The 55,442-nt window shown below is 64.6% G+C and carries 54 protein-coding genes and 1 pseudogene (1 of these 55 running past the window's edge); 37 read left to right on the top strand and 18 right to left on the bottom strand.

Features of this window, described 5'->3' with window-relative positions; genetic code table 11:
* The 4 genes from QMZ05_RS19725 to QMZ05_RS19710 form a co-directional block, all read left to right on the top strand.
* Positions 1-156, top strand: the end of a protein-coding gene (locus QMZ05_RS19725; protein ID WP_353702258.1) for an amidohydrolase family protein. It extends 957 nt beyond the left edge of the window; 156 of the gene's 1,113 nt are visible here — the last part of the coding sequence; its start codon lies beyond the left edge, outside the window; the stop codon is at positions 154-156.
* A gap of 222 nt (positions 157-378) precedes the next feature.
* Entirely contained in the window at positions 379-792 is a 414-nt protein-coding gene (locus QMZ05_RS19720) for a Rieske (2Fe-2S) protein (protein ID WP_353702257.1), read from the top strand.
* A 140-nt stretch (positions 793-932) separates the two neighbouring features.
* The gene (locus tag QMZ05_RS19715) at positions 933-1,550 is read left to right on the top strand and encodes a glutathione S-transferase (protein WP_353702256.1); all 618 of its coding nucleotides are present in this window, start codon (positions 933-935) and stop codon (positions 1,548-1,550) included.
* Between the two features lie 61 nt (positions 1,551-1,611).
* Entirely contained in the window at positions 1,612-3,687 is a 2,076-nt protein-coding gene (locus tag QMZ05_RS19710; RefSeq protein WP_353702255.1) for a pyridoxamine 5'-phosphate oxidase family protein, read from the top strand.
* 48 nt (positions 3,688-3,735) lie between these two features.
* On the opposite strand, the gene QMZ05_RS19705 is transcribed toward QMZ05_RS19710, so the two are convergent.
* Positions 3,736-4,092, bottom strand: coding sequence for a hypothetical protein (locus tag QMZ05_RS19705; RefSeq protein WP_353702254.1), 357 nt, complete (start codon positions 4,090-4,092; stop codon positions 3,736-3,738).
* A 121-nt stretch (positions 4,093-4,213) separates the two neighbouring features.
* Complete coding sequence (locus tag QMZ05_RS19700) at positions 4,214-4,789, bottom strand: TetR/AcrR family transcriptional regulator (RefSeq protein ID WP_353702253.1); 576 nt, start codon at positions 4,787-4,789, stop codon at positions 4,214-4,216.
* 125 nt (positions 4,790-4,914) lie between these two features.
* Here QMZ05_RS19700 and QMZ05_RS19695 point away from each other — a divergent pair, with 125 nt between their 5' ends.
* Complete coding sequence (locus tag QMZ05_RS19695; protein WP_353702252.1) at positions 4,915-5,898, top strand: zinc-dependent alcohol dehydrogenase family protein; 984 nt, start codon at positions 4,915-4,917, stop codon at positions 5,896-5,898.
* 5 nt (positions 5,899-5,903) lie between these two features.
* Here the strand turns inward: QMZ05_RS19695 and QMZ05_RS19690 are convergent, their stop codons facing one another.
* The 3 genes from QMZ05_RS19690 to QMZ05_RS19680 form a co-directional block, all read right to left on the bottom strand.
* Positions 5,904-6,671 (bottom strand): hypothetical protein, encoded by a 768-nt coding sequence (locus QMZ05_RS19690; protein ID WP_353702251.1) that lies wholly within the window; start codon positions 6,669-6,671, stop codon positions 5,904-5,906.
* 86 nt (positions 6,672-6,757) lie between these two features.
* Complete coding sequence (locus QMZ05_RS19685; protein WP_353702250.1) at positions 6,758-7,153, bottom strand: hypothetical protein; 396 nt, start codon at positions 7,151-7,153, stop codon at positions 6,758-6,760.
* A gap of 55 nt (positions 7,154-7,208) precedes the next feature.
* Entirely contained in the window at positions 7,209-7,964 is a 756-nt protein-coding gene (locus tag QMZ05_RS19680) for a hypothetical protein (protein ID WP_353702268.1), read from the bottom strand.
* 262 nt (positions 7,965-8,226) lie between these two features.
* On the opposite strand from QMZ05_RS19680, the gene QMZ05_RS19675 reads away from it, so the two are divergent.
* From QMZ05_RS19675 to QMZ05_RS19660, 4 genes are all read left to right on the top strand, one after another.
* Positions 8,227-8,889 (top strand): response regulator transcription factor, encoded by a 663-nt coding sequence (locus QMZ05_RS19675; RefSeq protein WP_353702249.1) that lies wholly within the window; start codon positions 8,227-8,229, stop codon positions 8,887-8,889.
* Positions 8,886-10,190: an ATP-binding protein gene (locus QMZ05_RS19670; RefSeq protein WP_353702248.1), complete on the top strand. Its 1,305-nt coding sequence runs from the start codon at positions 8,886-8,888 to the stop codon at positions 10,188-10,190. Before QMZ05_RS19675 ends, QMZ05_RS19670 begins: the two co-directional genes overlap by 4 nt.
* A gap of 134 nt (positions 10,191-10,324) precedes the next feature.
* A complete protein-coding gene (locus QMZ05_RS19665; protein ID WP_353702247.1) occupies positions 10,325-11,137 on the top strand; it encodes a uridine kinase in 813 nt (270 codons plus the stop codon).
* A gap of 14 nt (positions 11,138-11,151) precedes the next feature.
* Positions 11,152-11,976, top strand: coding sequence for a molybdenum storage protein subunit alpha (locus QMZ05_RS19660; RefSeq protein WP_353702246.1), 825 nt, complete (start codon positions 11,152-11,154; stop codon positions 11,974-11,976).
* Between the two features lie 239 nt (positions 11,977-12,215).
* Here the strand turns inward: QMZ05_RS19660 and QMZ05_RS19655 are convergent, their stop codons facing one another.
* On the bottom strand, positions 12,216-12,614 hold the full coding sequence (locus tag QMZ05_RS19655) for a hypothetical protein (RefSeq protein WP_353702245.1): 399 nt from the start codon (positions 12,612-12,614) through the stop codon (positions 12,216-12,218).
* Positions 12,615-12,806: 192 nt separating this feature from the next.
* Here QMZ05_RS19655 and QMZ05_RS19650 point away from each other — a divergent pair.
* Positions 12,807-13,079 (top strand): annotated as a pseudogene (locus QMZ05_RS19650) (cupin domain-containing protein); the annotation flags it as partial.
* On the opposite strand, the gene QMZ05_RS19645 reads toward QMZ05_RS19650, so the two are convergent.
* Together QMZ05_RS19645 and QMZ05_RS19640 are read right to left on the bottom strand one after the other, a co-directional pair.
* Positions 12,988-15,093, bottom strand: coding sequence for a DUF262 domain-containing protein (locus QMZ05_RS19645; protein ID WP_353702244.1), 2,106 nt, complete (start codon positions 15,091-15,093; stop codon positions 12,988-12,990). The pseudogene QMZ05_RS19650 and the gene QMZ05_RS19645 sit on opposite strands and share 92 nt — an antisense overlap.
* A 141-nt stretch (positions 15,094-15,234) precedes the next feature.
* Entirely contained in the window at positions 15,235-15,843 is a 609-nt protein-coding gene (locus tag QMZ05_RS19640) for a TetR-like C-terminal domain-containing protein (protein WP_050422870.1), read from the bottom strand.
* A gap of 112 nt (positions 15,844-15,955) precedes the next feature.
* Here QMZ05_RS19640 and QMZ05_RS19635 point away from each other — a divergent pair, with 112 nt between their 5' ends.
* The 8 genes from QMZ05_RS19635 to QMZ05_RS19600 all read left to right on the top strand — a co-directional run bounded on the left by QMZ05_RS19635 (position 15,956) and on the right by QMZ05_RS19600 (position 22,806).
* On the top strand, positions 15,956-16,651 hold the full coding sequence (locus QMZ05_RS19635) for a PspA/IM30 family protein (protein WP_353702243.1): 696 nt from the start codon (positions 15,956-15,958) through the stop codon (positions 16,649-16,651).
* A 55-nt stretch (positions 16,652-16,706) separates the two neighbouring features.
* Complete coding sequence (locus tag QMZ05_RS19630; protein WP_353702242.1) at positions 16,707-16,982, top strand: YiaA/YiaB family inner membrane protein; 276 nt, start codon at positions 16,707-16,709, stop codon at positions 16,980-16,982.
* 300 nt (positions 16,983-17,282) lie between these two features.
* Positions 17,283-18,350 (top strand): hypothetical protein, encoded by a 1,068-nt coding sequence (locus QMZ05_RS19625; RefSeq protein ID WP_353702241.1) that lies wholly within the window; start codon positions 17,283-17,285, stop codon positions 18,348-18,350.
* Positions 18,347-19,222 carry a ThiF family adenylyltransferase gene (locus QMZ05_RS19620; RefSeq protein WP_353702240.1) on the top strand — a complete coding sequence of 292 codons (876 nt, stop codon included), beginning with the start codon at positions 18,347-18,349 and terminating at the stop codon, positions 19,220-19,222. The genes QMZ05_RS19625 and QMZ05_RS19620 overlap by 4 nt, the downstream gene beginning before the upstream one ends.
* Positions 19,219-20,418 carry a hypothetical protein gene (locus QMZ05_RS19615; protein ID WP_353702239.1) on the top strand — a complete coding sequence of 400 codons (1,200 nt, stop codon included), beginning with the start codon at positions 19,219-19,221 and terminating at the stop codon, positions 20,416-20,418. Before QMZ05_RS19620 ends, QMZ05_RS19615 begins: the two co-directional genes overlap by 4 nt.
* Complete coding sequence (locus QMZ05_RS19610; protein ID WP_353702238.1) at positions 20,415-21,536, top strand: GNAT family N-acetyltransferase; 1,122 nt, start codon at positions 20,415-20,417, stop codon at positions 21,534-21,536. The genes QMZ05_RS19615 and QMZ05_RS19610 overlap by 4 nt, the downstream gene beginning before the upstream one ends.
* The gene (locus QMZ05_RS19605; RefSeq protein WP_353702237.1) at positions 21,533-22,528 is read left to right on the top strand and encodes a hypothetical protein; all 996 of its coding nucleotides are present in this window, start codon (positions 21,533-21,535) and stop codon (positions 22,526-22,528) included. Before QMZ05_RS19610 ends, QMZ05_RS19605 begins: the two co-directional genes overlap by 4 nt.
* Before the next feature lie 71 nt (positions 22,529-22,599).
* The gene (locus tag QMZ05_RS19600; RefSeq protein WP_035651034.1) at positions 22,600-22,806 is read left to right on the top strand and encodes a hypothetical protein; all 207 of its coding nucleotides are present in this window, start codon (positions 22,600-22,602) and stop codon (positions 22,804-22,806) included.
* Between the two features lie 228 nt (positions 22,807-23,034).
* Here QMZ05_RS19600 and QMZ05_RS19595 read toward each other — a convergent pair whose 3' ends face one another.
* Positions 23,035-23,610: a DUF2478 domain-containing protein gene (locus QMZ05_RS19595; RefSeq protein WP_353702236.1), complete on the bottom strand. Its 576-nt coding sequence runs from the start codon at positions 23,608-23,610 to the stop codon at positions 23,035-23,037.
* An 83-nt stretch (positions 23,611-23,693) separates the two neighbouring features.
* Positions 23,694-25,103: an aldehyde dehydrogenase family protein gene (locus QMZ05_RS19590; protein WP_353702235.1), complete on the bottom strand. Its 1,410-nt coding sequence runs from the start codon at positions 25,101-25,103 to the stop codon at positions 23,694-23,696.
* A 337-nt stretch (positions 25,104-25,440) separates the two neighbouring features.
* On the opposite strand from QMZ05_RS19590, the gene QMZ05_RS19585 reads away from it, so the two are divergent.
* Positions 25,441-25,821 (top strand): hypothetical protein, encoded by a 381-nt coding sequence (locus tag QMZ05_RS19585; RefSeq protein ID WP_353702234.1) that lies wholly within the window; start codon positions 25,441-25,443, stop codon positions 25,819-25,821.
* Between the two features lie 103 nt (positions 25,822-25,924).
* On the opposite strand, the gene QMZ05_RS19580 is transcribed toward QMZ05_RS19585, so the two are convergent.
* Positions 25,925-26,776: an SDR family NAD(P)-dependent oxidoreductase gene (locus QMZ05_RS19580; RefSeq protein ID WP_353702233.1), complete on the bottom strand. Its 852-nt coding sequence runs from the start codon at positions 26,774-26,776 to the stop codon at positions 25,925-25,927.
* Positions 26,777-27,184: 408 nt separating this feature from the next.
* Between QMZ05_RS19580 and QMZ05_RS19575 the strand changes: the two genes are divergently transcribed.
* The gene (locus QMZ05_RS19575) at positions 27,185-28,681 is read left to right on the top strand and encodes an aldehyde dehydrogenase family protein (RefSeq protein ID WP_353702232.1); all 1,497 of its coding nucleotides are present in this window, start codon (positions 27,185-27,187) and stop codon (positions 28,679-28,681) included.
* Between the two features lie 403 nt (positions 28,682-29,084).
* On the opposite strand, the gene QMZ05_RS19570 is transcribed toward QMZ05_RS19575, so the two are convergent.
* Positions 29,085-29,468 (bottom strand): winged helix-turn-helix domain-containing protein, encoded by a 384-nt coding sequence (locus QMZ05_RS19570; protein ID WP_279710512.1) that lies wholly within the window; start codon positions 29,466-29,468, stop codon positions 29,085-29,087.
* Between the two features lie 99 nt (positions 29,469-29,567).
* Here QMZ05_RS19570 and QMZ05_RS19565 point away from each other — a divergent pair, with 99 nt between their 5' ends.
* Positions 29,568-30,695 (top strand): alkene reductase, encoded by a 1,128-nt coding sequence (locus QMZ05_RS19565; protein ID WP_353702231.1) that lies wholly within the window; start codon positions 29,568-29,570, stop codon positions 30,693-30,695.
* A gap of 140 nt (positions 30,696-30,835) precedes the next feature.
* Positions 30,836-31,351, top strand: coding sequence for a GFA family protein (locus tag QMZ05_RS19560; protein WP_353702230.1), 516 nt, complete (start codon positions 30,836-30,838; stop codon positions 31,349-31,351).
* Between the two features lie 102 nt (positions 31,352-31,453).
* On the opposite strand, the gene QMZ05_RS19555 is transcribed toward QMZ05_RS19560, so the two are convergent.
* Positions 31,454-32,938 (bottom strand): hypothetical protein, encoded by a 1,485-nt coding sequence (locus QMZ05_RS19555; RefSeq protein ID WP_353702229.1) that lies wholly within the window; start codon positions 32,936-32,938, stop codon positions 31,454-31,456.
* 308 nt (positions 32,939-33,246) lie between these two features.
* Between QMZ05_RS19555 and QMZ05_RS19550 the strand changes: the two genes are divergently transcribed.
* Positions 33,247-34,911, top strand: a complete 1,665-nt coding sequence (locus QMZ05_RS19550; RefSeq protein WP_353702228.1) for a thiamine pyrophosphate-binding protein — start codon at positions 33,247-33,249, stop codon at positions 34,909-34,911.
* A gap of 145 nt (positions 34,912-35,056) precedes the next feature.
* Here QMZ05_RS19550 and QMZ05_RS19545 read toward each other — a convergent pair whose 3' ends face one another.
* The gene (locus QMZ05_RS19545; protein WP_353702227.1) at positions 35,057-36,442 is read right to left on the bottom strand and encodes an LLM class flavin-dependent oxidoreductase; all 1,386 of its coding nucleotides are present in this window, start codon (positions 36,440-36,442) and stop codon (positions 35,057-35,059) included.
* A 239-nt stretch (positions 36,443-36,681) separates the two neighbouring features.
* Between QMZ05_RS19545 and QMZ05_RS19540 the strand changes: the two genes are divergently transcribed.
* The 10 genes from QMZ05_RS19540 (at position 36,682) to QMZ05_RS19495 (ending at position 46,737) form a co-directional block, all read left to right on the top strand.
* Positions 36,682-38,064, top strand: coding sequence for a M20 family metallopeptidase (locus QMZ05_RS19540; RefSeq protein ID WP_353702226.1), 1,383 nt, complete (start codon positions 36,682-36,684; stop codon positions 38,062-38,064).
* 210 nt (positions 38,065-38,274) lie between these two features.
* Positions 38,275-39,561 (top strand): MFS transporter, encoded by a 1,287-nt coding sequence (locus QMZ05_RS19535; RefSeq protein WP_353702225.1) that lies wholly within the window; start codon positions 38,275-38,277, stop codon positions 39,559-39,561.
* Positions 39,562-39,799: 238 nt separating this feature from the next.
* On the top strand, positions 39,800-40,648 hold the full coding sequence (locus QMZ05_RS19530) for an IclR family transcriptional regulator (RefSeq protein WP_353702224.1): 849 nt from the start codon (positions 39,800-39,802) through the stop codon (positions 40,646-40,648).
* 188 nt (positions 40,649-40,836) lie between these two features.
* On the top strand, positions 40,837-41,253 hold the full coding sequence (locus QMZ05_RS19525) for a hypothetical protein (RefSeq protein ID WP_353702223.1): 417 nt from the start codon (positions 40,837-40,839) through the stop codon (positions 41,251-41,253).
* Complete coding sequence (locus QMZ05_RS19520; protein WP_353702222.1) at positions 41,250-42,113, top strand: alpha/beta hydrolase; 864 nt, start codon at positions 41,250-41,252, stop codon at positions 42,111-42,113. The genes QMZ05_RS19525 and QMZ05_RS19520 overlap by 4 nt, the downstream gene beginning before the upstream one ends.
* Positions 42,114-42,141: 28 nt before the next feature.
* The gene (locus tag QMZ05_RS19515) at positions 42,142-43,053 is read left to right on the top strand and encodes an amino acid ABC transporter substrate-binding protein (RefSeq protein ID WP_353702221.1); all 912 of its coding nucleotides are present in this window, start codon (positions 42,142-42,144) and stop codon (positions 43,051-43,053) included.
* Between the two features lie 264 nt (positions 43,054-43,317).
* On the top strand, positions 43,318-44,049 hold the full coding sequence (locus QMZ05_RS19510) for an amino acid ABC transporter permease (protein WP_353702220.1): 732 nt from the start codon (positions 43,318-43,320) through the stop codon (positions 44,047-44,049).
* Between the two features lie 2 nt (positions 44,050-44,051).
* Complete coding sequence (locus QMZ05_RS19505) at positions 44,052-44,744, top strand: ABC transporter permease subunit (RefSeq protein ID WP_353702219.1); 693 nt, start codon at positions 44,052-44,054, stop codon at positions 44,742-44,744.
* Positions 44,745-44,939: 195 nt separating this feature from the next.
* Positions 44,940-45,671: an amino acid ABC transporter ATP-binding protein gene (locus QMZ05_RS19500; protein WP_050422850.1), complete on the top strand. Its 732-nt coding sequence runs from the start codon at positions 44,940-44,942 to the stop codon at positions 45,669-45,671.
* A gap of 199 nt (positions 45,672-45,870) precedes the next feature.
* Positions 45,871-46,737, top strand: coding sequence for a D-amino-acid transaminase (locus tag QMZ05_RS19495; protein WP_353702218.1), 867 nt, complete (start codon positions 45,871-45,873; stop codon positions 46,735-46,737).
* 198 nt (positions 46,738-46,935) lie between these two features.
* Here QMZ05_RS19495 and QMZ05_RS19490 read toward each other — a convergent pair whose 3' ends face one another.
* The 3 genes from QMZ05_RS19490 to QMZ05_RS19480 form a co-directional block, all read right to left on the bottom strand.
* Positions 46,936-47,394: a carboxymuconolactone decarboxylase family protein gene (locus tag QMZ05_RS19490; protein ID WP_279710528.1), complete on the bottom strand. Its 459-nt coding sequence runs from the start codon at positions 47,392-47,394 to the stop codon at positions 46,936-46,938.
* Between the two features lie 27 nt (positions 47,395-47,421).
* Positions 47,422-49,035, bottom strand: a complete 1,614-nt coding sequence (locus QMZ05_RS19485) for an MDR family MFS transporter (protein ID WP_353702217.1) — start codon at positions 49,033-49,035, stop codon at positions 47,422-47,424.
* A 483-nt stretch (positions 49,036-49,518) separates the two neighbouring features.
* Positions 49,519-50,667: an HlyD family secretion protein gene (locus QMZ05_RS19480; protein ID WP_353702216.1), complete on the bottom strand. Its 1,149-nt coding sequence runs from the start codon at positions 50,665-50,667 to the stop codon at positions 49,519-49,521.
* Positions 50,668-50,810: 143 nt separating this feature from the next.
* Here QMZ05_RS19480 and QMZ05_RS19475 point away from each other — a divergent pair, with 143 nt between their 5' ends.
* The 4 genes from QMZ05_RS19475 to mctP all read left to right on the top strand — a co-directional run bounded on the left by QMZ05_RS19475 (position 50,811) and on the right by mctP (position 54,778).
* Entirely contained in the window at positions 50,811-51,722 is a 912-nt protein-coding gene (locus QMZ05_RS19475) for a LysR family transcriptional regulator (RefSeq protein WP_353702215.1), read from the top strand.
* A 249-nt stretch (positions 51,723-51,971) separates the two neighbouring features.
* Positions 51,972-52,943 (top strand): tripartite tricarboxylate transporter substrate binding protein, encoded by a 972-nt coding sequence (locus QMZ05_RS19470; RefSeq protein ID WP_353702214.1) that lies wholly within the window; start codon positions 51,972-51,974, stop codon positions 52,941-52,943.
* A gap of 148 nt (positions 52,944-53,091) precedes the next feature.
* Positions 53,092-53,277, top strand: coding sequence for a DUF3311 domain-containing protein (locus QMZ05_RS19465; protein WP_028332977.1), 186 nt, complete (start codon positions 53,092-53,094; stop codon positions 53,275-53,277).
* Positions 53,278-53,287: 10 nt separating this feature from the next.
* A complete protein-coding gene (mctP, locus tag QMZ05_RS19460) occupies positions 53,288-54,778 on the top strand; it encodes a monocarboxylate uptake permease MctP (RefSeq protein ID WP_353702213.1) in 1,491 nt (496 codons plus the stop codon).
* Here mctP and QMZ05_RS19455 read toward each other — a convergent pair.
* Positions 54,749-55,442: DUF6537 domain-containing protein (locus QMZ05_RS19455; RefSeq protein ID WP_353702212.1), on the bottom strand; the 694-nt coding region annotated here is incomplete at its 5' end. The genes mctP and QMZ05_RS19455 overlap by 30 nt on opposite strands.

Here is a 55,442-nt window from a genome sequence, read left to right as displayed (position 1 = left end):
CTGATCGAATGGGTCGGCATCGACCGGCTGCTGTTCTCGTCGGACTATCCGCACTGGGACTATGACGACGCGCGCTACGCCTTCAAGACGCCGCTGACGGACGCCGAGCGGCGCAAGGTCTTCAACAGCAACGCCCGCGCGGTTTACAAGTTCTAGGAGGATGACGTTGCTTCCGATTCAGCCGCGGGCTCCACTTCACCTCGCCCCGCGTGCGGGGAGAGGTCGGATTGCATCGCTAGATGCAATCCGGGTGAGGGGGAGTCTCCGCAAGTACGGCTATCTCCGAATGTGCGGAGACTGCCCCTCACCCCAACCCTCTCCCCGTAAAAGCGGGGCGAGGGAGCGCACCGCCGTTGCGGTCGATATGCTAGGATTCCGATGACCCGTCACATCGTCGCACGCACCAGCGAAATCCCGGCCGGCGGCAACAAGGTGTTCGGCCTCGAGGGCCGCGACATCGTCGTGTTCCACGTCAATGGCGAGTTCTTCGCGCTGCTCAATCGCTGCCCGCATGAAGGGGCGCCGCTGGAGAAGGCGGCCTGCGTGGCGCGCCTGACCTCGCCCGAGCCCGGCATCTATCAGCGCGACCGCGTCGGCGAGATGCTGCGCTGTCCGTGGCACGGCTGGGAATTCGACATGCGCAACGGCCAGTCCTGGTTCGACCCTAAGCGGTTCAGGATCCGCTCCTATCCGGTCGCGGTCGAAAGCGGCGCCGAATTGCAAAAGGGCCCGTATGTCGCCGAGACGTTCCCGGTGCGTATCGAAGACAATTACGTGATCGTCGAGGTTTGAACGGCACATCCGCTTAACAGTGTTATTGTGATATTTGCAATAATGAAGTTCCCAGGACGATAATTATAATAACGGCTGCAATGAGCCATCTTGAGGTCGCGGTCGGGAATGGTCCCGTCCACGACATCAGGAACGGCACCATGAAGCTTTACCACTTTGCGCTCTCCGGCCACGCGCACCGCGCGCGCCTGTTCATCTCCCTGCTCGGAATTCCATACGAACTGGTCGACGTCGACCTCAAATCCGCCGCGCAGAAGACACCGGAGTTTCTGGCGCTCAATCCGTTCGGCCAGGTGCCGGTGCTCGACGATGACGGCACCATCATTCCCGACTCCAACGCGATCCTGGTCTATCTCGCGACCAAGCTCGGCCGCACCGACTGGCTGCCGCAGGATGCGAAGGGCGCTGCCGCCGTGCAGCGCTGGCTGTCGGTTGCCGCCGGCGATCTCGCGTTCGGACCCGCCGCGGCGCGGCTCGTCACCGTGTTCGGCGCGAAGTTCAACCCAGAAGATGTGATCGCCCGCGCGCACGTGATGCTGAAGCGGCTCGAGGCTCATCTTGCCGATCGCGACTGGCTGGTCGGCACACGGCCGACGATCGCTGATGTGGCGCTCTACAGCTATCTGTCGAGCGCGCCCGAAGGCAACGTCGATCTCTCCGGCTATTCGCGCGTCAACGCGTTCCTGCGCCAGATCGAGGCGCTGCCGGGTTTCGTGCCCTTTGCCAAGACCCCGGTCGGTCTGGCTGCGGCTGCGTGAAGTGCTGATCGGGCGTGCCCGCGGGCACGCCCGTCCAATCCCCGAAAGGGAGGGCGACGAGATGAGCGACAGGCGAACCAAGAGCAAGCTGCCGGCCTGGCATGCCGGCGAGAAGGCGATCCAGCAGCGGGCCGGCGTCGCCGAGAAGATGGAGGCCGTCGGCCAGCGCGCGGTGCGCGATTTCATGCCCGACCAGCATCGCGACTTCTTCGCGCAGATTCCCTTCATCGTGGTCGGCAGCGTGGACCAGAGCGGCGACGCATGGACCTCGCTGTTGTCCGGCCGGCCCGGCTTCATCTCATCGCCGACACCGCGCAGCCTCGAGATCGATGCGCGGCCCGACGCCGGCGATCCCGTCAGCGACGGCATGCGCGAGGACGAGGCGATCGCATTGCTGGGCATAGAGCTGCACACGCGGCGCCGCAACCGCGCCAACGGGCTGCTCCGCGCATCGCCCGGCAGGGCGCTGAGCTTCGAACTCGATCAGAGCTTTGGCAACTGCCCGCAATATATCCAGCTCCGCGATTTCGCCTTCGTGCGCGAGCCGGACGAACCGTTCACTGGAATGATCGAGACGAGCACGGCGCTCGATCAGGCCGCGCGCGACATGATCGCGGCGGCGGACACGTTCTTTGTGGCGTCCTATGCCGAGCGCGAGGATCGCCGCCAGGTCGACGTGTCGCATCGCGGCGGCAAAGCAGGCTTCGTTCGCGTCGCCGCCGACGGCACGCTGACGATCCCGGATTTCGCCGGCAATCTGTTCTTCAACACGCTCGGCAACATCCTGGTCAACGGCAAGGCCGGGCTGGCATTCGTCGATTTCGAAACCGGCGACATGCTGCAACTGACCGGTGACGCCGAGGTGATCCTGGACTCGCCGGAGATCGCGGCGTTCCAGGGCGCCGAACGGCTCTGGCGTTTTCGTGCCCGCCGCGTGGTGCGCAGGCGCGGCGCGCTGCCGCTGCGCTGGGCGTTCCGGGCCGAGGGCTGGTCGCCGAATGCATTGATGACCGGCGACTGGGCGCAGGCCGCAGATCGCATTCGGGCAACCGAGCTTGCGACGCAGTGGCGTCCGTTCAGGGTCACTGGGATCGTCGACGAGAGCCGGTCGATCCGCTCGTTTCATCTGCAGCCGGACGACGGGGCCGGGCGGCTTCCGCACCGGGCGGGACAGCATCTGCCGATCCGCATCGCGCTCCCCGGTGCCGGCAAGCCGATCATTCGCACCTATACGCTGTCGGTCGCGCCGTCGGATGGCATGTATCGGATCAGCGTGAAGCGTGACGGCGCGGTGTCGCAGCATCTGCATGACAACATCCGTGTCGGCGACATCATCGAAGCGCGCGCGCCGGGCGGCGGCTTCACCATCGATGCGCGCGAGAAGCGGCCGGCGGTGCTGCTCGCCGGTGGTGTCGGCATCACGCCGCTGCTCGCGATGCTACGTCACGTGGTCTATGAGGGGCTACGGACCCGCGGTATCCGGCCGACCTACCTGTTGCAGGCCGCACATGCCAAGGCGGACCGCGCGTTCGGCGACGAATTGCGGCAACTGGCTGCGGCCGCCGGCGGCGCCGTCCGGATCGTCCGCGTGCTGAGTGACGTCGTTGGCGCCGAGCAGAGCACGGACTACGACGCCGCGGGGCGGATCGACATGGCGCTGCTGTCGCGCGTCCTGCCGTTCAACGACTATGATTTCTATCTGTGCGGCCCGCCGCAGTTCACGCAATCGCTCTATGACGCCCTGCGCGGCTACAACATTGCCGATAGCAGAATTCACGCCGAGGCGTTCGGGCCATCATCGCTGGTGAGGACGCCGGAGGTGGCCACGGCGGCGCCACCGCGGCGGCCGCCAGCGACCGCGCCGGTCCCGGTCGCCTTCACCGCATCGCTGAAGGAAGCGCGCTGGACGCCGGAGACGGGCACGCTGCTTGACCTCGCGGAGGCGCGCGGCCTCAGTCCTGTGTTCAGTTGCCGGGAAGGCAATTGCGGAACATGCCGAACGAAATTGCAGGCAGGTGCGGTAACCTATGTGAAGGAGCCGACCGCTGAGGTGGCCGATAATGAAGCGCTGATCTGCTGCGCGGTGCCCGCGCAGCCGGCGACCGACGGCGACGACCGGATCCAGCTCGATCTCTGATCAGCCGCGCCGTCGATGCTTCACGCTGCGCAGCGCTTTCGTCGCTGCTCAACCCATGCTGCCCGGCATGAAGCAGCGCGGCCTCGGGTGACCGTTCAGATAATACGGCCAGACCACGGTGTGGCCGGCGCGGTTTGGCCCGGGCACGACGGCCTCATCGGGAACGTCGACCCATTCTCCCTCGAGACGCACACGGTAGTGGCCGTCCTTGGTGTCCCAATCGGCGTCATCGACGCGCTTCGCGTCGGTGCCGTCGCAGCAGGGGCCTTTGCCACTGTGCAGGCTCTCATACCAGCCGTTGAGTTCGGGATGCTGATGATCGTGGGCCTGGGCCGGACCGATCGCCGGCATCGGCAGCAGGACGGTGAGTACAGTGAGCGTCATACGCCAAAACGATGTGTTCATCTGGTTCCCAGTTCCGGAAGCCCATGTCAGCCAATCCGGAAATGGTCACAGAGTTCAGTTCATCAATAGATGATATGCATCATATAAGTCACATTCATGAGAGGCGCGGATGCTGACAAGGTCAGGCGAGCAGGCCCATTACCTGCTCGATCACGGCCTTCACCTGCTTCGAATCCGGCGTCTGGTGCGCGAGCGCCATCAGCCCCGCATGCACCACCATCACCGTGTGCGCGGTGATGTCGGGATCGAAGCCCTTCTTGAACTGCTCGCGGTCGGCACGCAGCCGCGTGCGCAACAGCTCTTCGAGCCGCCGGTTGTAGCGCTCGATGCTCTTGCGGAGCGCGGCCTGATCGAGCGAGCCGTCGGTCGCCGAATTGATCGACAGGCAGCCGCGCTGTCCCTTCTCACCCGAGCAATAGGGGATGAAGCCGGTGAGCCACTGCCTGATCGCCTCGCGGGCCGGCCCCGGCTGCGCCAGGGTGCGCTCGGCCCAGCCGAGGATGCCGTCGTGATAGCGGTCCAGCACGCGCAGGAACAGGGCGTGCTTGTCGCCGAAGGCCGCATAGAGGCTGGGCTTCGCGATACCGCTCGCCGCCGTGATCTCGTCGAGCGAGGTCGCCTGAAACCCCTTCTGCCAGAAAACCTGGCGGGCGATTTCCAGGACGTCGTCCGGATCGAAGCTGCGCGGCCTTGCCATGGCGCTGTTTTATGTACTCCCGCGTCCAATGTGAAGCCTTCGCCTTGCCGTGAAGCCATTTCCAGCCATTGACGTTGCCTTCATTCTATACTTATAAGTACATAATAAGATCGGGAGATGATGCCATGAAGGCGGTTCAGGTTGTTGCGTTCGGACGTCCGGCGGAAGCGGTGAAGCTCAACGAGGTGCCTGATGTCGGCAGCCCCGGGCCGAACGAGGTGGTGGTCGCGGTCGAGGCCGCGCCGATCAACAACTCGGACTTCATGATCATGGCCGGACGCTACGGCTATCTGCCGACGCCGCCGGCGACGCTCGGGATCGAGGGCGTCGGGCGCGTCATCGCCGCGGGGGCGCAGGTCAAGAACCTCAGGGAAGGTGACCGCACGCTCGTTCCGTTCATGATCCCGACCTGGACCGAACGGCTCAAGTTCACGCCGTCCTGGCAGCGTCCGTTGCCCGAAACTGCTGACATCCGGCAGCTATCCATGATCGCGGTCAATCCGGCGACCGCTTATCTGCTGCTGACCGATTTCGTCAAAATCGCGCGCGGCGGCTGGGTGATCCAGAACGGCGCCAATTCGGCGACGGCGCGCGCGGTGATCGCCATCGCCAGGTCGCTCGGGCTGAAGACGGTCAACATCGTCCGTCGCGAGGAGGTCGTGGATGAGGTCAAGGCGGTCGGCGGCAACATCGTCCTGGTCGACGGGCCGGATCTCGCCAAACGCGTCGCCAAAGAGACCGGCAAGGCGCCGATCCAGTTGGCGCTCGACGTCGTCGGCGGCTCGTCGGCCTTGAACCTGATGAACTGCCTGGCGCCGAAGGGTGTCCTCGTCATTTACAGCGCGATGAGCGGACAGCCGTTCTCCGGCTCGGCCTTGAGCGTGATCTTCAACGAGGTGTCGGTGCGCGGCTTCTGGCTCGCCCATTGGAGCAAGACCGCAACCGATGACGCGATGGCCATGATGTACGACCATCTCGTGCCGATGGTCGCCTCAGGGGCGATCAGTGCGCCGGTGGTCGGGACCTATCGCCTGGAGGATTTTCCGCAGGCGATCGCGCAGGCGTCGGCATTCAAGGGCAAGGTCATCTTCACGCCGAATAAGGCCTGATCGAACTAAGCGTGCTTGCCCGCGCGTTGCGGCAGCATGAAGACCAGGGCCGCGATCGCGGCGGCGAGGGCGACGGAAGCGGTGTAGCGACTGAGCGCGAGGCCGCCGTGATCCAGCGGCTTGTCGAGGAAATCGCCGACGGTGGCGCCGAGCGGCCGGGTCAGGACGAACGCGATCCAGAACAGCACCGTGTGCGACACCCGGGTCCAGAGATAGGCGGCGGCGACGATGGCGATGCCGGCGGCGAACACGATGGCGCCGCCGCCATAGCCGAGGCCGGTTGAGTCGGCCATCCAGTCGCCGAGCGCGGTGCCGAGCGTCTGCGAGAACAGGATCGTGATCCAGTAGAAGGTTTCGGCCGCCTTGTTGTCGATCGATGCGATCGAGACCGTTCCCATGGTGCGATACCACGCAGCGAGGGATGCAACGAGCAGTGCGGCGAGCAGCGACGAGCCGCCGAGATATCCGATCCCGAGCGAGCGGTCGACGAAATCGGCAAACGTCGTGCCGACCGTCGTGGTCGCGATGATCACCGTCCAGTAGAGCAGCGGGTGAAAGCGCTTTGCCGCCATCTGTGCTGAGACGGCAGCAACGAAGATCACCGCGAAGATCGCTGTGCCGACGAGATAGCCGAGGTTCATCGACATCGTGACGGCGTCGCCGCCGGTCTCGCCGAGCGTCGTGGCGAGAATCTTGATGATCCAGAAGCCGAGCGTGACGGCGGGAACCTTGCCCGCGCGGTCCTCGGTGGCGTTGTCGAGCAGCATATCCATGGGTTGGTCACTCCAAGATTCGTCACTTCAGGAGACATCGCCGGCGGTCGATACCGCCGGCGGTGGTCGAATGATGGGCGGAGGGATCAGGCCTTCATCGAGTCCATGATCGACAGCAGCTCGGCGAGCGCCTTCCTGCATTTGGCGGCGTCCGGATTGGTCTCACGCACCGCCTCGAGCGCACGATCGATCGCCTTGTCGACCGTGTGCCAGTCCGCGGCCGCGCGCGGCTTCAAGCCGGCTTCCGCTTCGTCCCATTTGGTCTCGAGATCCTTGATCCGCGTCTTGGCGCCGGCCAGGTCGTTCTTGTCGACCATTGCCGCGACATCGGCGGCGATGCTGCGGAACGGCGTCAGGTCGCCGAGCTTTGAGGCGGCCGCTTGCGCGCGCGGCAGCAGCGTGAGGCCTCCGCTCGCATGTGGAAATGGTGAAGCGACCACGAGAGCGTGGATTGCGGCAAGTGCGACTATCGTTCTGTTCATTGTGGTTCTCCTGTTGGGGGCTTCGGCCGACGTCCATCCGGACGTTTGGCGGAACTCATGCGCCGGGTGACACTTCGCGGTTTTGTTCGCTGCCGCCTTCGAACGACAGCCAGCCGACCAGCGCGATGATCACGGCGAGGAAGGCGAGGCTGGTGTAGATCGTGCCGAAGCCGAGGCCGCCATAGTCGCGGGATTGCGACAGCATGTCGCCGAACGAGGCGCCGAGCGGCCGGGTCAGGATGTACGCAATCCAGAACGCCAGCACCTCGTTGGCGCCGAGCGCGTAGGCTGCGGCGACGCCTGCAATCAGCGCCATGAACACCAGGACGCCGACGTTAAAGCCGAGGCCCAGCGCTTCGGTGGCAAGATCGCCCGCCGCCGTGCCGAGCGCGAATGTGAAGAGGATCGCGGCCCAGTAGAACAATTCGCGCCGCGTGGTCACGATGCTGTGGATCGACAGCGTCCGCTCGAGCGCGAACCAGATTGCGAAGGTCGCCGCCAGCGCGATCGCAAAGACGGCCGTGCTGACGTAGAGGCTGATCTCGAGCTTGTCGGTCAGCACATCGGTGATCTGCGTGCCGACGATGCTGACGAGCACGACCGTCAGCCAATAGATCCACGGCACGTACCGGTCCCTTCGCAGCTGGATAGCCAGCACGGCCGCAAGCAGGGCGGCCATGATCAGGCCGGTCACGCTTGTTCCAAGGCCGACATGGACGGCGAGATAGTCGGCGCCGGTCTCGCCGACCGTGGTCGACATGATCTTGATCAGCCAGAAGACGAGGGTGACTTCGGGCACCTTGTTCAGCATGCTGCGACCGATGCGTCGGGTAACCTGCACGGTGGTGAACTCCGCTGTGAGATCGCCGGCGGTTCCGCCGGGTTCGACACGGAGCGTGCCCTGCGAGACTTAGCTCCGGCTTAGCCGCCTCGCGTGACCGCCACGCAGGCGTCGAATGTCCTAAGTTCCGGCTAAGTCGAAGCTGATATGATCGCGCTTGTGTCGCGGATGAGCGATACGACGCAGTTTCGCCGGGTGCCGCCCGGTGCGGATCGGGATGGATTGCCAGGCGATGCGCGTGCTCTTGGTCGAGGACGACAGGATGATCGGCGCCGCCGTCGTCGAGGCGTTGCGGGATGCCGCCTATGCCGTCGACTGGGTGCGCGATGGCGATCTCGCCATCGAGGCTAGCCGCAGCGAGACCTATGATATCGCGCTGCTCGATCTCGGACTGCCATTGACCGATGGCCTCGACGTCCTCAAGGCGATCCGCGCCGGCTCCATGCGCCTTCCTGTCATCATTCTCACCGCGCGCGACGCGCTGAACGATCGCATCCAGGGGCTCGATCTCGGCGCCGACGATTACCTGGTCAAGCCGTTCGAGATCGCGGAATTGCTGGCGCGCATGCGTGCGGTGCTGCGGCGCGAGGGCAGCGGGGCGCCGCCGGTGCTGACCAACGGCGAGCTTCACCTCGACCCGGCAACGCGGGAAGCAGCCTTCGGTGGAGAAAAGGCCGTGCTCAGCGCACGCGAGTTCGCTCTGCTTCAGGCGCTGCTGAATCGCCCGGGAACGATCCTGTCCCGCGCCGAGCTCGAGCGCCAGATCTATGGCTGGAGCGAGGAGGTCGAGAGCAACGCGGTCGAATTCCTGATTCACGCGGTGCGCAGAAAGCTCGGCGCCGGCGCGATCCGGAACGTGCGCGGCGTCGGATGGATGGTGGATCGTTCGAGATGATGGGATCGCTGCGCGGGCGCCTGTTCGTCGGACTCACGGCGATTATTCTGCTGACCGGCGCCGTCGGCGGAATCCTGGCGTACCGATGGGCCTACAGCGAGGCGATCGAGATGCAGGACTCCGTCCTGATCCAGATCGGCAGCTTTGCGTTGAGCGCGCCGCTCCGGCAGAGCCGCCCGGTCACCGGTGTCGATGCCGAGGCCGAGGTTGCCGTCGTCGAGCTGGGCGAGGCGCCGCGCGGCGCCACTGACGATCGCCGGCTATGGGGACTGAAGGACGGGCTGCACAATGACGTCTATCACGGACAGCCGGTCCGCGTGCTGCTTCGGACGCGACCGGATGGCAGCCGTTTCGCGGTGACGCAGCAAACCGAGATCCGCACCGAGATCGCGGGCGACATGGCCGTGCGCACGCTGTTGCCGATCGCCGCGCTGGTGCCGTGCCTGCTGCTGATGACCGCATTCGTGATCGCCCGATCGTTCCGGCCGATGTTGCGCCTCGCCGGCGATCTCGACGCGAGCAGGGTGGACGACATCGCCACGCTGCCGGCGACCGGCGCGCCAAGCGAGCTCCAGCCGTTCCTTGGCTCGATCAACGGGTTGCTCCGGCGGACGCGCGTCATGATGGATCAGCAGCGGCGCTTCATCGCCGACGCGGCCCACGAACTTCGAACGCCGATCACCGCGCTCAGCCTGCAGGCGGAAAATCTCGCCTCGCTCGACATGCCCGCGGAGACGCGCGACCGGCTCGATGCGTTGAAGAGCGGCATGCGCCGCACCAAGCATCTGCTCGAGCAACTTCTGGCGCTGGCGCGTCAGGACGCCGCGCCATCCACCGTGAGCGCCGCGGTGGACTTGGACAAGCTTGCAAAGGGCGTCGTCGCCGATCTGCTGCCGGAGGCGGCGGCGCGCAACATCGATCTCGGTTTCACGATCGTCGAGACGGTCGCCGTGAACGGTGATCCGACGTCCTTGATCTCGGCGGTCCGGAACCTGGTCGAGAACGCGATCAAGTTCACGCCCAATGGCGGGGCCGTCGATCTCAGCGTCCATCGCGAGGACGCAATGGCGATCATCCAGATCGAGGACACCGGGCCGGGGATTCCGCCGCAGGATCTGGCGCGGACCGGTGAGCCGTTCTTTCGCGGCGGCCAGCCGAGCGGGGAGGGCGCAGGCCTCGGGCTCTCGATCGTGAAGCGAATTGTGGATCGCGCCACGGGTTCGATCCTGTTCGAGAATGTGACCGGTGCCGGACGCTCGGGCCTGCGCGTGACCGTCAAGCTGCCAGTGGCCGATCCGTAAGGCCAGGCGACGGCCAAAATGCGCCTGGAGTGCGTGGCATCATTGTCATTGTGTCTTGAGACCCGCGCCGCTTATCGCTACCAGTGCAATCCGAAAGCGATGCCCGAGCGCATTGGCGGTAAAGGACGTTTCTCATGGCAAACACCACGGCGGAGCTCGAAGCGCTCCTGATGCAGCGGTCGCTGACCGATCCGCAGCTCTTGGCGAAGGCGGAGGCCGCGTCGGACCTCCGCATCCTGCCGGATGCCACTGTCATCAAGATCGGCGGCCAGAGTGTCATTGACCGCGGCCGCGCCGCCGTCTATCCGCTGGTCGACGAGATCGTCGCGGCCCGCAAGGCGCACAAGCTGCTGATCGGGACGGGCGCGGGCACCCGCGCCCGGCATCTCTACTCGATCGCGGCCGGGCTTCGGCTGCCGGCCGGCGTGCTCTCGCAGCTCGGCGCTTCGGTGGCCGATCAGAACGCGGTGATGCTGGGCCAGCTGCTCGCCAAGCACGGCATCTCCGCGGTCAGCGGCGCCGGGCTGTCGGCCGTGCCGCTTTATCTCGCCGAGGTGAACGCCGTGATCTTCAGCGGCATGCCGCCTTACGGGCTGTGGATGCGGCCCGCGCCCGAGGGCATGATCCCGCCCTACCGCACCGACGCCGGCTGCTTCCTGGTTGCCGAGCAGTTCGGCTGCAAGGCGATGATCTATGTGAAGGACGAGAACGGCCTCTATACCGCGAACCCGAAGACCTCGAAGGGCGCGACCTTCATTCCAAAGATCTCGGTCGCCGAGATGAAGGCCAAGGGCTTGCAGGATTCGATCCTCGAATTCCCGGTGCTCGATCTGCTCGCCTCCGCGCGCCATGTCCGCGAGGTGCAGGTCGTCAATGGCCTCGTCCCCGGCAACCTCACCCGCGCGCTCGCGGGCGAGCATGTCGGCACCGTCATCACCGCGAACTGAGCAGAGACACGACCATGGATGACACCATCAAGCACGTCGCTTCGCCGCTCGCGCGCCAGACCCTGCTCGACAGCGATCTCACCCGTCCCGTCGCCGGCGGCCGCCCGATCCCGCTGCTGCCGTGGGTGCAGGTGATCAAGGTCGGCGGCCGCTCGATCATGGATCGCGGCCATGAAGCGATCCTGCCGCTCGTCGAGGAACTGCGATCGCTGTTGCCCGAGCATCGCATGCTGATCCTGACCGGCGCCGGCGTCCGCGCCCGCCATCTCTACAGCGTCGGCCTCGACCTCGGACTGCCGGTCGGCTCGCTTCAGCCGCTCGCGGCGAGCGAGGCCGGGCAGAACGGTCATATCCTCGGCTGTCTGCTCGCGCCGGAGGGGGTGTCCTATATCGAGCATCCGACCATCGCGAGCCAGCTCGCGATCCATCTCTCCGCATCGCGCGCGGTGGTGGGCAGCGCGTTCCCGCCCTATCACCATCACGAGTTTCCGAACTCGCGCATCCCGTTGCATCGGGCCGACACCGGCGCGTTCCTGCTCGCCGATGCGCTGGGCGCGGCGGGCCTGACGATCGTGGAGGATGTCGACGGCGTCTACACCGACGATCCCAACGGTCCCGACGGCAAGAAGGCCCAGCTGCTGCGCGAGACGAGCTTCGCCGATCTTGCCAAGCTGAAGGGGACGCTGCCGTTCGATCCCGCGCTGCTCGAAGTGATGGCCAATGCGCGGCACATCGAGCGCGTGCAGGTCGTGAACGGCCTGGTTCCCGGCCGGCTCACCGCGGCGCTGCGTGGCCAGCATGTCGGCTCGATCATCCGCACCGGCGCCCGGCCGGCGTAAATCGAGCCGCGGACTCCGCTTCACCTCGCCCCGCGTGCGGGGAGAGGCGTAGGCCGCCTTCGGCGGCCGTTCTCAAGAACGCCGAAGCGGAGCTTCGGCTATGTCGCATCGACAGATGCGATCCGGGTGAGGGGGAGTCTCCGCGAGTTCAACTGTTGCCGGCGTGTGCGGAAGCAGCCCCTCACCCCAACCCTCTCCCGGTAAGAGCGGGGAGAGGGAGTGGAATGCCGCCAGAGCGATTACTTGATCGTGGCGTGCACGGTGATGACCGAGGTGCCGGAGGCCTTCGGCCCCTTGCCTGTCGCCTTGATGGCAAAGCTGTCGCTGCCCTTGTACTTGGCCTTCGCCCTGTACTCGAAGGTCGACGGGTTGATCTTCTTCAATTTGCCATAGGCCGGCTTCTGCGAGATCGACGAATCCGTCACCGTGCCGCGGATTCCAATCGGGATCTGGCAGCTTTCGCCGGAGGCGATGTCGATATCGCCGGTCGAATTCTCGCCCCAGTCTGCCAATGTCACCGACATCGAGCATTCCGGCACAGCCTGCGCCGACAACGCCGGCGTGACACCTGATGCTGCAAGGATGAGCGCCAGGGCGGCGACTCCCGACAATCGCGTCTCGACGATACTCATTTTCATGCAAGGCCCACTGCTGAAGATTTTCGCACGGGAATCCTGCAACGCCGAAGCAGGGGTGGCAAGGACTTCGACCCAGCTGTGTGACACGTATTGAAATGCGTGGGCGCTTGTTGCGTCGCTGAAGCATCTCCATAGTCACCGCAGCCCGATCTGATCGGGATACAATCGTTCGCATGACAAGGAAGAATTCCCATGGCTGAAGGAAACGACGGTCAAGCAAACGCGCCGCAAGCCGGGTTTGCCGGCGTCACGCGCAAGACGCTGGAGCGGCTTGCACTGCCCGGCGATCATCGCGAGCTCGTCGTTGCCGAGGTGACCTATCCGCCCGGCGGCGTTGCTCCGCTGCACCGCCATCCGGTCGGCGGCGTGGTCTTCATCGTCGAAGGCACCGCCGAGTCGGCCTATGGCGACGACGCGCCGCGACAATACCGGGCCGGCGAAACCTTGCAGGATCGCCCTGACGTCCCGCACACGCTGTTTCGCAATTGCGACCCGGACCGGCCGCTGCGCTTCCTGACGATTTACGCACTCGAACCCGGACGCGCTTAAGTTCAGTTCGTCGAAGCAGATCCTTCACCAAGAGACTAGCGCGCCTCTCCCAAAATTTTGGAATGCCATCAACGCCAGTCGTAAGCAGCTCGAAGCATTCTCTATCAATGAAGAGCGGCCTTAGCCGCTCTTCCATCTGAGAGAATGATATATTCTGTTCAGAGATAATTTGACCTGGAAGGCGAATCTTCCAGGCATTGTTCGAACGTCGGCTGAGTGGCATCAGGTTCGCTATTGAATTCACCCAGTCTTTGCCAGCTTTCGATTTGTCAAGGATGCTGGCAAGCTTTCCGCTCTTCGAATTTGTGCACCAAGCCTTCGGATAAATGTGATGCATTTCTACAGTTTCGCTTGAAGGGAAGCGCAGCGAAATTGAAGGATCGACCAAGTCTGCTCTTACTCCGGCGAGCATCGGTAGAGTGTACGCTTTTTGAGCGGCACCAGATGGCCGACCATCTGTCAGACCTTCGAATAGCAGTTCCGCATCGGGGAGCGGCGCATATGGTGGTGCATGCAAATAGCGCGAGATGTGTACGGTCGCGGCCGTTGCCCATTCAGAGACAGTTTTATAGTTGGGGCGGCTATCGAGAATGCTCCTTAGCTCTTTCAAGTCGGTTCCAAGCTTGGTGAGAAAGCCTTGGTCATACCGATTGATTAGTGCATTTCTCCAAAAGAATGCACGAAACAAGGCATCAACCTCGGTGCGCGCCCAAGGTCGATCGACAAATGAGGCGTGATCGAAGTAAGAGTGCCAGCGGAGCCCAACATAAACCGACACTGAAGCCGGGTAGGGACAGGCGGAGTACGGAAAGCTACCGCCGGCGACGACCTCTTGAAAGTCGCGGAGGAATTCTGAGACTAGCTCGGTGTTGGCCGTAACGGTCTTCCAGTGCTCAGTAGGGACGCCGAGTAGGTCACCGGACTTTATCGATGCGATTGAACCAGAGTGGCTCCTTCCGACCTTTCGCGGCGAGGGCTTTTGGTCAAGCGCGATGTAACAGGCGGTCACAATTTGGGCGACGAGTTCGGGACGATCAGTGGATGATGCCCAACCGACAGCTCCATCCTGTTGACCAAGGTCATCCATCCAATCGCGCAGCAAAACCGGCCCTTCGCCCGTTTTCGCAGTGTCGGAGTACAGCCAAGAGTGAATTAGATCGACTGTAGAGACTTTTGTTCCCGTGGTGTTGAGCTTCTCGAAGATATCGCAAATGTCGCCCAGGACGTAGTTCGGTGGCACGATGTAGACGGCCAGCTTCGTGTTTACCAGCCCTTCGAAGCAAGCTTTCAGAACGCTATCGCGTCGGTTAAGTTCGTCTTCCGAGGGAAGGACTCCTCCTGGATAATACTGCTGAGACCGAATGGACTGCAGATAGCGCATCCATTGAGCTAGTATTTCTTCTCCCTCGATGCTGCTCGCAAGCGGGAAAAGCCCTGCGGCGATGCAGGCCGCGTCATTTTCAATATGCCGCTTTCTGATCTCAGAATCTTTGAGAAAGACGGTTCTTTGGGCTGGATCTTCGGTGGCAACATCCACATAGAATCGACCGGCAAAACGGAGGCCGGAATTCTTCGATTTCAATCCTCCAAAGGCCATCGCGATGGACGTGCACCGCTGCTTGCCGTCCAAAATGGCATAGACCTTCGCAGGTCGTGCGCTCAACGGAGCAAAAAACTTTGCCTTTCGGTCCTCGTCGCCCGGATCATCAGGAATCGAGATAGGCTCTAGTGGTAGCTCCGTCTCATCCGGTTGCTCCCAGAGAGTTGCCATACCTATCGGGCGCGATTCGAAGATAGAATTAACTAGCTCAATGGCGTCTGAAACGGTCCAAACAAACTGACGTTGGAATTCCGGTACGAGCCATTCGCCGCGCTTCAACTTTTTAAGCAACTCCGGTACGGCAACGTCAGTAACCTGTAACCCGCTCATTCAAATAGATCCGTTTCTTGCTATGCATGCTTCAGACAACGAAGAATGTTAGTAGATGAAAGCCGTGACAGCAACCCTGTGGTTGAATCACAGTCCGGCAATGTCTACGAGCGTACTTCGCCGATGAGGTAACGGTAGGCTCTATTCCTTCTTCGCTGTCAGCCCGTCGACCATTGCGCGCGTCAATGTCGCGATCTCGCTGCGCAGTTGGCCGATCGGCACCGCGATCAGCTTGTGCTCCAGTCCGAGCGCGACCATGCCGTGCACGGCCGAGAACAGGCTGCGCGCGGTGACGCCGAGCTGCGCCGGCGAACGCTGCGGAAACAGCGCGGCGAGCGGCTTGTAGATGTGGCGGAACAATTCCATCTGCTCGGTGATCGCCCATTCCGGCACCGGCTTGCCGGGCTGCATGCGATGCTCGAACAGCGCGCGCCACAGTTCGAGATTGTCGGCGGCGAAGTCGCAATAGGCGACCGCGATCCGCACCAGCATCTCGCGCGGCGCCGCCGAGCCGCCGATCTCGGCCAGCGACAGCGACGCATCCAGCCGGGCCAGCGTGCGTGAGCCGACCCGCAGGATCAACTCGTCGACATCCTCGACCAGATTGTAGACGCCGCCATTGGCGACCCCGATTTCCTGGGCCAGTTCGCGGGTTTTCAGGCCACCGAGACCTTTCGCCGCAATCGCCCGTTCCGCTGCCTCGATCAGCGCTTCGCGCAGTTTTGCCCGTCGTTCCAATGCCTTGGACATGTTTCACCCATCGTTAACCACAGACGTGAGCGTCGCTCAAATAATTCTTGAGCGGTGCTCATTATGTGGTACAAGAGATTCATGAGCGATGCTCATAACAGGGAGCGATCAAATGTTCAAAACTGTTTTGACAATTTTCCGCGGCGGCGTGGCGGCAGCGGAGGAGGAACTGCAAGACCGGACCGCGCTGATCGTCCTCGACCAGCAGATGCGGGACGCGGCCGCCGCGGTCGACCGCTCGAAGCGGACGCTGGCACTCGCGATCGCCGGCGACGCGCAGGAGGGCCGGCGGCTCGAGGCCACCAACGCGCGGATCGCCGATCTCGAGGTGCGCGCATCGGCGGCGCTCGAGGGCGGCCGCGAGGACCTCGCCCGCGAAGCCGCGCAGGCGATCGCCAACCTCGAAGCCGAACGCGATGCCGCGATGACCGCGCGCACGCTGTTCGCCACCGAGATCACCCGGCTGAAGCGTCACGTCGCCAACGCCGAGGCGCGGATTGCCGAGCTCGATCGCGGCCGGCGCCTCGCCCGTGCCTCGGAGGCGGTGCGTTCGCTGCGCCGGAGCGGCATCGAGGCGGCGCGGCCCTACGAGTCGACGCTGCCGGAAGCGGAAGCGACGCTGAAGCGGCTGCGCGAGCGGCAGATGGAGATCCAGGCGGCCGATGACGCGCTGTTCGAGATCGATACCGCCTCGGGACCGGTCGTCGTCGCCGAGAAGCTCGCGGAGCAGGGTTTTGGTCCGCGCATGAAATCGACTGCCGACGACGTGCTGGCGCGCCTGAAAGCCAAGCGCCCGCCTGCAGCCTGAACTGCAAGCCTGAAAGCAAGCCAACTTCCAACCTCGCAACATCAAGGAGACGACCATGAACCAGACCATCCAACCCCACAGCGGCGCCTGGGTCACCTTCACCTACGCGTCCTTCGCGGCTTCCGCCTTCCTCGTCGCCATCGGCGTGTTCTTCCTGCCGATCAGCCCCTGGATGCAGGGCTACCTCACGATGGGCATCGTGATGCTGATCCAGACCTGCATCGCGCTGACCAAGACTGTGCGCGACAACCACGAGAGCAGCAGGCTCGTCAACCGCATCGAGGACGCCAAGGCCGAGCGCCTGCTGATGGAAGTCTCCAAGGCGGCTTGAGGCTGAGCCAGGGACGAAGCGGCGGGTGTTTCTTCACCCGCCGATTTCGCCTGAGGCAAATGCCAAGCCCTCCACGTCATTGCGAGGAGCGAAGCGACGAAGCAATCCATCGCGCAGCATATGCGGAACGATGGATTGCTTCGCTTCGCTCGCAATGACGGGGTGGATAGACTGCCCCCCTTACACCCAACTTGTTTCGTTTCCGGAAGGCCTTGTTTACCCTGCGGCAAAGCGCGTCAGGTTGCGCTCATCGCTCCTTAACAGGGGCGAGTGCAGAGATCGCGCCCGAGGGACAGAGAAATGGCGTCCACGGATGATCCGACCCCGGCTTCGCGCGGCGGCAGGGGTTTTGCCAAAGGACTTGCGAAGGCGCGCGCGGCCCTTGACGGCCTGCGCAGCCATGCCGGCTTCTGGCTGAAGGCGCTGTCGCAGCCGACCATCGATCTCACCCTGCGCACCCAGGCCGGGCAGCGCACCCGTATCGTCGAATCCCCAGGCCTGTCGCTGCCGAAGGACGAGCTCGACGCGCTGGTCTGGCAGTTGCGCATCGTCGCCGCCAAGACGCTGCCCGAGGAGAGCCTGACCTACGGCATTTTCTCCGGCGAGCCGGAGCGGCTGTCGCGCGCCGTCGTCACCGTAATCTCAGAGGAAGACACCGGCCGGCCGATCGCCTTCAACGCGCTGTCGGTGATGGAGGTGCCGCTCGACGGCGAGCCGGCTGAAGTGACCCATCTCGGCCTCGTGATGGTCGATCCCGATGTGCGCGGGCAGGGACTGTCCTGGGTGCTCTACGGCCTGACCGCCCTGGTGCTGTTTGCCCGCGACGGGTTGCGGCCGAAATGGATCTCCAACGTCACCCAGGTGCCGGCGGTGGTCGGCATGGTCAGCGACACCTTCTCGGACGTGTTTCCGTCGCCGCTGCCGGGCGCGCGGCAGAGTTTTGCGCATCTGCAGCTCGCGCGCGGCATCATGGCGCGGCATCGCGCGGTGTTCGGCGTCGGCGAGGAGGCCGGCTTCGACGAGGCGCGCTCGGTCATCACCAACGCCTATACCGGCGGATCGGACGCGCTGAAGAAGACTTTTGAGATCGCGCCGAAACATCGCAATGCCGTCTACAACGAATTCTGCGAACGCGAGCTGGACTATGGCCGCGGCGACGATGTGCTGCAGCTCGGCCGCGTCGATCTGGCCGGCGCGCGCCGTTATGTCATGAGCGAGGTGCCCTCGGGCTCGCTGCCGGCATTGCTCGCAGCATCCGCGATGCTGGCGCTGCAACGGCTGGTGCTGCCGGTGGTCTACTGGCTGGACGACAGCCGCGCCTTCGGCACCTTGCGGCCGCGCCGGCAGGACAGCGGAGCTGTGCGATGAATTTCGATTATTACTCCTTCACCGGCCGCAACATCGGCTTCATCGACGAGCACGAGCAGCAGCTGCTGCGCCAGGCGCGGGTGTTCGTCTGCGGCGTCGGCGGCATGGGCGGCGCGGCCTTCATGGCGCTGGCGCGCGCCGGCGTCGGCAAGTTCGTGATCGCCGACATCGATCGCTTCGAGGTCTCCAACCTCAATCGCCAGGTGTTCGCCTTCGCCGACGAGGTCGGCCGCGAGAAGGCCGCGGTCGCCGCCGAGGCCGCCAAGCGGATCAATCCGACCATCGAGATCGAGGTGCTCGGCGAGAACTGGACCGATGAATTGCCCGCGATTGCCGAACGCTGTCCTGTCATCGTCAACGGCATGGACGACATCGCCGCCGGCGTGCACCTGTACCGGACCGCGAAGCGCGCGGATGCAACCGTGATCGACGCCTATATGTCGCCGCTGCCGTCGGTGATCGTGGTGCGCCCGCACGATCCGCGGCCCGAAGAGCGCCTCGGCTTTCCGACAACAGGCAAGGACTGGAAAGCCATCACCGAGGACGACCGCCGCGCCGCGATGCGTGCCGAGATCGAGCATGTGATGCTGCACTCCTCCTCGCGCAATTATGTCGACCTCACGATCGCCGGTGAAGTCGCGGCCGGCCGCCGCAGCCGGATGTCGTTCGCGCCGATGGTGATCTCGACCGGCATGCTGATGGCCTATGAGGCGGTGGCGCTGATCCTCGGCCGCACCTCCGGCACCGATTGCCGCGGCTGGTTCCTCAACCCGCACCGGCCTGCGATCGAGAAGCCGCGCAATCCGCTGATCGCCGCCCTGATGCGCCCGCTGGTGCGGCGGGCCATCGATCAATTGACGGGCGTCGCATGACCTCGGGGGTGATCGCCGATTCCATCGTCAATCTCTGCGGCGCCATCGGCGTCGCGGTGGCGATGATGACGTTCTATCGGCGCGATCCGCGGAGCCCGCTGACCCGCCGCCTGCTGCTCGCGCTCGGCGTGATCGCGCTCCTGTTCCTCGACCGTGGGCTTGCGTGGTGGAGCGGAAGCTTTGTGCTCGACCGCCTCTCGGTGATCCCGGCCGCGCTGATCCCGCTCGGCGCGCTGATCGTCACCGAGGGCATCCTGCGGCGGCATGCGCCGCGCCCGGTGAAGATCGCAGCGCTCGGTGGCGGCATCCTGCTCGGTCTCGGCGGCACCTTCGGGCTGCAGCGCTTCGTGATGCCCTATGCGATCGCGCTGGCGCTGTTCCAGCTGCTGGCCTTCGCCACCTGCGCGCTGCTGCTGGCAACGCGCGAGCGCGCCGCGCTGATGGCCTCGGAAAACCGCAGCATCGGCCGCATGGCGGTGGGCGCGCTGGTGGTGATCCCGTTCATCCTCACCGATTTCCGCACGCTGTTTCCCGACATCCCGGTCCGGCTCGGCGCGCTCGGTGCGCTGCTCACGGTGACCGTGATGCTGATCGCCGGCGGCGGCGCCGAGACCCGTCGGCATGGGCTCGCGATGATGACGCTGCGGCTGATCTCTTCGGGCCTGCTCGGCCTCGCCGCTGCCTTCATGGCGCCCGAAGTCGATGCCGCCCAGATGGTCCGCTTCGTCGCGGTCGCGATCGCCGGCGTCTTGACCATCGGACTGATGACGGACGCGCTGCGCGCGCTGTTCGAATCGCAGGAGCCGGGCGTGCTCAATTCGGTCGCGGCCTCGCCGGCGCAGACCCGCGAGCAGCTGATCGCCGAGCTCGCGCGGCATCCGATCTTCGAAAGCGCGCGGCGCTTCCGCGAGGACGAGCTTGCGCTGTACGACCCGTCGCTGCTCCACGACTTCCTGTCGACCAGGCGTGTGCTGCGCCGGTCCGATGCGCCGTGGGGGCTGCCCCTGACCGACCCGGCCGCCGAGCGCATGGTCTCGTTGATGACTGCCAATAGCGCCTCCCATGTCATCGTGCTCGGCCATGATCCGCTCGACCTGATCGTGCTTGCCGTGCCGGTGACCGCGGCCGATCCCGCCACCGAAACCGCGCTGGCGCTGGTGCGGCGGCTGCTCGCGCTGACCCCGGAGGCCAAATGACAACAGAGATCCGGGAGGGCGATCGCAAGTCGGCATTCGACGCCGCCCTCAATGCCTATGGGCCCGATAGCCTCTATGTGCCGCCGCTGTGGAGCGATTTCGACCGGATGTTCGATGCCGCGAAGAATCCCTTCGTCACCGAAGGCCACGGCCGCTATGCGCTGTTCTCGGCGCATCGCGACGGAAAGCCGGTCGGCCGCATCGCCGCCTCGATCCACGATGCCTCGAACCGCAAGCACGGCACCCGTCACGGCGCATTCGGCTTCTTCGACTGTATCGACGATGTCGAGGTCGCCGATGCGCTGCTGCGCGCCGCAGAGCAATGGCTGTCGGCGCGTGGCATGAGCCGGATCGCCGGCAACTTCAATCTGACCGCGATGCAGCAGATCGGCGTCATGACCGACGGGTTCGACCATGCGCCGTTCACCGACATGATGTGGTCGCCGCCGCATATCGCGCAGCATCTCGAACGCGCCGGTTATGCTGCGACCTTCCCGATGACGACGTTCGAGATCGCGCTCGACGGCGGCAAGCCGGAGCAATTGCTCGGCGACAAGCAGCGCGCGGTGCTCGCGGACAAGGACTTTGTCTGGCAGCCGATCAAGCGTTCCGCCTTCAAGGTGCGGCTGGAGGACGCGCGCCTCATCCTCAATGACGGCTTTGCCGACAATCCGATGTTCGTGCCGCCGACCGCGGCCGAGTACCTATTCCAGGCCGGCGACATGATGTGGATCATCGACAAGCGGATTTCCATCGTGGTCTATCACCGCGGCCGCCCCGCCGGCGCGATCATCGCGATCCCCGACCTCAATCCATTGATCAAGGCGATCGGCGGCCGGATCGGGCTGACCGCGCCGTTCAGATTCGTGCAGCACCGCATGCTGAACACGCGCGCCGTGCTGATCTATCAGTCGGTCTGCCGCGACCTGCACAATCGCGGCCTCAACGGCGCGATGCTCTACCGCACTGCGCTGGCATTGCAGCAGGCCGGTTACCGCACGCTCGGCGGCACCTGGATCGCTGACATCAATGCTCCCTCGCTGCGCCAGGTCGAGAAGGCCGGCGCCATGCCGCTGCACCGGCTGCACCTGTTCACCAAGCGGCTGGCCGCGGCATGAGCGAACTGACGCCCGATCTGCTGCGTGAGCTGGTCGCGGAGGCGCGGCTGGCGCCGAGCGTCCACAACATCCAGCCGACCCGCTGGCGGCTGCTCGGCGACGGGCGGCTGGCGCTGGTCGACGATATCAGCGTGCGCGCGCCGGTCGCTGACCCCGCCGGGCACGATGTGCTCGTCTCGCACGGCGCGGCGCTGGAGGGCATGAGCCTCGCGCTCAACCGCCGCGGCCTTGCGATCACGGCCATGACCACGATCGAGCAGCCGCTGTCGCCGCAATTTGCCGCGCTTTGCAGCTTTGCGATCCGGCAAGGCGTCGCGCCCGATCCGCTTACGGAGCATGTGGCGCACCGCACGTCGTGGCGGGGCAGATTCGCAGCGTCGCCGGACGACACCGCGCCGCTGGTGCAGCTTGCCGTCGCGCGTGACGATTTGATCTGCATCAGTCATCGCCGGACGATTGCCGATATCGCCGGCTGGGCCGACCAGGCCGAGTTCTCCTTTGTGCAGGGCGACGACTATCGGGCCGAGCTGCTCGAATGGATGCGGCTGTCGCCCAGCCATCCGCACTATCTGCTTGATGGTCTCAATCGGGATGCGCTTGCCATGAGCACGATCGAGGCCACCGCCGCTCGCTTCGTGCTCGGCAGCCTGTTCAGGCCGCTGGATCGTCTCGGCCTCGCCGCAGCGCTGCTCGCCGACCGCGCCAAGACCGCATCGGCCTCGGCGATCGTCCTGTTCTGCCGCCCGGTCGGTGAGGATCCACTCACGACGGGACGGCATTTCTATCGCAGCTGGCTGGAGGTCGATCGCGCGGGGCTCGTGGCATGCCCGATCTCGGCGCTGGCAGATCATCCTGACTTCAATGAGCGGCTGCGAAAACTCGGCAAGGTCGGTGCCGACCTGCGCCTCGTCAACGTGTTCCGCGTCGGCCGATCGGCCAAACCGCTGAAATCGCGGCACTACCGGATGCCGGTGGATCGCTTGATCGTCTGATCGGTACCCCCTGTCAAAGCTTCACGCGGCCGTGCTATGACGCCGCCCGCAAACCAATGACCGGTGGGATGATGTCGAAGCAATCGTTGCGCGAGGAGGCGGAACGCCTGATCCGCGAGACCATGGAAAAACGGAACCTGGTCATCAAGCAGGGCACGACCCGGATCGAGGCCGTCTGCGGCAAATGCGGCGCGCCGAACCGGGTGCAGGCGGAAAAGGGCCAGACCCGCGTCAAGTTCACCTGCAAGAACTGTGACCACAAGCAGGAAACGCTGTAACTCTCTCCGCTATTGCGAGGAGCGGAGCGACGAAGCAATCCATCGTCCCGCGCACGCTGAGGCATGGATTGCTTCGCGGAGCCTGTCGTCCGGCGGCGCTTCGCGCCGACCGGGTGGCTCGCAATGACGGGCCGCGTAGGATGGGTGGAGCGCAGCGATACCCATCATCTCGCCGCGCGGGGACATTTGATGGGTATCGCTTCGCTCCACCCATCCTACGAAGCAGGCCTATTTGAACGCCTCGCACACCGTGGTGTGATCCGGCGCAGTCCGGGCCGCGGTTCGCAGCGAGACGTTGCGCCACCAGGCATCCAGGGCGTGGCGGTCGCAGGCGAGCTTCACGCTCATCCCGCCGGCGAACTTGATCCAGTCCCCGAAGCTCTGCCGTGACACCGCGATCACGACCGGAATATCGGTGCCGAGCGCGCGCTCGATCAGGAAGCCGAGGCCCTTGCCGTCGCGTTCCCGCTTGCCGAAGCGGTTGATGATGACGAGATCGGCGCCGGCCGAAAGCGCGCCGGCGACGCGGATGCCTGCGTCCTGCAGCCGCGACAGGTCGAGCTTGCAGCCGGTGGCGCCGGATCTTGTAGTACTTGGGTTTGGCGGCTGCGCCAGCAGCAGCGTCTCGCCGCTATGGACCAGAACCGCCGACAGGCTGGAATCCGCGCATTGGCCCGTCTGCACCATGCCGACGACGCGCGTGCCGTGCGCCTTCAGGTCGGAGGCGAAGGCGCGCAGGATCGCGTCGGGATCGTCATTGTCGTCATAGACCAGGGCGGCAAGGTCGGATTGGGCATCGAACATGATGGGCTCTGTTCGTTGTGAAGGGGAGAGGCGGCCGGGGCGCCAAAGGGGAGCCAAGGCGTCGCGGCCGCACGTTTGTCGGATCAGGCGGCCGGCGGGCCGTTGATGATCTGCAGCTGGGTGAATTCGGCGAGGCCTTCCTCGGCGAATTCGGTGCCGATGCCCGACTGCTTGGCGCCGCCGAACGGAATGTTCGGGGCCATGTCGAGATGCTTGTTGATCCACACCGTGCCGGCCTCGATCCGGGTCGCAATCTCATGCGCCCGCTTGATGTCGGATGACCAGACCGACGCGCCGAGGCCGTAGGTGGTGGCGTTGGCGCGGCGGATCACGTCATCCTTGTCGGAGTATTTGATCACAGGCAGCACCGGGCCGAACTGCTCCTCGTCGACCAGCTTGGAGCCTTCCTTGATGTCGCGCACGATGGTCGGCTCGATGAAGTAGCCGGGACGGTCCATCGCGGCGCCGCCGGCGATCACGTTGCCGTTCTTGCGGGCGTCGTCGAGGAACGCCTTCACCTTCTCGTACTGCATCTTGTTCTGCAGCGGGCCCAGCTTGGTGCCCTGCTTGGAGCCATCGTCGACCACGGTGTTCTTGGCGATCGCGACCAGCTCGTTGCAGATTTCGTCATAGACTGACTCGTGCACATAGAGCCGCTTGATGGCGAGGCAGACCTGGCCGGAGTTCTGGAACGCGCCCTCGAAGATGCCGGGCGCCACCTTCTTCGGATCGACGTCGTCGAGCACGATGCCGGCATCGTTGCCGCCGAGCTCGAGCGTGATCCGCTTCAACGTCTGCGATGCGCTGGCCATCACCTTCTGGCCGGTTGCGGTCGAGCCGGTGAAGGAGATCTTGCGAATGTCGGGGTGCTTGGTCATGTGATCGCCGAGATCGTTGGCGTCGGCGATGACGTTCAGCACGCCCTTCGGCAGGATGTCCTTGACCAGCTCGGCAAAGCGCAGCGAGGCCAGCGGCGTGGTCGGCGCAGGCTTCACCACCAGCGTGTTGCCGGCGAGCAGCGCCGATGGCAACTTGAATGCAAGAATCAGAAGCGGGTAGTTCCAGGGAATGATCGCGCCGACCACGCCGAGCGGGCGGCGATAGGCCTCGACCTTGCGGTCGCCGGAATTCTCGATCACGCGCATCGGCAGATCGAGCGAGCCGAGATAGCGGAAGAAGCCCGCCATGCCCATCACCTCGCCGGTGGCATCCGCGAGCGGCTTGCCTTGTTCGCTGGTCAGGATATGCGCGAGCTCGTTGGTGTTGGCCTCGATCGCCTCGGCCATCTTGATGACGAGCTTGCGGCGCTCGTCCATCGGCGTTGCGGCCCAGGCCGGATAGGCGGCCTTCGCGGCGGCGACAGCCTTGTCGAGCTGTTCCTTGGAGGCGCGCGGGCATTGCGCCACCACCTCTTCGGTCGCCGGATTGAGCACCGGCATCGTGCTGTCGCCGGGTACCATCTTGCCGTCGATGAGAAGCTTGTAATCACTCATAGGCTTTGCTCTCCCTGGTCAAACGGGTCCTTCGCCGACCTCGCTATATTCTTACGTATATCACGGAAGGAACAAGGGCGCCACGGCCGTCCATGAGGCGTCCTGGCAGTGCTGGGCCGCCTGAATCCCTAGGAAAATGTCGAAGAAAGTGCGCCTTGGCTTCGCGAACATTTTATTCGCCGTTGCCGGCCCGGCGTCAACCGGAGCGGCGCACGCTTCAATGTATTCTAACGCCGCCCGCGAGTGTGCCGGACGCGCGGCCTCTATACTTGGGGCTGGACGCTTGTTGTCCTATCGATATATTAGATCGAATATAACGATGATCCGGAGTGCCGGTATGCAGATCGAAACCCAGGAGCTCACCACCTGCGAAGTCGCGCCCGACGGCTGCGCCATTTCGCTGGGATTCGTCGACGGCAAGGGCGAGCCCGCAACGATCCGGCTGTCGATCAACCAGGTCGGCGCGCTGGTCATGACCTTGCCCGGGCTGATCAGCAAGGCGTTGCAGACCCGCTTTGGCGACCAGACGCTGCGCTATGCCTATCCGCTGGATTCATGGGTGATCGAGCAGTCGACCGATCCGGCCCAGGGCATGATGACGCTCAAGACCTCGGACGGTTTCAGCGTCTGCTTCTCGATCCCGCGCGCGCAGCAGAACGAGCTCGGCGAGGCGCTGGTGGCGCCGACGGCGACGCCGGTGCGGGTGCGGGCGAATTGAGAAAGTGCGTAGGATGGGTGGAGCGAAGCGATACCCATCAAATTGTGCGCCGCAGGAGAGATGATGGGTATCGCTTCGCTCCACCCATCCTACGATTCTCCTCTTACTTCCCCTTCACGAACGCGGCGAACGCATCGCCGTAATCCTTGTGCCAGCGCGACAGCGGCGGGCGGTTCTCGACGATGTCGCCGGCGGCCCACAGGATGCGGCGCTCGTCGAGCGCGCGCGGCACGTCATTGTCGGGGCAGAGGATATAGAAATCGCCGGCTTCGAGGTGCTCGATCATGAAGTCGACGGTCTGTTCCGCCGTCCAGGCTGCGGCCGGCTTCTCGGTGCGGCCGCGCGCGGTCAGCCCGGTGAAGACAAAGCCCGGGATCAACAGATGCGCCGTGAGCTTGCAGCCGTCGGTGTTGCGCAGCTCGTGTTGTAGCGCCTCGGTGAACGCCTTCACGCCGGCCTTGGAGACATTGTAGGTGGGATCGCCCGGCGGCGTGGTGATGCCCTGCTTGGAGCCGGTGTTGATGACCAGCCCCGGCCGCCCGCGCTTGATCATGTTGGGCGTAAACGCCTGCGTTCCGTTGATCACGCCCCACAGATTGACGCCAAGGATGCGCTGCCAATTGTCCGCGGGCCCGAACATCGCGCTGCCGGGCTGGATGCCGGCATTGTTCATCAGGATGTCGGTGCCGCCGAATTTCTTCGCGACGGCGGCTTCGAGATTTGCGACCTCGTCCGCGCGGCTGACGTCGACCGCAGCCGTCATGATATCGGCCGCGCCGCCGCGTGCCGCCGATGACAATTTTGCCGCAGCCGCCTTCAGCGTGTCATCGCCGAGATCGACGATGCAGACCTTCATGCCGGCTTCGGCGAACCGCCTCGCTGCGGCAAGCCCGATGCCGGACGCGCCTCCGGTGATCACGGCAACATGATTGGCTGATATCACGGGGTGGGGCATCGCTCGTCTCCGGACACATCTTTGGCTGACATCGGCAAGCTAGAGCCTGATGAATTGTGATCGAATTGCTTCGGCTACGCGCTGCTTCACCTCTCCCTTGGGAGAGGTCGATTTGCGAAGCAAATCGGGTGAGGGGACGCAGCTCTAACGAGAGACCGTAACCCCTCACCCGTCGCTACGCGCCGACCTCTCCCAAGGGAGAGGTGAACCTCCGCTGCCGATCCAGGTTCAACCTAATTCCATCATGCTATAGCATATCGCGCGCACGACACAGGCGCATGGGAGGTTTTCATGCGCGCTGCCCTCGACAACGCCGGCTCCGCTTTACGGTTTCGCGCCTGCGCTGTAGAATTACCGATATAACGCCTCCAAAAGACCTCAGCCGACAATTTGACAGGGAGTGCAAACATGGCTGTTTCACAGGCTATTCCGATCACGCGCCATCCTTATGCCGACGGCTCCTACAAGAAGATGCTGATCGACGGCAAATGGATCGACGCCGCCTCCGGCAAGAAATTCGAAACCCACAATCCCGCCACTGGTGAATTGCTCGCGACTGTCGCCGAGGGCGACGCCGAGGACATCAACCGCGCGGTTGCGGCGGCGCGCCGCGCGTTCGAAGGACCGTGGAGCAAGGTGAAGCCGTTCGAGCGGCAGAACATGCTGCTCAAGCTCGCCGAGCTGGTCGAGGCCAATTTCGAGGAGCTGTCCCAGCTCGACACGCTCGACATGGGCGCGCCGATCAGTCGCACCCGCGGCAACCGGCTCCGCTCGCTCGGCATGCTGCGCTATTACGCAGGCCAGGCCACCGCGATCCACGGCGAAACCATCGAGAACTCGCTGCCCGGCGAGATCTTCTCCTACACGCTGAAGGAGCCGATCGGCGTGGTCGGCGCCATCATCCCCTGGAACGGGCCGCTGACCGCCTCGATCTGGAAGATCGGCCCGGCGATCGCGACCGGGTGCACCGTGGTGCTGAAGCCGGCCGAGGAATCGCCGCTGACCTCGCTGCGCATCGGCGAGCTCTGCATGGAGGCCGGCATTCCGCCTGGGGTCGTCAACGTCGTGCCGGGCTATGGCGAGACCGCGGGCGCCGCGCTCGCCTCGCATCCCGATGTCGACAAGGTTGCCTTCACCGGCTCGCACGTTACGGGACAGTCGATCATCCGTGCCTCGGCCGGCAACCTCAAACGCGTCTCGCTCGAGCTCGGCGGCAAGTCGCCGGACATCGTGTTCGCCGACGCCGACCTCGACGCCGCGGTGCCGGGAGCTGCGATGGCGGTGTTCGCCAATTCCGGCCAGATCTGCAGCGCCGGCACCCGGCTGTTCGTCGAGCAGAGGGTCTATGACGAATTCGTCGGCCGTGTCGCCGAGTTCGGCAAGAAGCTGCAGGTCGGCAACGGCCTCGACCCCAACACCCAGATCGGGCCCTTGGTGTCGCAGCAGCAGATGGACCGCGTCTCCGGCTATCTCGACATCGGCCAGAAGGAAGGCGCCAAGGCGCTGGCCGGCGGCGGCCGCCTCACCGAAGGCGCGCTGTCGAAGGGCTATTTCGTGCAGCCGACCGTGTTCGCCAATGTGCAGGACAACATGCGCATCGCGCAGGAGGAGATCTTCGGCCCGGTGATCTCGGCGATCTCGTTCAAGGATCCGGACGAGCTGATCAAGCGCGCCAATGCCACCACCTTCGGCCTCGGCTCGGGCGTCTGGACCACCAATGTCAGCAAGGCGCACCAGGTCGCAAGGGCGCTGCGCGCCGGCTCGGTCTGGGTCAATTGCTACCAGGCGATGGACCCGGCGGTGCCGTTCGGCGGCTACAAGATGAGCGGCTACGGCCGCGAGTCCGGCAAGCAGCACGTCGAGGAATATCTCAACGTCAAGGCAGTCTGGATCAAGACGGGCTAGCTAGAGCCGCAAAGCAACTGCGCTCCCTCTCCCGCTTGCGGGGGAGGGGATCGCATATGGCAAAGGAACTTCGTCGTCCCGGACAAGCGCAGCGAAGCGGAGCGCAGATCCGGGACCCATAACCACAGGATTTCGTTTGACGAAGACTCGTGGTCGTTCGCCGGCGCCGCAACCGCTCCCTGGGGTTATGGGTCCCGGCCTACGGGACGACACCGAACGTTTCCGTATGCGATTGCCCGGCGCTTGCGGGCAGGGGTACTTGCACGATTTCTGAATATTAGAAATGTACCCTGATTTGCCCGGCGTGTCAAGCCGCGCCCCACCGCCGCCCGGCTCCCTTTGCATAGGGTTGTTTTCGATATTTTCGCAACGCGCCCCTGCGCCGGCCGCAGGTCCCCCGCGTTTACCGCCCCGCGGCCTTCTTCGGCTTGCCGATGTCGCTGCGCAGGGCCTCGAGCTCCTTGCGCACGGCTGACGCCGCGTCGCGTTCGATCTTGCGGTAGCGCGCCACCAGGGAGAGGCCGAACGGGGTCAGCACCGCGCCGCCGCCGTTCTTGCCGCCGGTCTGGCGCTCCACCGCCGCCTGCCGGCAGATGCGGTTGATCTCGTCGACCAGGTCCCAGGCGCGCTTGTAGCTCATGTCCATGGCGCGGCCGGCGGCCGAGATCGAGCCGCATTCCTTGATCTGCTCGAGCAGCAGGATCTTGCCCGGCCCGATCCGGTCCTCGGCATCGAGGTCGATGCGGACGCTCAGGGAGGGGAGCGATGAGGCGCTCGATTTCGACATGGGAGACCTTCTCTCGGCAACAGATTGCCACTACCTCCTTTTATGAACAAGATGAACCCGTTAGATAACGGGAAATCGCAAAGAATATTTGGGGTAGGCATGACTTCTTCGTCGCTGTTTTCGCCGCTCAAGGTCGGTCCCTATGAGCTGAAGCACCGCGTCGTGATGGCGCCGTTGACGCGGATGCGGGCGGCGCGGCCGAGTCTGGCGCCGCGGCCGATGAACGCGGAATATTATGCGCAGCGCGCGACGCCGGGCGGCCTGCTGATCGCGGAAGCTTCGCCCGTGGTCGCCACCGGCTTCGGCAATCCCGGCGTTCCCGGCATCTACAGCGAGGCCCAGATCGCGGGCTGGCGCGAGGTGGTGGATGCCGTGCACGCCAAGGGCGGCCTGATCTTCCTGCAGCTCTGGCACGTCGGCCGCGTCTCGCATTCCTCGTTCCAGCCTGACGGGGCGCTGCCGGTGGCGCCGTCGGCGGTCGCGATCCCTTCCGAGTTCAAATGCATGACGGCGGACGGCAAGGTGGTCGAGTACGAGACGCCGCGCGCGCTCGAGACCGAAGAGGTCGCGTTGATGGTCGAGGCCTATCGTGAGGGCGCGAAGAACGCGCTCGCCGCCGGCTTCGACGGCGTCGAGATCCACGGCGCCAACGGCTATCTGATCGAGCAGTTCCTGCAATCGCGCAGCAATGTGCGCACCGATCAATATGGCGGCTCGATCGAGAACCGCGTCCGCTTCCTGCTGGAAGTGACGCAGGCGGTGACCGAGGTGTGGGGTGCCAACCGCGTCGGCGTGCGGCTCTCGCCCTACGGCATTGCCAATGGCAGCGGCGAGGCCGATCCGATGTCGCTCTACAGCCACGCCATCAAGGCGCTGGACAAGTTCGGGCTCGCCTATCTGCATTTCATCGAGCCGCGCGCCTCCGGCACTGGCCGCGCCGAGGTCGACTGGCAGAACGTGCCGTCCGCGATGGTGCTGTACCGCCCGATGTGGAGCGGCGTGCTGATCACGGCCGGCAATTTCGTCGGCGACAGCGCAGAGCGCGCGCTTGCCGAGGGCCATGCCGATGCGATCGCATTCGGCCGCTACTTCATCTCCAACCCGGATCTGCCGCGCCGCCTGCAGCGCGGTTATCCGCTGACCAAGTACAACCGCGCCACCTTCTATGCCGGCGAGGAGAAGGGCTACACGGATTATCCCGTGCACGACGAGCTGGCGCAGGCGTAGACGACGCGCCGTCATTGCGAGGAGCGAAGCGACGAAGCAATCCATCGCTCCGCGCATGCGGATGAATGGATTGCTTCGCGGAGTCTGTCATCGGGCGCGCGTTCGCGCGACCCGTTGGCTCGCAATGACGGTGATAACAGATGTTTCCGGACGACGAGTTCGAGCCGACCAAGAAGCCAAAACCCGTGGCGCTGGCGAAGCCTGCCGCCGGTCAATGCCTGTGCGGCAAGGTCCGGTTCGAGATCGATGTGCCGGCGCGCTGGGCCTGGCACGATCACACCGCCGCCAGCCGCCGCGCCCATGGCGCGGTTTACGCGACCTATGTCGGCAGCTGGAAGAAGCGCTTCCGCATCACGCAAGGCGAGAGCGAGCTGTCGCGCTACGAGGATGCGAAGAGCAAGACCGTGCGCAGCTTCTGCGCCAATTGCGGCACGCCTGTTATCTACGAGCGCGCGCGGTCGCCGCACATGGTCAACATCCCGCGCGCGCTGTTTTCGGGGCGCACCGGTCGGCAGCCGCTCTATCACATCGCGATCGAGGAATTGCAGGAATGGGCCTACACCGGCGAGCCGCTGGTGCCGCTGAAGGGCTATCCCGGCGTGGTCTGGCAGCGTTCGAAAAAGAAGAAGCGCAGCGAGCGCGAGGGGATGTTCTGATGCATGATCCGGAAAAGTGCGAAGCGGTTTTCCGAAAAGATCATGCACAAAAGGACGCAAGCTGCGCTCGTCAGCTTCCGAGCAGGACGCACCAGCGCCGCGTCAGTGCTTCACGTAGATGACCTCGTCCGTTCCGGCGTATTCCTCGGTCCATCCCCTCCTGTCCACGAGGAACTTCTTCAGAGGTTCGTGCGCCTTCACCCAGAGCACCGTATCGATTTTGTACTTGTCGAGGACGGCGTCCCAGGCGGTCTCATCGATCTCCCATTTGATCAGGCTGAAATAGTCGCGCAGCAGCTCGTCGGGGTAAGCGGTAGCTGACCGGCCATCGATGAATACGGGCACCGCACCACGCGTGTAGAAGATCAGAAGACCGCCGACGTTCCAGTGGTTCAGCAGCCGTGCATGCGGAAAATGCGTCTGGAGATAGCGCGCATCCTGCTCCGACAGCAGCTGCGGCAGCGCGAGCGCCGGTTTGACGTATGTCAGCGTCAGCGGCAGCGCGCACATTCCAACGATGCCGGCAACCAGCAACGCGCCTTGGACCTTGAGATCGTTCAGTCGCTTGGGCAGCAGCCGATCCAGGTGGAGGGCCAGCGGCACCGTCGCGAACATGAAGAAGAACGACATGTATCTGTATTGATAGAATCCCAGCAGCAGGAACAGCCAGGCCAGCAGCCGCGACTCCAGAGGAGCGAGCGAAGCCGCTGGGTGGCGGAGCTCGAACGCAATGAAGATGGCGATATAGATGATACCGGGAACGCTTCCCGGCATGGTGAAGTTCGCAGCGTAAGACCACCACTCGGTGATGTGCGCCTGCGCAAAGTGGCCCAGCGTGGTCGCGACGCCGTTGTAGATATGCCAGCCCAGAGGATTGATCAGGATGGCGACAAGGCAGCCGGTTGCTGCGAAACTGTAGATCCTAAGGCCGGTCCAGTCCCGTCTGAGCACGGACACGGCGCCAAAAAAACCGATCAGGAAAAGCCCGAGCATGAAGCCGCCGTGTAGATTGGCCCAAAGCACCATCATCACAGGCAGCAAGAACCATCGGGTTCGTTTCAAGCACTCTGCGTAGAAGATGACGCAGAACAACATGGTCGGGGTGTTTGGCGACACCGAGAGATAGGAATTCGGGGCGGTCGCAAAAGCGGGATAGAGCAGGCACGCGGCCAGAACGGAAATGCCGACCGCAAGCGTCGAAGCGCCATTGCTCAGGCAGATGGATGTAAGATATCCGGTGATGACGGCGCCACATGCAACGATTGCCAATGTGAGACCGGTACATCCCGTGTATTGAAACACGACGCTGGCGATCACGTCCCAGAGCCAGGAGAGATTGTACCATTGCCTGTCGCCGAGCGTGAAAGACCACGGATCCTGGAAGGGGATATTGCCGCGCTCTCTGATCAGGTCGCCGGCGGCGAGATGCCATCCCAAATCGAGGTGGCCCAGCAGGAGCGGCCCGTTCGCCAGGTAGTACAGGGATGAGAACGCGATCAGGAAGAGGTAGATTCGCAGCTTCGCGAGCTTGATCGTTCCTGGTCCCCTCTCAAGCCTGGTGCCGTTCCAAGCCGCCAGCGCGTCCATGAATGAGTCCTGCGATCGAAGCGGGCCGCCTGCGGGCCCTGCGTGCTTTTCTGCCTGCCCGATGGATGCAAACAATCGCCGCTTTAGGGCACTCTCGCTAAAGTAGCGTTAATGTCGGCGGCGCAATTCGATGCTGCCCGCCGACGAAGTTTCCTGGAACTTGCGATCATCATGGTGCGCGCATGGTCAACGGCAGGCGCGCGCCTGCGGAATGCGGCCATGACCGGCCGCTCGATTGCTCCCGAAGCGCAAGTTTGGTCATCTCCTCGCCTGCCGTCGGCCAACGCGCTGGCAGGCCTGGAGGGAACATGAAGAACCGCATCACCGGCCGCTCGGCATTCTTGGCGTTGCTGAAGGATGAAGGCGTCACGCATCTGTTCGGCAATCCCGGCACCACCGAATTGCCGATCATGCACGCGCTGAAGGACCATCCCGATCTCACCTATGTGATGGCGATGCAGGAGAGTCTGGTCGTCGCGATGGCCGACGGCTTCAGCCGCGCCTCCGGCAAGCTGGTCGCCTGCAACGTCCATGTCGCGCCCGGCCTCGGCAATGCGATGGGCTCGCTCTACAATGCGAGCTTCACCGGCACGCCGCTGATCCTGACCGCCGGGCAGCAAGAGCAGGGCCACGGCCTGACCGAGCCGGTGCTGTTCGGCCCGCTGGTGCAGATGGCCACGCCCCTGGTGAAATGGGCGGTCGAGGTGACGCGGCTCGAAGACCTGCCGCGCATCGTGCGCCGCGCCGCCAAGATCGCGACCACGCCGCCCACCGGACCGGTGTTCATCTCGTTGCCCGGCGACATCCTCAATGCGGAGGCCGGCATCGAGCTCGGCCGCTCCACCCGGGTCGACACCCGCGTCCGGCCGTCGGAGGATTTGCTGAAGGCGCTGGCCGCACGCATCCTCAAGGCCGAGCGCCCGGTCATCGTCGTCGGCGACGAGATTGTGAAAAGTGACGCGCTGCGCGAGGCCGCCGATCTCGCCGAGACGCTGGGCTGCCCGGCGTGGCAATCGTCGACGCCCTATGGCGCGCACTTCCTGTCCGAAAGCCCGAGCTTCATGGGCGCCATCGCACGGCTGCAGAAGGTCGCGCGCGACGTGCTGGCACCGCATGATCTTCTGATCGCGCTCGGCGGCGATCCCTTGCGGATGTCGGTCTACAGCGAGGTCGATCCGCTGCCGGACGGGCTCTCGATCGTGCAGGTCGGCCTCGTCGACAGCGATCTCGCCAGGAATTATGGCGCCGAAATCGCGGTCATGGCCGACGTCAAGGAAACGCTGCGTGCGCTGGTCCCGGCATTGCAGGAGCTCGGCGGCGGCGCGCTGGAGACGCGCGCCAAGCAGGGGCTGGCGGCGCTCGCACCGAAGAACTGGGCGGCGAAGCGCAAGGCGCTGGTCGAGCAGATCTCGAAGGCGAGCCAGACCTCGCCGATCGATCCGGACTGGCTCGCATTGCAGGTCGTGGAGGCGATGCCCGACAATGCGATTCTGGTCGACGAGGGCCTGACCTCGTCGCGCCAGATCATTGCGCTGCGCGCGCATCGCGACCGCTACGGCTATCACGCGCTCGCGTCGGGCGGTATCGGCTGGGGCCTGCCGGCCGCGGTCGGCGTCAGCCTCGCCAATCCGCAGCGTCCGGTGGTGTGCTATTCCGGCGACGGCTCGTCGATGTATTCGATCCAGTCGCTGTGGACCGCAGCCAACCACAAGCTGCCGCTCAATTTCGTGATCGTGAACAATGGCGGCTCCCGCATCATCAAGCAGCGCCTGCTCGCCTTCCACGGTGACGACAATTATGTCGGCATGGACTTCATCGATCCGCCGGTCGATTTCACCGCGCTTGCGCGTTCGCTCGGGCTCGAGGCGATCAAGGTCACCGATCCGCAGGAGCTGAAGGGCACGCTGAGGTCGGCGTTCAGCCGCCCGGGTGCGAAGCTGATCGAGGTGGTGGTGAGCAATTCGGTGAATTGAAGGAGCCGCACGCTGGCTCTCTCACCGTCATCCTGAGGAGCGCGGAACGCGCGTCTCGAAGGATGCACGGCCCGCCGGTGGCCGTCGATCCTTCGAGACGCGCGCAAGAGCGCGCTCCTCAGGATGACGGAAGAAAGAGCATCCTCTACTCCGCCGCCGCACCTCTCTTCACCCGATACCGGCTCGCCGGATGCGTGTCGTTCAGCTTGGCGCGCCCCGCACCGAACAGCTTCTCCCGCAGCGTGCCCTTGGCGTACTCCCGCTTGTAGCGGCCGCGCTTGACGAGCTCGGGCACCAGCATGTCGGCGATATCCTCGAAGTCGCCGGGCGAGATCGCGAAGGCGACGTTGAGGCCGTCGACGTCGGTGTCCTCGAACCACTGCTCGATCTTGTCGGCGACCTGCTCCGGCGTGCCGACCACCACGGGGCCGGCGCCGCCGATGCCGACATGCTCGGCGACCTCGCGCACGGTCCAGACCCTGTCAGGATCGGCGCGGGTGACGTTGTCCATCGCGGAGCGACCGGCGTCGTTCTGCACGTGCCGCACCTCCTGGTCGAGCGAGTAGGTCGAGAAGTCGACGCCGGTCCAGCCCGACATCAGCGCCAGCGCGCCCTCATGGCTGATATGGCTGCGATACTCGGCGTATTTCGCTTTCGCCTCGGCCTCGGTCGGCGCGACCACGACGCACATCATCGAGAACATCAAGATCTCGGCGGCGTTGCGGCCTTTCGCGGCGGCGAGCTCGCGGATCGCCGAGACGCGCGGGCCGATCACCTTCGCCGACGGCCCCGACATGAACACGCATTCGGCATGCTCGGCGGCGAACTGCCGGCCGCGCGGCGAGGTGCCGGCCTGGTAGAGCACCGGCGTGCGTTGCGGCGACGGCTCCGACAGATGGATCGCGTTGAGCCGGTAGTTGTTGCCCTCGTGCTGCACCCGATGCACCTTCTTGGGATCGGTGAAGATGCCGCGCGCGACGTCGCGGATCGCGGCGTCGTCCTCCCAGCTGCCTTCCCAGAGCTTGTAAACCAGCTCCATATATTCGTCGGCGAGCTCGTAGCGGTCGTCATGCGCGGTCTGCTTGTCCTTGCCGGCGCCGCGCGCGGCACTATCGAGATAGCCGGTCACCACATTCCAGCCGACCCGGCCATTGGTCAGATGGTCGAGCGTCGACATCCGCCGCGCGAACGGGTAGGGCGGCTCGAAGGAGAGATTGCTGGTGACGCCGAAGCCGAGATTTTCGGTCACCGCGGCCATCGCCGGGATCAGCATCAGCGGCTCGTTGGCCGGGGTCTGCGCCGCGTTGCGCAGCGCCGCATCCGGATTGCCGGCGTACACGTCATAGACGCCGAGCACATCGGCGAGGAACAGACCGTCGAACCGGCCGCGCTCCAGCGTCTTCGCCAGATCGGTCCAGTAGGACAGCTTGTTGTAGTCCTTGGTGCGGTCGCGCGGATGGGTCCATAGCCCCGGCGACTGATGCGCCACGCAGTTCATGGCAAAGGCGTTGAGCCGGATTTGTTTTGTCATTGTCGAAACCTTGGTCGAAACCTTGAGCGCCGCTTCGATTGCTGCCCGGTCCGATGCCGGGCGTCCCACCATCAACTTGTTGCGACTTCCCACGTTTTGGCAAGGCCCCTTCTCGATTCACACCCTTCCGGTGGCGGGCCGATCCCGATAGGTTGCCGGCCTCCAGAAGCATGATCCGGATGTGCGACGCAGCGATCCGACGGGATCATGCCAAGACGCGACCGGACGAAGGAACAATCATGGCGACACGGGCCGACGCAATCGCAAACGTGCGGGAGCATTTTCAATCGGGACAATTCCTGAAGGAGCTGGACCGCAGGGTCGGCTATCAGACCGAAAGCCTCAACGCCGACAGGGCCGATGCGTTGCGCGCCTATCTGGTCGAGAATCTGCAGCCGGCCTTTGCTGAGCTCGATTTCAAGACCCGGCTGATCGAGTCGCCCACCGGCCGCGGGCCCTATCTGATCGCCGACTACCAGGAAGATGCCGCGCGGCCGACCGTGCTGACCTACGGCCATGGCGACGTCGTCGACGGCATGGTCGGCGAGTGGCGCGACGGGCTCAATCCCTGGCAGACCACCGTCAAGGGCGACCGCGTCTATGGCCGCGGCACCGCCGACAACAAGGGCCAGCATTCGATCAACATGGCCGCGCTGCGGGCAGTGAAGCAGGCGCGCGGCGGCAAGCTCGGCTTCAACGCCAAGTTCATCATCGAGACCGGCGAGGAGATCGGCTCGCCCGATCTGCGCGAGGTCTGCGAGGCGCATCGCGAGGAGCTGAAGGCCGATCTGTTCATTGCCTCCGACGGGCCGCGGCTGTCGGCGGAGCGGCCGACCATCTTCCTCGGCTGCCGCGGCGGCAACCGCATCCATCTCGACGTCAACCTGCGCGAGGGTGGCAACCATTCCGGCAATTGGGGCGGCGTGCTGGCCAATCCCGCCACGATCCTGGTGAACGCGATCGCGAGCCTGGTCGACGGCAAGGGCCGTATGAAGCTCGAGATCCTGAAACCGCCACCGATCTCGAACCGGGTCCGCGCCGCACTCGCCGACGTCGAGATCAAGCCGACGCCGGACGAACCTCAGCTGGCGGAGGGTTGGGGCGAGGAGGGCCTGACCGCGGCCGAGCGGCTCTATGCCTGGAACACGCTGGAAGTGCTGGCGATGTCGTCGGGCAATATCGACAAGCCGGCCAACGCGATTCCCGGCCATGCCAACGCGGTGCTGCAACTGCGCTTCGTGGTCGGCACGAAATATCTCGAAGTGATCGATGGGGTGCGCGACTATCTGCACAGGAACGGCTTTCCGATGGTCGAGGTCTCCGGCGCGCAGCGCTTTGGCGCCTCGCGCACCGACATGGACAGCCCGTGGATCGACTGGGCGGCGAACTCGATCCGCACCACGACAGGCAAGGCGCCGGCGGTGCTGCCGAACTTCGGCGGCTCGCTGCCCAACGACGTGTTCTCCGAAGGTCTCGGCCTGCCGACGATCTGGGTGCCGCATTCCTATCCAGGCTGCTCGCAGCACGCGCCCGATGAGCACATCCTGTTGCCGGTGACCGAGGAGGCGCTGACCATCATGGCCGGCCTGTTCTGGGATCTCGGCGAGACGCCACGCAAGTGACGCGCGTTGTTGTGCAAAGCAAAGACTGGATGGCTCCCTCGCCCCGCTCTTGCGGGGAGAGGGTGGGGTGAGGGGCTTCTCTCCACACGTGTGATCGACGTGAGACCTGTACCCCCTCACCCGGATTGCATCTGACGATGCAATCCGACCTCTCCCCGCAGGCGGGGAGAGGTGAAGCGAAGCAACGCCTGAAATGGCCAAGGAATGCAGATGGCACTATCGACGCCCTTCAATAGCCCGGCCGACGCCACCACTAAGAAAAACATCACCCGCCTGATTGTCGCGACCTCGGTCGGCAATGCGCTCGAATGGTACGACATCTCGGTCTACGCCTATTTCGCGGTCTACCTCTCCAAGGCGTTCTTCCCGGCCAATGATCCGACCACCTCGCTGCTGCTGACCTTCGGCGGTTTTGGCCTGTCGTTCCTGATCCGCCCGATCGGCGGCGTCGTGCTCGGCGCCTATGCCGACCGGCACGGCCGCAAGGCGTCGCTGATGCTGTCGATCGTGCTGATGACCTTTGGCACGCTGGTCCTTGCGCTGATGCCGACCTTTGAGACCATCGGCATCCTGGCGCCGATCGCGGTGATGCTGGCGCGGCTGGTGCAGGGCTTCTCCGCGGGCGGCGAGTTCGGTTCCTCGACCGCGTTCCTGGTCGAGCACATGCCGGAGCGGCGCGGCTTTGTCGCGAGCTGGCAGTTCGCGAGCCAGGGCGTCAGCGGCCTGCTCGGCGCCGGCTTCGGCGCGCTGCTGACGTCGGTGATGAGCCCGGAGGATCTGCAGTCCTGGGGCTGGCGGCTGCCGTTCCTGTTCGGCGTGCTGATCGGCCCGGTCGGCATCTACATCCGAAACTATGTCGATGACGCAACGCCGCCCCCGGTCGCTGGAAAGCAGGATTCGCCGGTCAGCGAAGTGCTCGCGCGGCAGAAGCTCGCCACGATTCTCGCGATCGGCGCGCTCGCGGTGTCGACCGCGGTGAATTATTTGATCGTCTACATGCCGACCTACGTGGTGAAGACGCTGAACCTGCCGCCGACGGTCGGATTCATGGCGGCGCTGGTCGCGCAGACCGCGGTCGCGCTGCTTGCGCCGATCGCGGGCTTTGTCTCCGACAAGATCGGACGCACCACGCACATGATCCTGTTTGCGCTGCTGCTGCTGGTCTCGATCTTCCCGGCCTTCCTGCTGCTCACCGGTAAGCCGACGCCGACCATCATCCTGCTCGGCGTGCTCTGGCTCGGCGTGCTCAAATCGCTGTATTACGGGCCGCTGGCCGCGTTGATGTCGGAGCTGTTTCCGCCGGCGACGCGTGCGACCGGGCTCGGTCTCAGCTACAATATCGGCGTCACATTGTTCGGCGGCATGGGGCCGGCGATCATGACCTGGATGGGCGGCTTTGCGCTGATCGGCGAGCTCGCGCCGGGCTATTATCTCACCGCGGTCTGCATCCTCAGCCTCGGCGCTCTCTTCACCATTCGAAGGATGCGGCTCGCATGATCCGAAAAAGTGCGAAGCGGTTTTTCGAGATGATCATGCTCAAATGGCGCCTGATTTCGTGAAACGAAATTCGAATGTCGCTATTGCTGCAAAGCAGCGTCGATAGTCTATATCATAGTTTCATCTGACGAAAGTATACGGTGTCCGCTGCACATCATCCGTTTTAGGATGATGTCCGCCGGGCGCATCTCTTCGTGCCCGGTTCACGAATTGGAATTGAGGCAAGGAAGGCCAGGGCATGAACGCCTCCACGACTGCGACCGCACGGACCAGCCGCAAGAGGCCACAGCCGGAGCCGGGTCAACCCGACAAGTTCAACGCGATCCAGAAGGTCTGCGCGATCCTGCGGGTGCTGGCGCAGCGCTCGCCGCTGCGGCTGACCGACATCGCCGACACCACCTCGCTGAACAAGGCGACCGCGCTGCGCATCCTCAACTCGCTGATCGAGGAAGGCTTCGTCAGCCGGGTCGCAGGCGCCAAGACCTATGAGCTCGGCCAGGAGGCGCGGGTGATGGCGGTCGGCGCGCGCCGCTCGGTCGACATCGCCGAGCTGGCGCAGCCGAGCCTGTTGCGGCTGTCGGAGCGGTCGGCCGACACGGCGCTGTTGTCGGTACGATCCGGCGTCGAGGCGCTGTATCTGGCGCGCTCGGTCGGCAGCCACCCGCTGCAACCGAACTATCTGCAGATCGGCAGCCGCCGTCCGCTCGGTGTCGGCGCCGGTGCGCTGGCGCTGTTGGTCTGGCTGCCGGATGCCGAGATCGAGGCCGTGATCGAGGTGATCGTGCCGCGGCTGGCGAAGTCGCCGCGCATCACGCCAAAATTCCTGCGCGAGCGGATCGCGGTGGCGCGCAAGGCCGGCCACACCGTGCTGCTCGACGCTGCATTCCCCGGCATGGGTGGTGTCGGCGTTCCGGTCCGCGACGATGCCGGCGAGGTGGTCGCCGCGCTGTCGATCGGTGCCGCCACCGACCGCATCCGCCGCCGCGAGAGCGAGCTTGCCGACATGCTGAAGAAGGAAGCCCAGGTGCTGGCCCGCGCGATGGCCCAGGCGCCGAAGAACGTGCGGTCGGCGAAGGCTATAAGCTGACCGGATTGCGCGTCCGGATTTGGCAGTTCCTGGCAGCAGGGGCTTTGGGCGTTCCGGCCTGCGCGCTGACCGGGCGGATCCGTTTAATCAAGCGATTAATCTGAGGAACCCAAGGGCGTCAGCGGCTTGCGAGAACGGGCGGTTGCCGTCATCATGGCCGCGCTCGCCGAGGAAACCTGCCCAACAAGATGACGCTATCGCCTGACGCCACCGACGACGCTGTGACGACGGCGTTTGCCGGCCTTCCCGCATTGCTCGACCAGGCGCCTCGGCTGGTCTCGCGCGGCCGGCTGCTCGATTGCGACTGCCTGATCGGCCCGATGGCGCGGCCGTTTCATGCCGCGATCCGCACCGGGCGCATCGTCGAGCTCGTGCCTTCGCCGGTCCTGATGCGCTCGTGGCGCTTTTGCTATCGCGCGACGCCGCAGGCCTGGGCCGCCTATTGGCAGGCCGAGCCGAAACCCGGCTGGCACGATCTGCTGGCGCTGACCAAGCGCGGCGAGGCGGTGCTGGAAGGCGATCTGCATCCCTTCATGGCGCATCTGCAATACTTCAAGGACCTGCTGGCGCTGCCGCGGCAGCATTTCGCGGCGGCCGCCTCATGAACGGCACTATCACGAACGGCACCGTCGAGCCGATGGTCGGCCGCTACGTTCACGTCGAGATCGGCGGCGAGCTGCACCGCATCTATTTCGAGGAGAACGGCACGGGCATCCCGTTGGTCTGCCTGCACACCGCGGGATCAGATGCGCGGCAGTGGCGGCATCTGCTCGCGGATGCGCAATTTGCCGAAAATTTCCGCGTCATTGCCTTCGATATGCCCTGGCATGGCAAGTCGAATCCGCCGAAAAGCTGGACCGGCGATGAATACCAACTCACCACCGCGCGCTACACCGAGACCATCCGCGCCTTCTGTCGTGCATTGGGGCTGGAGAAGCCCGTCGTGATGGGCTGCTCGATCGGCGGCCGCATCGTGCTCAACCTCGCGATCGAACATGCCGCCGAGTTCCGCGCGCTGATCGGGCTCGAGGCTGCCGATTTCCAGACGCCGTGGTATGACACCGACTGGCTGAACCGTCCGGACGTTCACGGCGGCGAAGTCTGCGCAGCGCTGGTGTCGGGGCTGATCGCGCCGCAGAGCCCCGAAGCTGCGCGGATGGAAACGCTGTGGGGCTACAAGCAGGGCGGTCCCGGCGTGTTCAAGGGCGACCTGTATTTCTACCGTGTCGATGGCGACCTGCGCGGCCGGGTCGCGTCAATCGATACTAAAGTATGCAAGCTCTATTTGCTCACGGGCGAGTATGATTTCTCCTGCACGCCCGAGGACACGAGGCGGACAGCAGCGGCTATAGGGGGCGCCAGCGTCACGATCATGGAGCAGCTCGGTCATTTTCCGATGAGCGAGAATCCGGAGCAGTTTCGCCGCTACATCGCACCCATCCTCGCCGACATTCTCACGCATTGAATCGACCGTTCCACGAAGGAGTAGACGTATGACACGCAAATTTCTCATCGGCTTCGCGGTCGCCGCCGCATTCGGCGCGAGCCAGGCGCAGGCCGAGGAGCTGACCGGAACGCTGAAGAACATCAAGGACACCGGCGCGATCACGCTCGGCTATCGCGATTCTTCGATTCCGTTCTCCTATCTCGACGACAACCAGCAGCCCGTCGGCTACGCCATGGATATCTGCTACAAGATCGTCGATGCCGTGAAGAAGGAGCTCAAGCTCGACAAGCTCGACGTCAAGCTCAACCCGGTGACCTCGGCAACCCGTATCCCGCTGATGGCCAACGGCACCGTCGACCTCGAATGCGGCTCGACCACCAACAATGCCGAGCGCCAGAAGCAGGTCTGGTTCACCAACACCCACTTCCTGACCGCCAGCCGCTACGTCTTCAAGAAGTCGAGCGGGCTGAAGTCGATCGACGATCTGAAGGGCAAGTCGGTGGTCTCGACCGCCGGCACCACCAACATCAAGCAGCTCACCGAAGCCAATGTCGCGCGCGGCCTCGGCGCCAACATCATTCCGGCCAAGGATCACGCCGAAGCCTTCCTGATGGTCGAGACCGACCGCGCGGTCGCCTTCGTGATGGACGACATCCTGCTCGCGAGCCTCGTCGCCGGCTCGAAGTCGCCGGGCGACTACGTCATCTCCAAGGATGCGTTCTCCAAGCCGGAGCCGTACGGCATCATGCTGCGCAAGGATGACGTGCCGTTCAAGAAGGTCGTCGACGCCGCCACCGCGGCGCTCTACACCAGCGGCGAAGGCGAGAAGATCTACGACAAGTGGTTCATGCAGAAGATTCCGCCGAAGGGCCTGACCCTCAACGTCGAGCTCGGGCCGGAGTTGAAGCACGAATTCGCCAAGCCGTCGGACTCGCCGGATCCGGATTCGTACAAGTAAGGGAGTCCAACTCCTTCCGCGTCATTGCGAGCGGAGCGAAGCAATCCATTGCCACCGAGCGTACGGACACATGGATTGCTTCGTCGCTATCGCTCCTCGCAATGACGGGGACAGGCCCGCCTCTTGAGGGCGGGTTTGCTAAAGTAAGCGTGTCCGGCCATTTTTGGAGGAGAATGGCCGGACATTTGCATATCGTCGGCGCATCGCGTTTGGATGCGCAGACGTTGCCGTCAAGCGTGACCGGCGCGGCCGCGTGGGGGACCCGTGAACTATAATTGGAACTGGCACATCTTTCTTGAGCCGAACCCGATGGGGACCGGCACCTATCTCGACCTGCTGCTGTCGGGACTGGTGGTCACCGTCAAGGTCTCGGTGCTCGCCTGGATCATCGCGCTGGTGTCCGGCTCGGTGATCGGCGTGCTGCGCACGCTGCCGTCGCGGACGGCGTCCTGGATCGGCTTCTGCTGGGTCGAATTCTTCCGCAACATGCCGCTCCTGGTGCAGCTGTTCCTGTGGTTCTTCGTGCTGCCCGAATTGCTGCCGAGATCCGCCGGGCTGTGGCTGAAGCAGTTGCCGAATGCGCCGTTCTGGACCGCCGCGATCGGCGTCGGCCTGTTCATGTCGGCGCGCGTCGCCGTGCAATTGCAGGCCGGCATCACCTCGCTGCCGCGCGGCCAGAAACAGGCTTCGACCGCGCTCGGCCTCACCACGGAGCAGACCTATCGCTACGTGCTGCTGCCGATGGCGTTTCGCATCATCCTGCCGCCGCTGACCTCCGAGTTCCTCAACACCATCAAGAACAGCGCGGTCGCCATCACCATCGGCCTGATCGAGCTGACCGGCGAGGCGCGGTCGATGCAGGAGTTCTCGTTCCAGGTGTTCGAGGCCTTCACGGCAGCAACGGTGCTCTATCTTCTCCTCAATTTCGTCGTGGTCACCGCGATGCGCTTCCTCGAGCGCTACGTCGCGATCCCCGGCTACATCACGGGCAAATGACGATGCTCGGCAATTTCGATTTCGACGTCATCCGCCGCGCACTGCCCTATCTGTTCCTCGAGGGCATGCGCTTCACGCTGACCTTGACGGCGCTCGCAGCGTTCGGCGGCCTGGTGTTCGGCACCCTGATCGCCTTGATGCGGTTGTCGAGCTACAAGGTGCTCGGGCGCATCGCCGGCTTCTATGTCGACTTCATCCGCTCGCTGCCGCTGGTGCTGGTGATCTTCTGGTTCTACTTCCTGGTGCCGTATATCGGGCAGTGGGTGACCGGCGCGTCGCGGCCGATCACTGTCGGCGCCTTCGCCTCCTCGCTGATCACCTTCATCGCATTCGAGGCGGCCTATTTCTCCGAGATCATGCGCGCCGGCATCCAGTCGATCTCGAAGGGACAGCCGGCTGCGGCCAGCGCGCTCGGCCTGACCTATGCGCAGTCGATGCGCTACGTCGTGCTGCCGCAGGCGTTCCGCAACATGCTGCCGGTGCTACTGACCCAGACCATCGTGCTGTTCCAGGACACCTCGCTGGTCTACGTGCTGTCGATCCCGGATTTCCTCGGCGCCGCCAGCAAGGTCGCGCAGCGCGACGGCCGTCTGGTCGAAATGTACCTGTTCGCCGCGCTCGTCTACTTCGTTATTTCCTGTGTCGCGTCCTTTGGTGTCCGCCGCCTGCAGGCGCGCATCGCCATTGTAAGGTAGTTTTTACATGCGGATTTCAGTTCGGGGCACGGACCCCTTCACCTCTCCCACAGGGAGAGGTCGGCGCGTAGCGCCGGGTGAGGGGCTTCGGCCTATCGATGGAGTTGAACCCCTCACCCGGATCGCAAGCGCGATCCGACCTCTCCCCATGGGAGAGGTGTTCAAAGCGAGCCCGTTGCAACCTTTGAGTCAAACATGATCGAGATCAATCACGTCAATAAATGGTACGGGCCGACCTTCCAGGTGCTGAAGGACTGCACCACCAGCGTCGCCAAGGGCGAGGTGGTGGTGGTCTGCGGCCCGTCCGGCTCGGGCAAGTCCACCCTGATCAAATGCGTCAACGCGCTGGAGCCGATCCAGGGCGGCGACATCGTGCTCGACGGCGTCAAGGTCAACGATCCCAAGACCGACCTGCCGAAGCTGCGCTCGCGTGTCGGCATGGTGTTCCAGCACTTCGAGCTGTTCCCGCATCTGCGGATCATCGACAATCTCCGCCTCGCGCAGGAGAAGGTCTTGGGCCGCAAGTCTGAGGATGCCACCGCCAAGGGCATGAAGCTGCTGGAGCGCGTCGGGCTGAAGGAGCATGCCAAGAAGTTTCCGGCCGAATTGTCCGGCGGTCAGCAGCAGCGCGTCGCGATTGCACGCGCGCTTGCGATGGACCCGATCGCGATGCTGTTCGACGAGCCGACCTCGGCGCTCGACCCGGAAATGATCAGCGAGGTGCTCGACGTCATGGTCGACCTCGCCCGCGAGGGCATGACCATGATGGTGGTGACCCACGAAATGGGCTTCGCCAATAAGGTCGCCGACCGCGTCATCTTCATGGACCGCGGCGAGATCGTCGAGGACGCCAAGAAGGCCGACTTCTTCGGCACGCCGCGCAGCGACCGCGCGCAGAAGTTCTTGTCGAAGATCCTGCAGCACTGAGGCATCGGTCCTTCCTCCGTCATTGCGAGGAGCGCCAGCGACGAAGCAATCCATCTATCCGCGTGTGCGGAGCCATGGATTGCTTCGCTGCGCTCGCAATGACGGGGAAGGGCCACGGGGCCCCTCAGGGGTTTTCCCCCGTTAACATTTTGCGTATACGAAGGCCTGAAACTCCCCCTTCGTCCGCAGGAGAACTCGCGTGGAAAAGATCGCTTACGTCAACGGCTCGTACGTGCCGCATTCCGAGGCCAAGGTCTCGGTGTTCGACCGCGGCTTCCTGTTTGCCGACGGCATCTACGAGGTGGCGGCGGTGCTCGAGGGCAAGCTGATCGACAATGCCTCGCATCTGGCGCGGCTGAAGCGCTCGGTGGGCGAGATCCAGCTTGCGCTGCCGGAGACGCTGGAGCGGATCGAGGAGATCCAGAAGGAGCTGGTCAAGCGCAACGACCTCGTCAACGGCATGGTCTATCTCGAGGTTACCCGCGGCGCCGACAAGGGACGCGACTTCGCCTTCCCGAAGGCAGAGGCGAACGTCAAGCCGACCCTCGTGATGTTCACCTCGGAAAAGGACATCATCAACGCGCCCTCGGCCAAGACCGGCATCAACGTCATCACGGTGCCCGACATCCGCTGGGAGCGGCGCGACATCAAGAGCGTGGCGCTGCTCGCGCAAGTGCTGGCCAAGCAGGCCGCGGCCGCGGCCGGCGCCGGCGAGGCCTGGATGATCGAGGACGGCAAGGTCACCGAGGGCGGCTCGTCCTCGTCCTTCATCGTCACCCAGGACGACGTCATCGTGACGCGCCAGAACGGCAACGAGATCCTGCCCGGCTGCACCCGCAAGGCCGTGGTCAAGCTCGCCGAGGAGCGCCAGCTCCGCATCGAGGAACGCGCCTTCACGGTCGAGGAAGCGCTCGCCGCCAAGGAAGCCTTCATCACCAGCGCCTCGGTGTTCGTGCAAGGCGTGGTCGCGATCGACGGCAACAAGGTCGGCAACGGCAAGGTCGGCCCGATCACCGACCGCCTGCGCGAGATCTATGTCGAGTTCGCAAAGGCGACCGCGGTTTAGGGTCGATTGGCGCGAAAGGTAGACCCGTCATCCCCGCGCAAAGGCTTCGCCTTTGTCGCTGGAGGTGCGAGCGGAGCGAGCCTTGAAGGATGCACGGCCCCGCGGCTGGGCCGTCGACCCTTCGAGACGCGCTACGCGCTCCTCAGGGTGACGGTGATAGACTGTGCGCACCGCTGAATTTCCGACGCGCGTCACCGCTCACGCCGCCACCTTCACCTTCACCGGATGCACCGCGCGGAAGCCGATCGCGATCCGGTTCCAGGCGTTGATGGCGCCGATCAGCGTGGTCAGGTTGACCAGCTCGCTGTCGGTGAACTGGGCCCGCACGGCCTCGTAGTCGGCATCGGGCGCGTGCGTCTCCGACACCAGCGTCAATGCCTCGGTCCAGGCCAGCGCCGCGCGCTCGCGCTCGCTGTAGAGCGGCGACTCGCGCCAGGCATTGAGCAGATAGAGCCGCTGCTCGGTCTCGCCGTGCTTGCGGGCATCCTCGGTGTGCATGTTGATGCAGTAGGCGCAGCCGTTGATCTGCGAGGCGCGGGTCTTGACCAGCTCGATCAGCGATTGCTCGAGACCGCTCGCATTGATCTGGCTCTCGACGGCGACCAGCGCTTTGATGGTTTCGGGGGCGGCCTGATAGAAGTTCAGACGGGGTTTCATGGTCGTTCTCCTTGGTTGTGATCTAGGTTAGTGCGCACCGCCGCCAGCGAGCTGGCCGGGTTTCTTCAGGAACAGTGTCGCCGCCAGCGCGACGATCAGCGCCACGCCGAGCAGATAGAAGGTGTCGCTGAAGGCGAGGATGTAGGCCTGCTTCTGCACGATCTTGCCGATCGCGCCGATGGCGCGGTTGGCGGCCGACGCCGGATCGGCGACGCCATGGTTCATGAAATACTGCGTCAGCTGGTCGATCCGGCTGCGCGTCGCCTGCTCCAGCAGCGACACCGACTGCATCAGCACGTTGGAGTGATACTGCTCGCGCTTGGTCAGGACCGTCTGCAGCACTGCGATGCCGACCGCGCCGCCGAGATTGCGCATCATGTTGAACAAAGCGGACGCCGAGCCCGCGTTCTCCAGCTCGATGCCGGCGGTTGCCACCGCCGACAGCGGGGCCATCACCAGGGCCTGGCCGATGGCGCGGACGATGTTGGGCCAGAACAGCTGGTCGGTGGCGTAGTCGTTGGTCATGAAGATGTTCATGAAGTTGGAGCCGGCGAACAGCGCGAAGCCGACGCTGATGATGATGCGGGGGTCGAAGCGCTGCATCAGCCGCGGCACCAGCGGGATCAGCAGGAGTTGCGGCAGCCCGGTCCAGGCCAGCACCATGCCGATCTGCTCGGCGTTGTAGCCCTGGATGCGCGACAAATACTGCGGCAGGATGAACACCGAGCCGTACAGCGCGATGCCGAGCAGGAAGTTGGCCAGCATGCCGAAGCCGAAATTGCGGCGGGCGAGCAGGCGCAGATTGAGCAGCGGCTTCTCGACGGTGAATTCGACGATCAGGAAGGCGACCAGCGCAACGGCTGCGATGACCGACAGGCGCACGATGAAGGGCGAGCCGAGCCAGTCGTCCTTGTTGCCTTCCTCCAGCACGGTCTGCAGCGCGGCGAGGCCGATCGCCATGGTGATGATGCCGAGCCAGTCGCCCTGACGGAGCAGCGACACCTTCATCGGGCTCGGATCGAGCGAGACGTACAGCATCGCGATCATCACGGCGCCGGGCACCAGATTGACGTAGAAGATGTACTGCCAGCCCCAGTTCTCGGTGAGATAGCCGCCGATGGTCGGGCCGATCGCGGGCGCGAACGTCGCCGACAGCGCGAACATCGCGAGTCCGATCGGCTGCTTCGCCTTGGGCAGCAGCGTGATGATCAGCGTGAACGCCATCGGGATCAGCACGCCGCCGGTAAAGCCCTGCACCGCGCGCAGCGCGATCATCTGCGGCAGGTCCTGCGCCAGCGCGCACGCCGCCGAGAACACCAGGAACAGGGCGGCATTGGTGAGCAGATAGATCCGCACCGAGAACACCTGCGCGAGCCAGCCGGACAGCGGGATCACCACGATCTCGGCGATCAGGTACGAGGTCGAGATCCAGCCACCATCATCGATCCCGGCGCCGATCGCGCCCTGCACGTCGGCGAGCGAGGCATTGACGATCTGGATGTTGAGCACCGCCATGAACGCGCCGAGCGTGGAGCCGATCACCGCAATCCAGGTCCTGGCCGGGATCACGGGTGTTGCAGGCGCTGCTGGGGCGGTGGGGGCAGCGTTGGCGGCATTGGCTGTGGGCTGGAGTGCGGTCATCGTGGTGTTCTCTCGCTTACCCACTCAACATGTATTGGGCGGCCGCCTTCGATAATCCGGGAAAGACTGGAAGGATTGTCCGTTCTCGATTGATAATGGGCGCGTGGCTGCGACTGCGGTTGTGGTTCGGCGCGTCGTTCGGTGTGTCGATTAGTGAGGTGAGCACGCTGGATTGGCTCCCTCCCCCCTTGTGGGGGAGGGTGGGGAGAGGGGTGGCCCCGGGCGCTGACGTCAGAGATTTGGTGCGAGGTGTTTCAATCTTGCCGTACACGTCACTCTCGACAGCGGCCTCATCGCAAACCAACAAGCGCCAGCGCAAGCGGCACCCCTCTCCCCAACCCTCCCCCACAAGGGGGGAGGGAGCCCTTCCGCCGGCGCTTGCGGCGCGAAGGAGAAGCGAGCAGGGAGGACGGCACAGCAAAACGCGATCGACCACCGATGGGGTGATCGATCGCGCCAAGCCGGTTGAAGAAGTGCTTCGGCCTAGCCGCCGCTCGGCCGCGCCGCTGATGCCAGCCGCCGCTTCTGCTCGCGCTCGGCCAGCACCGTTGCCTTGGTGTTGACGGTCGGGATCGCCGACATGCCCGGCCGCAGCAAGCCGGTCAGGCTGTGATCGTCGAGCACGATCTTCACCGGCACGCGCTGCACGATCTTGGTGAAATTGCCGGTGGCGTTGTCGGGCGGCAGCAGCGCGAATTCGAGGCCGCTCGCCGGCGACAGGCTGTCGACATGGCCCTTCAGCGTGGTGCCGCGAAAGCTGTCGACGGTGAGCTCGACCGGCTGGCCGTTGCGCACATGGGTCAGCTGCGTCTCCTTGAAATTGGCGACCACATAGACCGCATCCAGCGGCACCACCGCCATCAGCTGGGTGCCGGCCTGCACATATTGCCCGACGCGCAGCGTGCGGGCGCCGACCGTGCCGTCGACCGGCGCGGTGATCTTCGCGTAGGACAGGTTCAGCTCAGCCTGTTGCTCGACCGCGCGGGCGCGATCGACTTGCGCTGCGGCCTGGGCGCGCTGGGTGGTCAGCACGTCGACCTTGCGCTGCGCCGCCGACAGCGCCGACTTGGCGTGCTGCAATTGCGCGGTGTTGGCGCGCAGTGCGGCGTCGGTCTGCTGCGCGCGTTGAATGGTGCCGGAGCCGGACTTCATCAGCCCGTCGTAGCGGGTCTGCTCCTCCTGGGCGAATTTCAGATTGGCCTCGGCGGCGGTGACGTCGGCGGTGCTCTGGTCGATGATCGGCTGCTGCAATTCGAGCTGGGCGTCGAGGTTGCGCACCGAGGCTTCCGCGGCGTTGACGTCGGCTTTGGCCTGACCGAGCGCGGTGCGGTAATCGCGGTCGTCGATCTCAGCCAGCAGCTGGCCGGCCTTCACCGGCTGGTTGTCGGTGACCAGCACCTTGGCGATGTACCCGGACACCTTCGGGGCGATGATGGTGGAGTCCGCCTTCACATAGGCGTCGTCGGTGGACTCCAGATAGCGGCCGGTGGTGACGTAGTCGTAGCCAAAGTCGCCGGCCACGGCGATGCCGAGCAGGGCGGCGAGCCCGAGGCTCACCCGCTTGACCGTTTGCCGCGACGGGCGGAGACCGATTTTGGCCGGTTCTTCAGGGACATAGGTGGTCGTCGACATGGTCTTCTCCTGGCCGAACATTCGCGTCCTTCCAGAAAGGGCGCCAGTTACGGCCCCTTAGATGCAATGTCCTCCCCGCTGTGATAATCCCGATAAAACTGGAAGCATTATCAAGCCAGCGCTGATAATCCGGACCTTGCCGCATGGATCGCCTGACCAGTTTGACCGCGTTCGTCCGGGTCGTGGATTCCGGCGGCTTTTCCGCGGCCGGCCGCAAGCTCAACATGTCCACCACAATGGTGAGCAACCACGTCCAGTCGCTGGAGGACCGGCTCGGCGCCCGTCTGCTCAACCGCACCACGCGCAAGGTCAGCCTCACCGAGGTCGGCCAGGCCTATTACGACCGCTGCGTCCAGATCCTCGCCGACATTGAGCAGGCCGATGAGGTCGCCGGTGCGCAACAATCGGTGCCGCGCGGCACGCTGCGCATCTTCACCAACACGCATCTGGTGCAATTCCTGTCGCCGGCGGTCGCTGAGTTCCTGGCGACCTATCCGGAGGTCAAGGTCGATCTCGCGATCGGCGAGCGCAACGCCGACCTGATCGACGAGAATTACGATCTCGCGGTGCGCATGACCCCGCCGCCGGACTCCAGCCTGATCGTGCGCACCATCGCGACCTGGCGCCACGTGCTGTGCGCGTCCCACGGCTATATCGCGCAGCAGGGCAAGCCCGAACAACTCGCCGATCTCTCCGTGCGCAATTGCATGCGCCACGCCAACTACCCCTATGGCGACGAATGGCGCTTCGCCGACCGCAAGGGCACGCCGGCCGCGGTGCGCGTTTCCGGCAATTTGGTCTCCAACAGCGGCGAGACGCTGAAGCTCGCGGCGCTCGCCGGTGTCGGCGTCTTCCTCGCGGCAGGCTTCCTGGTCCGCGACGAGCTGGAGTCCGGCCAATTGGTGCGGCTGCTGCCCGAATACCGGCCGGTCGAGCTCACGATGAACGCGATCTATCCGCACCGCCATCATCTCTCGGCGAAGGTGCGCACCTTCATCGACCTCCTGGTGCGCCACGCCACCGAGCAGCAGAAGCTGATCAATCCGTATTCGTGAGGCGGTTAAGCCGGCTTTGCGGGAAGTACGCACTCCGATCTCTCCCCGTCATCCTGAGGAGCCGCGAAGCGGCGTCTCGAAGGATGAATCGGCCACGGCGCGGGCCGTGCATCCTTCGAGACGCGCTACGCGCTCCTCAGGATGACGGGACTAACAGCTCAACACTTCCTCCAGCGTCATGACGGACCAGCATCCCTTGCATGGCATGTGCGTGTATCAAGAACCCACCGCCTGCCGCCGGGGCCCGCCATGCCGCTTCGTCTTCTCGCATCGCTCCTGTTCGCGCTCGCAGCATGCGTGCTGCCGCACACGCCTTCGCGCGCGGCCTATCCCGACCACATCGTCAAGATCGTAGTGCCGTTCGCGCCGGGCGGCGGGACTGATGTGGTGGCGCGCACGCTGGCGCAGGAGATGCAGAAGGATCTCGGCGTCACCGTCATCATCGAGAACAAGCCGGGGGCGGGCACCATCATCGGCACGCAGAGCGTCGCCGCGAGCCCACCCGATGGCTACACGCTGCTGATGGCGACCTTCGCCAACGCGGTCAATCCGAGCCTCTACCGCAAGCTGCCCTACGACGCGCACAAGGATCTTGCTCCCGTCGCACTGGTGGCGCGGTCGTTCAACGTCGTGGTGGTCAATCCGTCCTCGCCGATCAAGTCGATCGGCGACCTGATCGCCGCCGCGAAGGTTGATCCGGAAAAACTGTCCTACGGCACTTATGGCACCGGCACCTCGGCGCACCTTGCCGGCGAATTGTTCAAGCATCTCGCAGGCGTCAATCTCACCACCGTGCCCTACAAGGGCGCGGCGCCGGGGATTACCGACCTGTTGGGCGGCCAGATCCAGGTGATGTTCACGACGGTGGCAAGCTGCGCCTCGCTGGTCGAGGCCGGGCAATTGCGCGCGATCGCCGTGACCTCGGCTGAGCGCTCTGCGTCATTCCCGAAACTGCCGACGGTGTCCGAAGCCGGCGTGCCGGGCTACGCCGCGGAATCCTGGTACGGACTTTATGCACCTGCGAACACACCGCCTGAGATCATCGACCGCCTCAACAAGTCTGCGGCCATGGCGGTGCAGGCGGAGGCCTTCAAGAAGCTCAGCGTCAATGAGGGCCTCGTGATGGTGGCGCAGCCTCCGGCCGAGCTCGACCGCTACTTCGCCGGCGAAGAGGCGCGCTGGCGCAAGGTGATTGAGGACGCCGGCATCAAGGCCGAGTAGGCTGCCTGCCCGGGCTGGCGATCACATCTTTTTGCATCGCCATGCCGCAACTGTGATTCTAGACGCAACGAATGGTTCCTGGGGTCGTTGATGACGGGACGCCGGCAAGCCTGCCGGTTTGGATCGCGCCCTGGGCTGGGAGAGGACCATGTGGATTCTGTTGCTGCTGCCGTTCATCGGCTTGCTATGGGTACCGTTCTATAATTTCGTCGAGCCGTCGCTGTTCGGCTTTCCCTTCTTCTACTGGTACCAGCTCGCCTGGGTGCCGATCTCCTCGCTGCTGATCTGGCTGGTCTATCGCAGCCGGCGGCCCGATGCCGACGAGCAGCGGTGAGGGGGCAGCCATGACCGATCACATCGCCTGGGTGGCGCTCTCCGTCTTCGTCTTCTTCTTTGCGCTCGTCACCGTGATGGGCTTTTTCGCCGCGCGTTGGAAATCCGGCCCGGTTAGCGAGCATCTCGACGAGTGGGGTCTCGGCGGCCGCCAGTTCGGCACCTGGATCACCTGGTTCCTGGTCGGCGGCGATTTCTACACCGCCTACACCGTGATCGCAGTGCCCGCGCTGGTCTATGCGGTCGGCGCCTACGGCTTCTTCGCGCTGCCCTACACCATCATCGTCTATCCCTTCGTGTTCGCCGTGATGCCGGTGCTGTGGAAGAAGGCCCATGCCAACGGCTATGTCACCGCCGCAGATGTGGTCCACGGCGCCTATGGCTCGCGCGCGCTCGAGCTCGCGGTGGCGCTGACCGGCCTGGTCGCGACCATGCCCTACATCGCGCTGCAGCTGATCGGTATGGAGGTCGTGATCAAGGCGATGGGCCTGAGCGGCGAACTGCCGATCATCGCCGCGTTCGTGATCCTCGCGCTCTATACCTACAGCTCCGGCCTGCGCGCGCCGGCCCTGATCGCCTTCGTCAAGGACATCATGATCTACATCGTGGTGCTGACGGCAGTGGTCGTGGTGCCCTCGAAGCTCGGCGGCTACGGCGCGGTGTTCTCGGCCGCCAACGACGCCTTCATCGCGAAGGGCGGCGCCACCGGACTAACGCTGAAGCCTTCGCAGTATCTGCCCTATGCGACGCTGGCGCTCGGCTCGGCGCTCGCCGCCTTCATGTATCCGCACACGCTGACCGGAATCTTCGCCTCGAAGTCGGCGGATACCATCCGCAAGAACGCGATCCTGCTGCCGGCCTATACGCTCTTGCTCGGTCTGATCGCGCTGCTCGGCTACATGGCCTATGCCGCCAACATCAAGGTGACGTCGCCGAACGACGTGGTGCCGATGCTGTTCAAGACCCTGTTCCCGGAATGGTTCGCGGGCTTCGCGTTCGCAGCGATCGCGATCGGTGCGCTGGTGCCGGCCGCGGTGATGAGCATCGGCGCCGCCAACCTGTTCACCCGCAATGTCTGGAAGTCCTATGTCAATCCGGACATCTCGCATGCCGGTGAGGCTTCGGTGGCCAAGATCACCTCGCTGGTGGTGAAGGTCGGTGCGCTGGCCTTCATCCTGTTCCTGCCGACGCAATATGCGCTCGACCTGCAACTGCTCGGCGGCCTCTGGATCGTGCAGACGCTGCCGGCGCTGGTGTTCGGCCTGTTCACCGTCTGGTTCCGCGCCGAGGGCCTGCTGCTCGGCTGGGCCGTCGGCATCGGCTGGGGCACCTACACGGCGTGGAGCAACGGGCTGAAGCCGCTCGCCAGCATCTCGCTCGGCGATGCCAGCTACACCTTCTATGTTGGGCTCGGTGCGCTCTTGCTCAACATCGTGGTGGCGGTGCTGGCGAGCCTCGTGGTCGGCTTGATCTCACCCGCCAAGCGCGGCGCGGCGGCCTGAGCCGTCGCCCGTATCCGACGGGACGGAGGTGAGAAATGCGGTCAGCCGCGCCACCTCCGCCTTGGTCTTGTCGATCGCGGCGTCTTTGACCGGCCCATAGCCGCGGATTTCCATTGGCGCCTTTGCAATCGCTGTGAGATCGGGCAGGCGGGCGGCATCGAGCTTGCCGATGATCATATCGATCAGCGCCTCGTACCAAGTGATCAGTTCGCGCTCGGCCCGGCGCTCCGCGGTGTAGCCGAACACATCGAACGGCGTGCCACGCAGTCCTTTCAGGCCCGCGAGCAACCGCAGCGGCGTCTGGATCCATTGCCCGAACGCGCGCTTCTTCGGCCGGCCCCGCGCATCGCGCCGCGCCGGGAGGAAGGGCGGGGCGAGATGATACTGTACCGTGAAGTCGCCATCGAATGTGCGCTTGAGCTCGTCGAGGAAGCCCGTCTGCATATGCAGCCGCGCCACCTCGTATTCGTCCTTGTAGGCCATCAGCTTGAACAGCGACCGTGCGACGGCGTCGGTGAGTGGGAGATTCCGATTGTTTGCGACGGCATAGCCACTTGCTCCCGCCTCTCCCGCTTGCGGGGGAGGCCGTAACGCATCGTCAGATGCGTTGCGGGTGGGGGCTCTCTCCACGATACGATTCGGGGAGAGACCCCCACCCCAACCC

Origin of the sequence: Bradyrhizobium sp. INPA03-11B (assembly GCF_040446015.1) — a bacterium.
GTDB classification, from domain to species: Bacteria; Pseudomonadota; Alphaproteobacteria; order Rhizobiales; family Xanthobacteraceae; genus Bradyrhizobium; species Bradyrhizobium macuxiense_A.
The sequence above is the reverse complement of the archived record's forward strand: the minus strand, read 5'-3'. Positions and strand labels throughout refer to the sequence as shown.

Bases quoted from the DNA above. Each gene is read 5' to 3' on its own strand.
- QMZ05_RS19565 (WP_353702231.1), top strand. From the start codon at position 29,568: ATGACTTCTTCGTCGCTGTTTTCGCCGCTCAAGGTCGGTCCCTATGAG.
- QMZ05_RS19570 (WP_279710512.1), bottom strand. From the start codon at position 29,468: ATGTCGAAATCGAGCGCCTCATCGCTCCCCTCCCTGAGCGTCCGCATC.
- QMZ05_RS19595 (WP_353702236.1), bottom strand. From the start codon at position 23,610: ATGTTCGATGCCCAATCCGACCTTGCCGCCCTGGTCTATGACGACAAT.
- QMZ05_RS19525 (WP_353702223.1), top strand. From the start codon at position 40,837: ATGACGCTATCGCCTGACGCCACCGACGACGCTGTGACGACGGCGTTT.
- QMZ05_RS19530 (WP_353702224.1), top strand. From the start codon at position 39,800: ATGAACGCCTCCACGACTGCGACCGCACGGACCAGCCGCAAGAGGCCA.
- QMZ05_RS19520 (WP_353702222.1), top strand. From the start codon at position 41,250: ATGAACGGCACTATCACGAACGGCACCGTCGAGCCGATGGTCGGCCGC.
- QMZ05_RS19465 (WP_028332977.1), top strand. From the start codon at position 53,092: ATGTGGATTCTGTTGCTGCTGCCGTTCATCGGCTTGCTATGGGTACCG.
- QMZ05_RS19605 (WP_353702237.1), top strand. From the start codon at position 21,533: ATGAGCGAACTGACGCCCGATCTGCTGCGTGAGCTGGTCGCGGAGGCG.
- QMZ05_RS19620 (WP_353702240.1), top strand. From the start codon at position 18,347: ATGAATTTCGATTATTACTCCTTCACCGGCCGCAACATCGGCTTCATC.
- QMZ05_RS19680 (WP_353702268.1), bottom strand. From the start codon at position 7,964: ATGCTGAACAAGGTGCCCGAAGTCACCCTCGTCTTCTGGCTGATCAAG.
- QMZ05_RS19540 (WP_353702226.1), top strand. From the start codon at position 36,682: ATGGCGACACGGGCCGACGCAATCGCAAACGTGCGGGAGCATTTTCAA.
- QMZ05_RS19655 (WP_353702245.1), bottom strand. From the start codon at position 12,614: ATGAAAATGAGTATCGTCGAGACGCGATTGTCGGGAGTCGCCGCCCTG.
- QMZ05_RS19480 (WP_353702216.1), bottom strand. From the start codon at position 50,667: ATGTCGACGACCACCTATGTCCCTGAAGAACCGGCCAAAATCGGTCTC.
- QMZ05_RS19660 (WP_353702246.1), top strand. From the start codon at position 11,152: ATGGATGACACCATCAAGCACGTCGCTTCGCCGCTCGCGCGCCAGACC.
- QMZ05_RS19700 (WP_353702253.1), bottom strand. From the start codon at position 4,789: ATGGCAAGGCCGCGCAGCTTCGATCCGGACGACGTCCTGGAAATCGCC.
- QMZ05_RS19615 (WP_353702239.1), top strand. From the start codon at position 19,219: ATGACCTCGGGGGTGATCGCCGATTCCATCGTCAATCTCTGCGGCGCC.
- QMZ05_RS19635 (WP_353702243.1), top strand. From the start codon at position 15,956: ATGTTCAAAACTGTTTTGACAATTTTCCGCGGCGGCGTGGCGGCAGCG.
- QMZ05_RS19610 (WP_353702238.1), top strand. From the start codon at position 20,415: ATGACAACAGAGATCCGGGAGGGCGATCGCAAGTCGGCATTCGACGCC.
- QMZ05_RS19690 (WP_353702251.1), bottom strand. From the start codon at position 6,671: ATGGATATGCTGCTCGACAACGCCACCGAGGACCGCGCGGGCAAGGTT.
- QMZ05_RS19685 (WP_353702250.1), bottom strand. From the start codon at position 7,153: ATGAACAGAACGATAGTCGCACTTGCCGCAATCCACGCTCTCGTGGTC.
- QMZ05_RS19715 (WP_353702256.1), top strand. From the start codon at position 933: ATGAAGCTTTACCACTTTGCGCTCTCCGGCCACGCGCACCGCGCGCGC.
- QMZ05_RS19505 (WP_353702219.1), top strand. From the start codon at position 44,052: ATGCTCGGCAATTTCGATTTCGACGTCATCCGCCGCGCACTGCCCTAT.
- QMZ05_RS19590 (WP_353702235.1), bottom strand. From the start codon at position 25,103: ATGAGTGATTACAAGCTTCTCATCGACGGCAAGATGGTACCCGGCGAC.
- mctP (WP_353702213.1), top strand. From the start codon at position 53,288: ATGACCGATCACATCGCCTGGGTGGCGCTCTCCGTCTTCGTCTTCTTC.
- QMZ05_RS19665 (WP_353702247.1), top strand. From the start codon at position 10,325: ATGGCAAACACCACGGCGGAGCTCGAAGCGCTCCTGATGCAGCGGTCG.
- QMZ05_RS19645 (WP_353702244.1), bottom strand. From the start codon at position 15,093: ATGAGCGGGTTACAGGTTACTGACGTTGCCGTACCGGAGTTGCTTAAA.
- QMZ05_RS19490 (WP_279710528.1), bottom strand. From the start codon at position 47,394: ATGAAACCCCGTCTGAACTTCTATCAGGCCGCCCCCGAAACCATCAAA.
- QMZ05_RS19550 (WP_353702228.1), top strand. From the start codon at position 33,247: ATGAAGAACCGCATCACCGGCCGCTCGGCATTCTTGGCGTTGCTGAAG.
- QMZ05_RS19670 (WP_353702248.1), top strand. From the start codon at position 8,886: ATGATGGGATCGCTGCGCGGGCGCCTGTTCGTCGGACTCACGGCGATT.
- QMZ05_RS19485 (WP_353702217.1), bottom strand. From the start codon at position 49,035: ATGACCGCACTCCAGCCCACAGCCAATGCCGCCAACGCTGCCCCCACC.
- QMZ05_RS19585 (WP_353702234.1), top strand. From the start codon at position 25,441: ATGCAGATCGAAACCCAGGAGCTCACCACCTGCGAAGTCGCGCCCGAC.
- QMZ05_RS19500 (WP_050422850.1), top strand. From the start codon at position 44,940: ATGATCGAGATCAATCACGTCAATAAATGGTACGGGCCGACCTTCCAG.
- QMZ05_RS19535 (WP_353702225.1), top strand. From the start codon at position 38,275: ATGGCACTATCGACGCCCTTCAATAGCCCGGCCGACGCCACCACTAAG.
- QMZ05_RS19580 (WP_353702233.1), bottom strand. From the start codon at position 26,776: ATGCCCCACCCCGTGATATCAGCCAATCATGTTGCCGTGATCACCGGA.
- QMZ05_RS19470 (WP_353702214.1), top strand. From the start codon at position 51,972: ATGCCGCTTCGTCTTCTCGCATCGCTCCTGTTCGCGCTCGCAGCATGC.
- QMZ05_RS19545 (WP_353702227.1), bottom strand. From the start codon at position 36,442: ATGACAAAACAAATCCGGCTCAACGCCTTTGCCATGAACTGCGTGGCG.
- QMZ05_RS19625 (WP_353702241.1), top strand. From the start codon at position 17,283: ATGGCGTCCACGGATGATCCGACCCCGGCTTCGCGCGGCGGCAGGGGT.
- QMZ05_RS19705 (WP_353702254.1), bottom strand. From the start codon at position 4,092: ATGAACACATCGTTTTGGCGTATGACGCTCACTGTACTCACCGTCCTG.
- QMZ05_RS19675 (WP_353702249.1), top strand. From the start codon at position 8,227: ATGCGCGTGCTCTTGGTCGAGGACGACAGGATGATCGGCGCCGCCGTC.
- QMZ05_RS19600 (WP_035651034.1), top strand. From the start codon at position 22,600: ATGTCGAAGCAATCGTTGCGCGAGGAGGCGGAACGCCTGATCCGCGAG.
- QMZ05_RS19555 (WP_353702229.1), bottom strand. From the start codon at position 32,938: ATGGACGCGCTGGCGGCTTGGAACGGCACCAGGCTTGAGAGGGGACCA.
- QMZ05_RS19515 (WP_353702221.1), top strand. From the start codon at position 42,142: ATGACACGCAAATTTCTCATCGGCTTCGCGGTCGCCGCCGCATTCGGC.
- QMZ05_RS19475 (WP_353702215.1), top strand. From the start codon at position 50,811: ATGGATCGCCTGACCAGTTTGACCGCGTTCGTCCGGGTCGTGGATTCC.
- QMZ05_RS19575 (WP_353702232.1), top strand. From the start codon at position 27,185: ATGGCTGTTTCACAGGCTATTCCGATCACGCGCCATCCTTATGCCGAC.
- QMZ05_RS19630 (WP_353702242.1), top strand. From the start codon at position 16,707: ATGAACCAGACCATCCAACCCCACAGCGGCGCCTGGGTCACCTTCACC.
- QMZ05_RS19720 (WP_353702257.1), top strand. From the start codon at position 379: ATGACCCGTCACATCGTCGCACGCACCAGCGAAATCCCGGCCGGCGGC.
- QMZ05_RS19710 (WP_353702255.1), top strand. From the start codon at position 1,612: ATGAGCGACAGGCGAACCAAGAGCAAGCTGCCGGCCTGGCATGCCGGC.
- QMZ05_RS19695 (WP_353702252.1), top strand. From the start codon at position 4,915: ATGAAGGCGGTTCAGGTTGTTGCGTTCGGACGTCCGGCGGAAGCGGTG.
- QMZ05_RS19560 (WP_353702230.1), top strand. From the start codon at position 30,836: ATGTTTCCGGACGACGAGTTCGAGCCGACCAAGAAGCCAAAACCCGTG.
- QMZ05_RS19640 (WP_050422870.1), bottom strand. From the start codon at position 15,843: ATGTCCAAGGCATTGGAACGACGGGCAAAACTGCGCGAAGCGCTGATC.